We start from the raw sequence: 57,671 nt of genomic DNA, 5'->3' as shown, positions 1-57,671 counted from the left end.
TTTAAAACACGATATAAATCTCCAGTTAGTGAAAGGAGTATCCTTTTTGCAAACAAATATACATTCTGAAAAGGAAACAATTATTTTTATTCATGGATTAGTTGGCAATCGTCGCGCCTTCAAAAAGGAGCAAAAACGTTTTTCTGCCTCCTACAACATTATAACTTATGACTTATTAGGTCACGGTGATGATAAAGGAGAAGCAATCGACTTTTCATTACAGCGCCTCGTAGATCAATTATTAAACTTATATGAACAAGAAGATATTAAAAAAGCACATATTTGTGCGCTAAGTTACGGCTGTTACATCTCTACAATTTTTGCACAAATGCATCCAGAAAAAGTATTAAGTATTTGTCATATTGGAGGACATTACAATAACCCTTCTCGTTTATATAATGTATTTCAAAATTTTTGGGAGAAGCGAGGAGATGAATACTCTAAATGGCTCTCTCAATACGCAAATACTATTTTTCCAAGTGGTATACTAAAAGCAAATCCGTTCGCAGTCATTTCAAGAAATATTTACTACCGTTTCGGATTACAATTACATTCATCCATAATTGCCCAGTCATTACGACATAGGTTAGAATTCGATTTAAAATCTAAATTAAAATCACTTCCTCACCCTATACTATGGGTAATGGGAGAGCATGATCATCTCTATAAATCTTGTCTATTTGATTTAAAATCTATTTTACCTAACGTTCTATATAAGGAAATACCGTTAGCGGGACATGCAGCTAACTTATTTCGTCCTAACTATTTCCATGACTTATATGATCGATTTTTAAATGGAAAGTTAAAATAAAAACTATTAAACTTCCAATTTATTCAACTATAAAAAGGCTTCCCAAATTTCCTTGGAAAGCCTTTTCTCTATACGAAAAGTATATAAAACTACTTTTTCTTAGTATGCTTTTGTGTAACCTAATAGGTGCTTGCTCCAGTAAGAATTACTTACAGAACTAATACGTACACCAGTTGCATCTGTTTCTGCACTAATGAACTGACCGTTTCCTAAGTAAACACCCATGTGAGAAGGACCTGATTTATAAGTATTTTGGAAGTATACTAAATCACCTGGTTGTGGATTGCTAGTTTTTGTTTTAGAGCTCCAGTATCCAGCAACTGTTTGACGAGCGCCTTTATGACCAGTTTGATTTAATACGTAGTGAATGAATCCACTGCAATCAAAACCAGCAGGTGTTGTACCAGCAGTTCTGTATGGTGAACCATTTAAAGATCTAGCGAATCCAGCGATTGAAGATGTATCTCCACCTGTTGTTGGTTTTTGTACGTCTTTACCTGGTTGTTGAACGTTATTTGTAACATTATTGTTATTTGTAACGTTGTTTACTCCGCCTTTTACAAACTTAACGAAGTCTGCACTTACGTAACCTGTGCGGCCGTTATGGTTAATTTTGTACCAACCATTTTCAGCGCCAGTAACGTTTAATACTTTACCATTTGTTACTCCACCGATTACAGCGTTGTATGTAGCTGGGCCTGTACGTACTTTTAAAGCACCAGTGTTAACAACATAAGAACCACCAGTTTGAACTGTTGTAGTATTGTTGTTTGTAGTTGGTTGTTGTGTTTGGTTAGATACAGCAGAACCACCTTTTGTTACGAAGTCTTTGCTTACGTATCCAGTTCCACCATTGAAGTTGATTTTAAACCAATCTTGTACTTCACCTACAACTTGTACTGTTTTACCTTTATTTACAGAACCTAATACTGTATGAGATGTACTTGGGCCTGTACGTACGTTAAGTGAAGAAACGTTTACTGTGTAAGTACCTGTTCCTTGTTGAACAGTCGTTCCTGTTTTGCCACCAGTCGTTACGAAGTCACCACTTACATAACCTGTTTGACCATTTACGTTTACTTTGAACCAACCATTTTCTTGTCCAACTACTTGTAGCACTTGGCCTGATTTTACTTTAGAAATAACGTTATGTCCTGTACCAGCACCTGAACGAACATTTAATACATCAGCAGTTACTGTGTATTTTAATTCAGAAGTTGTTTCTACAGTTTTTGTTTCAGTTACAGTCGTTTGAGTTTGAGTTTGAGTTTGTCCATTAATTTCTTTTAGCGCTTCATTTGAAACTTGTGCATGAGCAGAATCCATTCCTGGAACTGCAACGCCAGCTACAGAAGCTGCTGCTAAACCTGCAATTACTTTTTTCATAAGTTGTCTTTACTTCCTTTCCCTACTATCCTCTTAAAAAAAAATTAAAACTTAATACTTTACAATATTATCAAAGTAAAATATTCATCCAGTTCCATTTTTTAGCAAGAGTTTTATTTTTCACACAGAGTTCATTTTAAATGAACGAAGTGAAATCCGTGTGAACTTCATGTGAACTTTATCATTAAACACAGTGTTTTTGCAATGATTTTTTCAAATTTCTCATATATCGCATGAAAATTCGACATTTCATTTAATATCTCAATATAAAACATCCCTTTTCTATCTTTTATAAAAAATTCTATTAACCTAATACAAACTCAAGTATGTATTTCCTTATAAAGCTCCTTACATGAAGTATACTTTCATCATGACAAAAATCACTCTATTTATCAATAGTATAATATTTTTAGAAAACTAAATTTCTATACTATCTACATTTTTGAAATAATTTGACGAATTGTAAGATTTATTTCAAAAAAGCCATTTCTCCTTTAAAGAAAACACACACTATATCAATTGTTCTCTTTTTCCCATAATGGAATTTATAGGATATTTATAGTATTATATACATATCTTAATAAAAAAGAATTTTAGCGAATTGATTAAAGTTTCATTCCCTTATAAAATGAAACTTTAATCAGTAAGGGTTTTATACATCCTCCGCTAATTATTAACCCTCACCACTCGGGCTGCCCATTAATACGGAGTTTTATTGGAATAAAAAGAGGAGGCATATTTGTGAGAAATATAATAGATGATCCAATACAAAAAAACATAGAGCTATACTATGCTTTTATTCAATTCGTTTCAATGATAACATTACAAAAAGTATCAGCTATTGAAACACGTAAAAATGAATTAAAAAATCAGATGAAAAATGCCGGACAAAAAAACCTTATTACGTATAAAAAAGGTGAACAGGTTATATTCCTGTTCACCTTTTATCAAATTATTTATAAATTTTCACACGGTCCTCTAGCGGTTGGAATTCTTTTTCACCAGCCTGTACTACCGGTTTACCAAATGGCATTTGTGCAATAAGTTTCCAATTCTCTGGAACATCCCACTCTTTTCTCACTTCTTCATCAATTAGCGGATTGTAATGCTGTAACGTAGCACCAAACCCTTCAATTTCTAAAGCTGTCCAAATTGCAAATTGTAACATTCCTGATGATTGCTGAGACCAAGTTGGGAAATTATCTTTATATAATGCAAAGTTAGCTTGAAGGCTTTCCACTACTTCACTGTCTTCAAAATATAAAACCGTTCCATAACCATTTTTAAATGCATTCATTTTTTCTTCAGTAGGTGCAAAGTTATTTTCAGGTACAATTTTTCGTAACGTTTCTTTCGTAATATCCCATAATTTATCATGTTGTTCTCCTAATAAAACAACAACGCGAGCACTTTGAGAATTAAAAGCTGAAGGTGTATGTTTTACAGCATGATAAATCACTTCTTGAATTTTCTCATCAGAAACTACTTGCTCTTTACTAATTGCATAAATAGATCTTCTGTCTTCAATTGCTGAGTAAAAATCTTTTGCCATCATAATTCCCTCCAATTTTCAATTGAGGCTATTTCATATGTATATATCATATTACGCCCCTCAAACTTATTATTAATAAGCTTATAACTTTATAATATCACAGCAACAAACAAACTCAAATAATAACACTTATATTTAGAAGCTTTTTCCTTTTTAAAATAAAAATAAAAAGACTGTTTGTTGTTATCTAAAATTAGTAACAACAAACAGTCTTACTTATGTAGCGATTTAGATTCGTATTTTACTTACTTAATTAACTAATCCAAATGCATACGACATTAACTTATTTGTCTCTGTAAAACGTTTTGTTTTATTTGATGTCCCCATGACCACTGTGATAATTCGATTATCACCTTGCTTTGCAGTCCCAGTAAAACAGTATCCTGCACTATCTGTAAATCCAGTCTTTAGTCCGTCCATTCCTTCTATATATAAACTTTTATTATTTCTATTTAACATGTCGTTTGTGCTTATAACATTAATATTATTAAATGCTAGCTGACTTTGGCGTAAGTGAGTCACTTCTAATATTTCCGGATAATCTTTTATAAGATGATACGCCAATTGCGCTACATCAGCAGCCGTCATTTTTGTTTCACTTCCATCTGGCTCTTGTAATCCAGACGCATTTGCAAATTTAGCATGTTCCGACATTTTTAACTGTTTCGCTTTTGCATCCATAAGCTGAACGAAATCTTTCTCCGATTTTGCCATATGTTCTGCTAAAGCCACAGCTGAATTATTAGCTGACTCAATCATTAATGCATGATATAAATCTTTAACAGTTAATGTGTCATTAACTTGTACTGGGATTCTCGCTCCCTCTGTTTGTGCCGCCTTCGCACTCATTTTCACTGGATCTTCCCAGCGAACTTTCCCGTTATGTATACTCTCTAGTAGAAGATACGCTGTCATCATCTTAGACATACTAGCCGGTGCAAAAGCTTCATTTTCATTATATTGATAAATAATATCTCCATCACTCGCATCGATAATCATAGCTGCTTTTGCGTTAATTTCTGGTGGGATGTACTTTGGCGGGACTACTTTTTCAGTAAATCCTGCTTTAGGTAGTTCTGCCACTTGCAAAGGTTGTCCTTCTACATTCGCTACGCTTTTTTGATTTCCTTGGAATAAGAACCAACATATCCCTAAAATAATGACTAATAGGACTGTCATCCTTCCCCATTTTAACCGATTCATTTCAAAACTCCTTTAGCAAACCTTTTATACACTCACATTTAACCTTAACAACAATTCCTTTATATAGTCAAGGTAAAAGGTATATTTATTCATAGTACAGCAATGATTATTTTAATTTACTTATGTTAAACTTACAATGTTGAAACGTAAGAATATTCAATAATAAAATCTCGTAAATAAAGCGAAACTTTAATCAGCCCCCAATCGGGCTACCCGTCAAATAGCGAGATAAACTATTTAATAGAAGGGATTCATACAAATGCTACTTCCAAAATCATTAAAATACGGAGACACAATTGGGATCTACTCCCCTTCTTCACCAGTAACCTACACTTCACCAAAGAGATTTGAACGAGCAAAATCTTACTTACAACAGAAAGGGTTTCATATATTAGAAGGTTCATTAACAGGTCGATATGATTTTTATCGTTCTGGTAGTATACAAGAGCGTGCTGAGGAGCTAAATGTCTTAATAAGAAATCCTAATATTTCTTGTATTATGTCAACAATTGGTGGGGTGAATTCAAATTCAATATTACCTTATATTGATTATGATGCTTTTCTAAAGAACCCTAAAATAATGATTGGGTATTCAGATGCAACTGCTTTATTACTAGCAATTTACGCCAAAACAGGAATCCCTACATTTTATGGACCAGCTCTCGTCCCTTCCTTTGGCGAATTTGAACCTTTTGTTGATTGCACATACAAATATTTCGCTGAAACTTTACTACATGATCATTCTCTTCCTTATCATATAAAACAACCATTATTTTGGTCAGATGAATTTATTAATTGGGAAGAAAAGACAAAGGAGAAAGAACTTCGACCAAACGATTGGATTTCAGTAATTGATGGAAAAGCTACCGGGCGTATTATTGGCGGGAATTTAAACACGATACAAGGAATTTGGGGTAGCCCCTATATGCCACATATTCAAGAAGGTGACATTCTCTTTATTGAGGACAGTTCAAAAGATGCAGCTACTATTGAAAGAAGCTTTTCATTACTTAAAATTAACGGTGTATTCGATAAAATTTCAGGTATCATTCTTGGAAAACATGAGCAATTTGATGATTGTGGTACAAATCGAAAACCTTTTGAAATACTATTAGAAGTACTTCAAAATCAAAGAATTCCTTTTCTAGCTGACTTCGATTGTTGTCATACACATCCAATGATTACCATGCCTATCGGTGTTCAAGTAGAGTTGGATGCAACAAATAAAACGATACATATTGTAGAACCTTGGAAAAAATGAATGCATGGCTTCTATTGTCTTACAATAAAAGCCATGATACTATATACTTTGGAATGTGAAAGATTAAACAAAATACGTTCCAATATCTATTATTAGGAAAAGATAGATATAAATATATATTTATATGTAAAAGAGAGTGAATAAATGAAACCAACTATTAAAAATTACGTATTTTTACATGTAGCTTTTTTGATATATTCTATCATTATGGTTTACATGAAATGGGCAGCTAAATTCCCCATTGCTTCCATCTCATTTTTTGTTGCTTATTTCGGATTAGTTATACTTTTATTCGGATATGCAATTTTATGGCAACAAGTAATTAAACATTTCGAAATTTCAAAAGCATATTCACATCGCGGGATTATTATACTGTGGTCAATGCTTTGGTCAGTATTTCTATTTGGAGATACGATTCAGTGGAATCATCTACTTGGTGCAGCTATTATTATCGTCGGAATTGTGGTGGTGACAAAAGATGAATAGTTATATGTTATTATTTATTTTCGGGATAATTTTAGCTAATTACTCACAAATATTATTAAAAAAAGCTACTTTGCAACAATACGATTCTAGAATAAAAGAATATGTGAATCCTTATGTTATTATCGGCTACTCTTTATTTGTAATTAACGCCGGATTAAATGTTATCGCCATGAAGGGCATGGCATTAAAACAAGCATCAGCATTAGAATCCTTAAGTTATATCATCATATTAATTTTTGGTTGGTATTTCCTAGGAGAAAAAATAACGAAACGTAAACTCATCGGCAACATGATTATTATCGTTGGTGTAATCGTTTATTGTATCCAATAGTAAAAAGCTCCGTTTATCACAAACGGAGCTTTTTACTATTGACCTAAATTTTGCACTTTATCTTTCAAATCTCGAACTTGATCTACCGTCTGCATAAGCTCAGAGTTTTTAAATTGCTCTACATCCACTTTCCCTTCTTCTATCTTTGTCATCGCCGTATCAATTAACGTATTTAACTTTTCGTTATATCCGACGATTTGTTGATGAAGATCCTTTGCTACATCAGGTGGCGTTAATTCATTGAATGCGGGTATATCTTGTTTAATTTCACTAAGCTTCGTTTCTAATTCTTTTCGAGCCTCACTATCATTGACGGCCTTTTCTGCTAATGCTGGTGCATCATTTGCAAATGCACTTATTTCATTTACATAGTCTGTCGCCTTTTGAGCATAATCTATGGAGTTCTTTCCTTCTTCCACTATTGAACATCCCATTAAACCAATTGAAACTATAAATACTAATAAAATTGATTTTATTTTCATTTTAGACTCCCTTCGTCTTTATCATCGTCTGTAATTTTCTCTATACATAACTTCTAGCTAAATTGTTTATAACCTTTTTCAAATAGCTATTTATCCTCTTACATGCCCTATTATCGTTACAACATCTATTTCTATATGTACGCTTATAATATCTTCAATTATATCCATATATCCTTGTCCTATAGCTGTTCCATAGTGTAATGTAAGCCCTTTCTTTTCATACACTGACTTTGGCACTGAAAAAATAAATCTCCTCAAGTTTCTTTCATCAGCTGGTTCCATAATTAAAACAATCCCATCCTCATCAAACATATACGCTCGCCCTCCAACTTTACATTCACTATGGCTCAGTATTGCCTTGGTCAGCAAAATTTAAAACATAATAAGTTAAGATACTCTCTGCTCCATCATAAAGTGAAACTTTAATTAGCCCTCACCAATCGTTTTTTACTGGCAACAAGGCCCCAACCTAACTTCATTCCTTTCACTCAATTTTGAGATGGGGTTTTACTGCTCGGCAAATAGCGGGATAAAAATAAAAAGCATTCATTCTTTTTTGTTAAGAATGAATGCTTTTTAAAAAATCAATTTCTAACTCTAGCATCTTTTTTTGACGAGGCTTTACTTTTCTTACGGGAACTCCAGCATAAATATACCAATCATCTAAACTCTCTTTTACCATACTCATCGCGCCGACTGCCGTACCTTCTCCTACAGTTACATTTGGAAAAATAATAGAATTAGCACCAATAATCACATGTTTTTTTAAAATAACTTTTTCTGCTTTCACATTCCTATATTGATTTGGGACGGTTGGCCCCATTAATGTATTTCCACTGAAATCATCAAGTACTGCATATACGATTGTTTTAGCTGAGATATTTGCAAAATCATGCATTTCAATCCCAACTTCCCCTCCATATAACGCTGTATACGCTGATATGTGCGAATAACTTCCAATTGTGATCTTACCACTTAAAATGCAAAAATCATCAATTCTTACATGATTACCTACTGATATAGCACTCGGATTATATATACTTGCTTTTTTACTAACCAATACATTTTTCCCAACAGATAAAAATCCAATTTTCTTTAGTTCTTCTTGGCTATAAAAACTATTCATCTGCCCAAACCACCTTCTGCCCTAAACAGCTTACAATTTGTTCTACTATTTCTTCCGTCATTCCTTCCCATAAAGGTAAACTTACGATTCGTTTTGCTATTTTATTCGTTTTTGTTAAATCTGTAGACTTATAGTTTCTAAAAAGAACTTGTTGGTGGCAAGATGGTGAAAAGTATAATCTAGCTTCTATTTTCTGTTTTTTCAGTTCTTCTATTACTTGTATGTTGCGAACTTCTTCTGGACAAATGATAGGCATAAATTGGTGAATAACTGCTTCTGTCTTTTGGACTTTCCACCCTTTTTTCATTAACCCAGTATTTTGTAACAACTGTTTATACCATTCAGAAATAAGGGTGCGTTCTTTTAATTTTTGATCCCACTTTTTTATAGTCGCAATCCCAATAGCTGCTGCGTATTCAGACATTTTACAATTAAACCCCATCATCGTACATTCACGATTTTTATCAAATCCGAAATTCCCCATTCTTTTAATACGTTGTATATCTTCTTCGTTTTTACTATATATGAGCCCTCCTTCACCAATTCCGAACGGTTTTGTTGCATGAAAGCTATATACGATCATTCCACTAAAATCTTGACCGTAATGCATCCCTCCATTCATTAAACCAAATCCCGGCGCCGCATCTACGACAACCGGAATCCCCTTCTTCTCTAATTCTTCATATTCTTCTAAGTTCATCCATGATCCAAAAGTGGCGTACGGGACAACAATCGCAACCTCTTCTTTTAATTCTTCTATCTTATGCAAAAGTACGGTTTTATCCATATACCAATCATCTATTGAAATATCAATAAAGTAAGGTTCCAATCCACACCAAATAGCGGCTAAGGCAGTCGCAGGGAATGTAAAGCTAGGCATGAGAGCATACTTTCCCTTTCTTCTTTTCTTTAGTTGAATAGCCGCCATTAACCCTAACGTTGCGTTTGCTACTGTTGTAACAGCTCCCCTTTTTTGAAAAAATGACGACATAATTGTTTCCTCAAAACGTTGATTTATAGGTCCATAATTCGTATATATGTGAGATGTATCAATTTCCTTCAATTCGTCCAAATACTCACTTACAGGTACAGTTGAAGCACGTAAAAAAGGAATATTCTCCATATCTATCTATTCCTTCCTATCATTTTCGGACAATATAGAGCATATCTGTTTCAGATAATCCAAATTTCCTAGCGCTTTTCATTCCTTGTTTTTCCGCTATGTTATATAATTCTACCTTAAATCCTGCATTCATTAATCGTTGAATAAATCCTGATTGATTATAAATTCTCACATGATCTTCTTGACCAAAAGCTAATTTCCTTAATTGTGGAGTTACAATTAATTCATTCTCTATAATAGAATCCACATTCATTACGATTGGTACTTGAATAATTCCCCATCCACCTGGCTTTAGAACCCTATATAACTCTCGCATTGCTTTATCATCAGCAGGAACGTGTTCTAACACATGGCTACATAATATTACATCAAAAGTATTACTATCATATGTAATTCTTGTAACATCAATTTCCTTCATTAATGGATCCTTCGGTTCTAAGTCACCACATACATACGTAATATTTTTATACTCGTTAAACCAATCTCTTAATTTCGCTTCAGGTGCAATATGAAGCATAGTATAGTTTCTACTTAACAAGTCCGTTTCCGTTTCAATGTACACCCGATACAATCTTTCACGATCCATCGAACTACAAATTGGACATATACCTGTATCTTTATTCCACATCTCAAATTTATATTTCGGAAAATCATAATGTGCTGGCCAAGGGGAAAATTTTTCAAATTGTTGATTGCAATATTGACAATAACAACATTCTTTCTCGAATATATGAGCAACTAACTTGTTTAACCCTTTTTTTATCTTTTCATTATAAATTTGATCTAGCTCCCCATTTCTTACTGCATCCTTAACTATAAATCCCGCATTTTCTAAACAATAAGATAAACTCTCTTTATAATCTCTTTCAGAACTTAAAAATCCACTATTATACGCATCAATAATCAATTCAATCCACTCTTCAATTGTCATTAAAATAAAATGCATTTGTTTTTGATTTTGTCCACTATGTTGTCTAAAATAACTAAGAGGTTCTTGTATATAAACTACTTTTCCTTTCCTCATCATATCTAGCCAAGTTGCGATGTCATTAATAGCAGAATAAGCCTTTCCTTTAAAATATCCAAACTTCCCGTCAAACAAATCCCGATTAAACAAAACTGTTGTCGGCTCACCAACTACATTTTTCAAGTTTTTTAACATATAATTTCCTAATTCTTTTCCTTCAAAAAGTGTAGTTTCTTTCGCGATTTTCATATTTAATGTTGAAGGTGGTAATACCTCTCCATCCCCATCAATCAGTTCACGATATGACGTCACAAATGAAATATTTTCTAACGTCAAAAAGTATTTTATCATTTTCTCGATCTTTTCATGATGAAATAAATCATCATCTAATAAAAAGTTTATATAGTCCCCATTCGCAAGTTCTACACACTTATTAAAGTTTTCGGCAACTAACGGCGTTTCATTTTTAACATATGTAATACACTCATATTCACGTAAATACGGTTGAATCATAGCATTGACTTCATTATTTGTACTGTCGTCAGAAATAATAATTTCAATATTTTCATATGTTTGATTGAGAGCGCTGTTGAGTGCTAATTCCAAGTAATAAGGTCTATTGTACGCAGGAATAAGTATACTTACTTTCGGTAAAGAAGAATTATTATTTATATGTTGTTTTTTCTTTTCTATGTTTATTTTCTTCGCTCTAATTTTTTGGTAATAGTCTAATGTATATAATATCGATGATGGAACTATCCTTCTTGCATAATCTAGAAAATTAGTTATTGCTTTGTCTAACTCTTTTTCAGTGGATAAGAAACCATATTTTTCGCCTGCTATAATACTGTGTGAAAAATCTTCTAACCCATCCATCATTTTATTAGATTCATTTAACTGTTGATCTGGATGTAATCGAAAGTAACTAAGCGTCTCTGCTATATATACTGCTTTTCCTTTACTTAATAAAGATAACCATGAAGCTATATCTACGTTACATAAATACCGCCTCTTATCAAAAATTCCATATGGTTCTTGTAAATCATTTTTACGAAATAAAACTGTTGTCGGTTCTCCAATATAATTTTTTTGATCCACAATTACCTTATTTCCTAATTCTGTTCCCTCTATAATCGTATCTTCTTCAAATAAACGGACCGTCGAATAAATATGTCGTAGCTCTTTCCCTTTATCATCAATGACTTGACGATGAGATGTTACAAGCTTAATTTCATTATCTAAATCATTGAAAAAATACTTCATCATTTTTTCAATTTTATTCACATGAAATACATCATCATCCATTAAAAAATTTATATATTCACCGTTCGCTTCATTAAATAACATTAGCGCATTTTCAAATTGTCCGAGAGTTGATCTATTTTTTATATAAATAATATTTGAATGATCACATAAGTATTTTTGTAACACTTTTTCTGTTTCATCATTCGTGCTGTCATCTCCAACTATAATTTCTATATTAGGGTACGTTTGTTCTAACACACTACATAACGCCTTTTCAAAGTAACGAGGACGATTGTACGTAGGAATTAATACACTTACCAACGGAAGTTGCTCTACCACCTCTTCATTTCTTTCAATACGAGTTCTCATTTTAACTCTCTCACCTCTTCGCATATTATTTATATACGCGACACAAAAATCACATTACTTTAACTGTATGGAGCCTATATACTTTTATGCAAACATGAAACAAAATATCATACTTTTCGTTCCTAAATAAACATATTTAATAACGCGGACATTTTATTTGCACCTTTTTTATTCATATGATCACTATCATAAAAATCATCATCACAAAATAATGGCGAATCAAATAGATCTATGATTTGAAAAGAATATTGAGTTTGAAAATCATTTATAACTTTATAAAAATCTTCTTTTAATTTCTTACTACTACAATTGAAATAATGTGAAGTAACTGGGAATACAACAATTAATGGTTTTATATCATTTTTTAACAGTAATTCTAAATATTTTTTAAAAATTATTTTATTTTCAACTAAAGTATGAGGATACGCCAATTTAGCATGTGAAGCTGCTCTTATTTTCCCGTGTTCTTCAAAAGGAATATGAAGAGGAGTGATATTCCATTCAGCATTTATCCAAGGCAGTATCAATGATTCATCTTTTAGTTCATCTAATAAAATATATTCAAAATGCAAATTAAAAATAGAAAGAAGTGGTTTCGGAGTATTTAGATGGGAGAATCCATCAGTGGGTAGAGGAGAGTGAACTACAGTATGATGACCATCTTGAAACAATGGATAATATACTTTGTGAATTCTATATGATTCAGATGATAACGACATATCAAAGTAAAACGAGAAATAGGCTATTCCTATTAAACAATATTGAAATGAATGATTGTTTGATAAAAGTTGTGACGCTATTAAATAATCATAGTATAGATCTTGCGATGGAAGTGTTAATTTTATTGACTTTTTTGAGAGAAGCTCCGTACTTATGCCACAATGCGGATAAGACAAACCGGTAGCAAACAATTCATACGTCGGATCACTCTTTGCTTTTTTCATAGAAATGTATAAAGACATAAGATCCGGATTTATTTGATAGATAGAAATTAATTTATCCTTCCATTCATACATGTATTTTGTTAAATTAATAATTTTTGAACTTTGCACGCCCCTATTTATCAAGTCATTTGTAAGTTTTTCTGCGTCCCCTCTCCAAATGACTATATATTGAAAAGAACTTTCTATACGAACAACATCTGAAACGTCCACAACATGAACTATTGTTTTACATTTATTTTTGTCTAACGTATTTCGAATCCTATCCCCTGATAATTCATCACTTAAAACAATGATTTTATATTGCTCCTTCATGTACATCCCCTCCATTATATGTATAATATGAAATTCATTTTTAATTCGTAACAATCATATACACCTGCAATCTAACAAAAAAAATAGCTCCACCATTAGGCCTAGCTATTTTTACAATTATTGCTTATTCAAATTATATTCCTTTATCTAACTCATAAAGTTTACGATACTTTTCATTTTCTTTCAGAAGTTGTTTATGACTACCTTGCATGACAATTTGGCCACGATCAAGGAATATAACTTCGTCTACATGTTCTATTCCTACAAGATGGTGCGTAATCCAAATAACCGTCTTTTCTTCCGTTGCAGAAAACATTGTTTCAATTAAAGACAATTCTGTTTTTGGATCTAAACCGATAGTCGGTTCATCAAGTACAATAATTGGTGTTTCTTGCATAAGAGTTCTAGCAAAAGCAACCCTTTGTCTTTCCCCACCAGAAAACCGCTTTCCCATTTCATGCATTTTTGTTTGTAATCCGGCTGGAAGAGAAGTAACATGTGAAGCTAATTGTGCTTTCTCTAAAGCTTTCCATATCTCTTCATCCGTCGCCTCTGGTTTGCCAATTCGTACATTATTTCCAATTGTCGTATCAAACAAATGCGGCTTTTGATTTAATACAGAAATATATTTAGATAAAAGACTCGTATGAGCTCGTTCACCATTTAGTACAACTTGGCCATTTACTGGGCTTAACGCCCCTGTTAACAATTTTAGTAAAGTAGATTTCCCTGTCCCACTTCTCCCTAAAATAGCAATTTTCTTCCCTGCTTTTATTTGTAATGATACATCTTTTAATACAATCTCATTACTATCTGGATAACTATACGATACGTGATTCAGTTCAATATCTACATGTTTTGGTTCAATATAATCTTTCTCTCCATGCAAATCCGTTTCATCATGTAAAACACTATCACTTTCTACGCCATTAAGACGATGGGTAGATTCTACATACGACGGTATTCGATCGATAGCATCTGCAATAGGAATAAGCGCGTTCGTTACAGATAAAGTCATTAATACGAAAGCTGCGATAACTGTAGGAGCAATTTGTTCACTTGCCGCTTCATTTCCAGTCCATATAATCATTGAAATAACTACAATACCTACTACTAATTGAATGATACTGTCCCGAATATGATACCAGCGTTTCACTCTCTTTTCGATTTTTAACAACTGATCATTTTGTTTTACATACTCATTAATAAATTCACCTTTACGACCACTTGCCTGCCAATCAGATAATCCAAAAACAGCATCCGTCAGTTGTTGATACAAACGACTTCTGCCTTGCTTTAAAGTAACATGATGTTTCTTCATCAAAAGTAATGATACAAACGGAAGAAGAAAAACGATAATAGCTAACATACAACCTACAATAAGTGCAAAAACAAAATCAAATGCACCGATAACAAGTACAAAGATACTATAAACAACTAGCGCTAATATGCTAGGAAATATTGTACGTAAATATAGGTTTTGCAAATGCTCTATATCTTCGGATAACACTCCTAACATATCACCCGTTTGAAATCGAGAACGGAAAAATAACGCCTGTGGTTCTACTATTCTATATAGCCTCGTTCTCATTTTTTCTAATATACGTAGTACGACATCATGTCCGACTAAGCGCTCTATATAATGAAATACAGCTTGCCCTATACTAAACGCTCTTGTTGCAACAATAGGAACATATACAGCCATTACATTTTCTGGTCTAAGGGCAGATTTTGAGATTAAATAACCTGAAATAAAAAGTAACATCGCTCCTGAACTAACTCCAAGAAGACCAAGGAAAATAGTTAAAGTCATTCTACCTTTATTTTGTTTTATATAAGGTTTAACCCAGTTACTCATTTCTCTCCCCTCTCTTCCCTATGAAAATGTAATGTCTCATTCTCTAAAAGTTCTTCATACGTCCCACTTTCTTTCATTTCCCCTTTATTTAAAATAAGGATATGGTCCATTTGTTTCATCCAATGTAGACGGTGGGTTGCTAAAAATACTAACTTTCCATTAAATAGACGTAACATCGCTTGCTTTATTTCAAATTCGGTTTCAATATCAAGATGTGCCGTAGGCTCATCTAATAAAATGATTGGTTTTTTACTTAAAAGTGCACGCGCCATAGCAACACGCTGTTCTTGTCCGCCACTTAGCATACGTCCACCTTCTCCAATTCTTTCGTGCATCCCATTTGGAAGTGATGTAACGAGTGAACGCAGGCCGACTTCATTAATAACTCTTTCAACTTCTTCATCTGTTGCATTTGTCTCATAAAAACGAATGTTATCCTTTAATGAAAGCGGAAAAATATAAGGTTGCTGCGGAATATAAGCGATATTTTTTTGCCAATCTTCACGAGTAGATCCATCAACTTCTAGACCATTTACTAACATCTTTCCACTCGAAGGAGATAAAAACCCGGCTAATACGTCGATTAACGTCGATTTCCCCGCACCACTTTCACCAATAACACCAATAGCACCGTTACCTTCCCAAGTAAAATTAATCCTTTCTAATATAGCCTTCTCAGATTCAGTATTATTAACTTTAATATCTTGTAATTTCAAGCTACTAGAGGCATTCCATACTATATCTTCATTTAAATCTTTCTTTTGTATTCTTTTTTGTTGTTGCAAAATCTCTTCTATTTGCTCCATCGCAATTTGTCCATCTAATGTCGCATGATAATTTGCTCCCACTTGTTTAATCGGCAGAAAATATTCCGGAGCTAAAATCAAAATTGTAAGGGCTGGTAATAGTATAATCGTTCCATCTATTAAGCGTATCCCTAATCCAACTGCCACAAATGCGATTGATAAACTCGTAAAGAAATCTAATGCAAAAGAAGAAAGAAAAGCAACTCGCAAAGTACGCATCGTTGCTTTTCTATATCTTTTACTTACTTTTTCAATCTTTCCTTCGTGCTGTTCACTTTTCCCTAAATACTTTAATGTTTCTAAACCTTTTAACGTATCTACAAAATGGTTCGAAAGTACACGATATATCTCATACTGACTATCTGCCATTTTTTGCGCTGCTAATCCGAGAAGAATCATAAATATGATCACGATAGGAATCGTTACAACTAAAATGATTCCAGACTCAATATCTAGCGTAAAAACATATAGTACAATTAGACCTGGAACGATACTGCTTCTAATCATTTTAGGAATCGTTAATTCAATATATGTTTTAAATTTCTCAATCCCCTCAATTGATAAGGTAACCAGATGACCAGTTCCAACCGTTTGAACATACCTTGGACCTAATGTGAAATATGCCTCTATCAATTGTTTTCTTAGTAACGACCCTGTTTTTTCGGCAAAACGTTCCACTAATATTTGTGATGTTCGGACTACTATGTGACGCGCTGCAAACGCGATACCAAAATAAACAACTTCACTTAATATTGTTTGTACTGTCTCTCCATGAAATAAAAACGTAATAGCTCGTGCTAAAAAGATTGTTTGCGCAATAATACTAAAAGCTTCTAAAATACTAATAATCGTTAACGCTACATATAAAATACGGCTACCGGGATAAGACGGAAGTCCTCTTTTTCTTTTCATTAGTACTCCAAATCGTTGTCTGACTTAACAGGTTGTCTAAATACATAATAACTCCATATTTGACTTCCGATAACGAAAGGCAAAATAGCAATCGCAAAGTAAGTCATAAGTTTTAATGCATAAGCTCCTGATGCTGCGTTGTAAATTGTCAAATCATTCATTGCTCCTAAAGAGCTAATCATAACACGTGGGAACATACCGATAAATACACTCGCACTTAGTAAAATGATTGTTAAACTCGTCATAAAGAAAGCCCAACCATCTCTTCTTCTTTTATTTAATAAAGTGGACACTAATAGTGCTACAAAAGCTCCGATTGGCACCATAATCCATTCTGTTCCATGAGCAGTGAAAATGTCGGTTTTCCATAACCCCACACCAGCAAAAACAAGAAGTGTAATTAATGAAAATGGTGCAATTTTTATTGCAGCAATTCGTGCACGTTCTCTCAATTTACCAGTTGTACGTATCGTAAGAAATTGTAATCCGTGAACAATACATAGTAGGAGAAACATTACTCCTCCAAGTAACGCAAATGGATGAAGTAGTTGCAAGAATCCACCTACAACATTTTTACTCTCATCAATAGGTACACCTACCATAAAGTTTGCAATCGCAACTCCCCAAAGGATAGGAGGTAACATACTTCCAATAAACATCCCCCAATCCCATGCACTCTTCCATTTATGATTATCTATTTTCGCACGAAATTTAAAGGAAACACCTCTTAAAATTAAAGCAAGAAGCATAAATACAAATGGAATATAAAAACCACTAAATAAAGTTGCATACCAGTGCGGAAATGCTGCAAACATCGCTCCGCCAGCACAAACAAGCCATACTTCATTCGCGTGCCAGAACGGTCCTATTGTATTTAAGTAAACTCGTTTTTCAAAATCATTCTTTCCTAAAAACCTCGAAACCATTCCTACCCCAAAGTCGAAACCTTCCAGTACGAAGAATCCAACAAATAAGATTGCAATAACTAAAAACCATAACTCATTAAGAGATAACATACTCTTCCTCCTTATCAAATGGATCATGGCTTTGATAATCCTTTTTCGTTTTCTTATTCTTGTGGCCCTTAATGGTACGAACAAATAAGTACACACAAATTCCACCCATAATTAAATACATTGATGTGAATGAAATAAGTGAGAATAATACTTCACCGAATGTTACATTTGGTGATACAGCATCTTCTGTTTTCATTACACCAAATACTACCCAAGGTTGACGACCCATTTCAGTCATAATCCACCCTACTGTATTACCAATGAATGGAAGAGAAATTGCATACACCATTAATTTTAAATACCACGTTTTTTCCGCTAAACGATCTTTTCTTGATAAGAACCATCCGTAAGCTCCTAGAAGAAGCATGAATGTTCCACTCATCACCATCGCTCTAAAACTCCAAAACATTGTATGCACTGGTGGAATATAATCTCCAGGTCCATATTTTTCTTCATATTGTTTTTGAATTTGATTCATCCCTTCAACTTGACCGCTAAACTTATCATACGATAATAGACTTAGCATATAAGGTATTTGAATTTCAAACGAATTTTCTTTCTTCTCTGTATCAATTTTCGAAAATACTGTAAATGGTGCTGGATCCTCACTTGTATTCCATAGCGCTTCAGCTGCCGCCATCTTCATTGGATGTGTCTTAATTAATTGTTGCGCTTGTGCATGACCGAAGAATAATACAAGCGCCGTTGTAATTGTTCCAACAATGATAGAAATTCGGAAAGATTTTTTAAATACTACAGTTTCTTGTCCTTTTGTAATTTTCCATGCACTTACACCAGCAATAAAGAATGCACCTGTTGCAATTGCCGCTGTAATTGTATGCGGGAATTGTACCCATAGTTGTGGGTTTTGAATAATGGCTAAGAAATCATTCATTTGCGCACGACCATCCGCTGCCATTTCATACCCGACAGGTGACTGCATAAATGCACTTGCGGTTAAAATCCAGAATGCTGATAACATCGTTCCAATTGAAAGGAGCCAAATACACATTAAGTGAATTCGCTTCGGTAATTTATCCTCACCGAATACCCATAAACCTAGGAATGTAGACTCAATGAAAAATGCCAGTAATCCTTCAATTGCAAGTGATGGACCAAATACATCACCTACAAAACGTGAATACGTTGACCAGTTCATACCAAACTGAAATTCTTGTAAAATCCCTGTTACTACACCTACTGCAAAGTTAATAAGGAATAATTGCGTCCAAAACTTTGCCATCTTCTTATATACTTCTTGCCCTTTTACCACATACAACGTTTGCATGATCGCAATAATAAAAGCTAAACCAATTGACAGCGGAACAAAAAAGTAATGGAAAATCGTTGTTGATGCGAACTGTATTCGTGCCAATTCGAGCGTTTCCATACTAAAATCACTTCCTTCATAGTTTTTATAATAAAAGTTAATTGAGCAATCTTATCAAACTCAATTATTAAGAAATACGAAAAGACAAAAACATTTTGTATGTATTGTCGAAAAATATGAAGTTTCAGTTTTTCAAACTATTGTAATGCTATTTTTTACCTTTTCACTATTTCTGTAGTGTTTTATTCGTTAATCGAATTGTATAATATACCTGCATAGTAAATTCAGGTTATTTTTGACGTATTATTGACATCATTTTGTCTGAAATATGTCTTTTGTCATTTTTTTGAATCAGATTTTTCTCATTAGCAAAATGTGTTTTTTCAATATACTTCTTACTTTTATATCTATAAAACAATCGTTTTTCTCTTCATACACTTGACTTTCACCCGAAAAAATGTCCTCGAAACCACCCTCGATAAACGCTTGTTTTTTGTCAAGAGAAAAATGTATTTTCAAAATTCAAACTCGAAATAATGTTATTCAAAAATAGAAAATAACTTCCCTCTTCCTCGACTAAAAGTTCATTTTTTTGTCATTTTTCCAGAACAAATAAAAAAAACTGAAAGTCGATTAGACTCTCAGTTTTTTTATTTATTTTGCTGTATGTTTTCTAACGGCTGGTAAAATTTCAGTAGCAATTAATTCAATATTTTTCTCAATTTTATCAAATGGTACACCGCCAAAATCAATTTGTGCCATAAAGCGTTGTTGGCCAAATAATTCATATTGGTACAGCATTTTCTCAATGATTTGTTGTGGGCTACCAACCATTAAAGCATCACGGTAATCTATTGCATTTGTAAATTGCTGTTTCGGATACCCACCACCGCGCAGTGTAAGCATACCAGCATTAATGTGAGGGTAATATTCACTAAGTGCATCTTGTGAATTTTTTGCCGTATAAAATAAACTCGTTGTCGCAACTGGTAAACTAGCTGGATCAAATCCGCTTTGTACAGCAGCCTCACGATAAGCATCTACTGATCCTTTAAAGTTAATAGCTGGACCACCTAGTGTTGTTATCATCATTGGCACACCCGCACGCCCTGCTTTAATCGCACTAGCTGGTGGGCCACCAACTGCACGCCAAATTGGTAAATTATTATTTTTCGCTCTTGGAATAACCGATGCGTATGCAAGTGGTGCTCTGAACTGTCCATTCCAAGTTACATGTTCCTCGTTATTAATTTTTAATAAAAGATCCATCTTCTCTTCAAATAATTCTTCATAATCATTCACGTCATAACCAAGTAAACTATATCCCCCAATACGAGATCCACGACCAACCACGATTTCTGCACGTCCATTAGAAATTAAGTCAATTGTAGCAAAATCCTCATATACTCGTACCGGATCAGATGTACTTACTATCGTTGCTGAACTTGCAATTTTTATATTTTTCGTAGCTTGTGCAATAGCTCCTAAAATAACTGTATGAGCTTGTGTTGTAAAATGCGTTTGATGACTTTCACCGACAGCAAATACATCAAGTCCAGCTTCATCCGCTAACTTAGCTGTTTCAATTAATTCATGAATTCTTTGTTCTGCACTAATTTTCTCTCCGTTATGCGGATTTAAAACGTGATCACCAATTGAATATAATCCAAACTCCATCCCTTTATTTGTATCCATACGGTATTTTTCCATCATTACTCTCTCCTTTAATGAAGTGTTATTAGTTTCTCTTTTAAAAATGTTTGTAAGTCAAATGTATTTTCCTATTGCCTATAACTTCACTTGATTAGTCAATTGATGTTGTAAAAAAAATTACTCTTTCGGTAATTCTTTTTTTTCACTATGCTTATGAACTTTTGTCATTAGCTCGTATAATATTTTCTGTTCTTCTTCATTTAATACATCATCAAAAAAAGATGATTGAAATGCAAGTTGCTCTGGCAATGCTCTCTCTAAAGCTGCTTCTCCTTGCTCTGTAAGACTAATTGTTTTCGTTTTCCAATCTTGTTTTCGTACAATATATCCTTCTTTTTCAAGACGAGTTAACATTCGAGAAATGCCACCTTGTGTAACAGTTACCTTTTCAGCTAACTCCATTTGTGTTAGTGGTTGATACGTACGTATTTGCAAAAGCACATCAAATTGAGCTGTCGTTAAATCAAAACGTTTTAAAAACTCATTTGACATTTGATTACTTTGGTTCGTAAATCGTATTAAACGTAACCATATTAATGATCCTATCGTATTATCACGCATGTTTTGTCACTTCCTAGCGTTAATCTTACTATCACTTTACCACTCAAGTGATAGTAATGCAAGAAATAATTTCATTTTATATATAACTCAACTTACTTGTACTTAACTAAAGGCATCACTCGTGTAGTATTAGGTCTACTTGCCATTCTCTACACCTCCATAAAAAAAAGGATTAAGCTCCAACGCCAATCCTTATCATGCATTTATTTTTTGTTTTCAAAACAATATGTTTGAAATTCACATCGTCTTCTAATCTATTATTTTCTTTTATCGTACCGTAAATTCATTTGAGTATACCGTCTTCATGTAAAAGTTGTATAAGTTTGCATAAAAGGCCCTTGTTTACACCAATCGGGCTCTTACGGGATAAATCATTTAAGTTCTACTTTTACTTCCTCTTTAGACATAACATCAGGTCTATAAATTAATTCAAGATTAGAATCACCTTTTTTCGCTTCAAATGTTATGGCTCCTGTTAACTTACCGTTTGGATCTACATCTTTAATTTTAAAAATATTTTTATTACTAGTTGAAAATGTATGGTCCACGATACTTCCATCTCCTCTTTCAAGGTAAAAATCTAATGGATTAATTCTAACTTTTTGATTACCAATATTCTCTACTGTAACATGAACAATAACAAACTCATTACCTTTTTCCAGCTTGTCATATTCTGCCACTTGTGCTATTTGTACTTTATGGACTGTTAATTTTTGATTTCTAATTTGAGTAGTTTTTTCAATATTATATTCTCTTGTATCTTCATTCTTCGTATTTTCTTTTTTAGCACTACTTTGCTCTTCCTTCGTATTATTTGATACAGTTTTAGCTACTTCTTTCTTCTCATCACATGCCGATAAACTGAAAGCTAACGTCCCTGCTAAAGTGACTGTCGCGATTTTTTTAAACATAAATTCCCTTCCCCCAATGTGAAAATGATAAAAATCCCCAAAAACTATATATTATACTAACAGATAAATGAACAGTATATTGTCGCTATGTGTCGAATGTAATAAGGCTATGTATAAGTATGAAGTCTTACTTCGCATCATCTCTCAACTGTTCGATATATGATAAAATTTTAACAATAAGATATCCACCTTACTTACGAACTCTTTCTTCCCATAACTATGAGTATTATAAAATTTTAAATAAGAAAAAATTCAAATAAAATGATAAAATTAAACAAAGTACTAATATAAAGGTGGGCAGAACATGCATATTTCTAAACAATTTATAAAACCATTTCCTGAATATGAAGACATATTTTATGATGATTTGGAACAACATAAAAAGCACTTTTTACCCATTTGTTCTATAAACTTACAATGTATTGAACCGGAATTGGACGAATGGTTACATATTGTGTCAGCAAAAGAAATCCATGATGGTTGCGTGGGTGATTTCACCAAACCATTTCACACAAATTTTACGAAAGTAGATACATTAGGATTCGATGTCATTAATGGAAAATATAAATTTGAAGCGGATTGGAATTATTTCGAAATCGAACAAAATAATTCTGACATAATAGAACAAGCCTACGAGAGTAATGAAAGAAATTATCAAATCCGTAAAGAATATTTTCAACGTAATCAAAAAATTTATCCTTATTCTAGCTTTGGAAAAGAAATAACATCTGTAGAAGTATTAGAACGAGAGTTTGCTGAAAAACAAACAAATGGCTGGGGATTAAATTATCCCATGATAAATGGTATCCTAGATGATGTTCGTTTTATGACAGAAGAAGGTGAAGAATTATTAGAAAACTGCGATAACGGAGACGAAATTTTTGATTTTACGAATCTTCTATATGTACCAAAAGATGAATACGGACATCCCTTTACATATGTTGGATTTGTTACAGGTTATTATTTTCAAGCTTATGGTGCCGATCGTATTTACTTATTCTTTAATAAAGAATTAAGAAAAGCAGTCATTTGTTTTGAATATACATAAGATAATTAAGAAAAGTCCATTTTGAAAATTATTACTTGAATCAAAATGGATTTTTTATAAATAATTTATTTATATTTCAATTCCGCATCTACTGTGAAATGTGTAAAATCTCATATATTGTAATATCCTCTATCTCTTCAGTCTCAGGCTTTACTTCATAAAATTCAAACTGACTATATCCCCACCTATCTGGGTTATACACTATTACATTCCCTTTACAATTTTCTGTATTCTGGACATTCTTATTAAAAATGTTAAATTGAGTTTCAATCAATGAATTCTTTTGAGAAATACTCCCCACGTATTCAACAACATACTTACAATTCTTAAAATCACCACTTAGATTAACAACTAATGGAACACCTATATGTATTTTTTGCCAACCAAACGATTGTAAAATATTATCGTAATACCCTTCAAAGATAAATTTATTCATCCCTTCATGACCATTCCAAATATATAAAGGTGCATAGCAGTTATAAAAATTCCCGTCTTTCTCCGTTTCCGTAATTAAATAAGCTTTAAAATTTAGTTCTTGGAAACCATCAGTTTTATAGCCATTATCCTTTACCCTTTTCTTAATAATTTCCATGTCATAATCCTTTGGAAGAATGACCTTATATTGCATTCCAATCATGTTTATCACTCGCTTTCAATCTTATATACATTATGATAAATCGATAAGTGGCTAACGTAAAATAGGTATAAATTATGTTTGGTATCATTTATAATGATAGTGCATAAGGGGCTGAGATATATGGAAATAAATGATCTTATTATATTCAAAACTGTAGCCAGTGAGGGTTCTATTAGTAAAGCTGCTAAAGAGTTAGGTTATGTTCAACCGAACGTAACTGAGCGAATCAAAAAATTAGAACAAGAATTAGAAACGCCTTTACTACATAGAGATAACAAAGGTGTTTCCTTGTTACCTGCTGGTGACATTTTATTAGATTACACGAATAAAATATTAACTCTATTAGAAGAAGTAAAAGATGAAATTAAAACGAGTGGTTCTTCTTATATAATAGCGACGTCACAATCTATTTTGACAAATTATTTAAGTAAGCGTATTGAAGAAAACTTCAGAAATTATCAAATATATGTAGAAAGTAGTAGTCATTTGCAAAAATTACTTCAGCAACAAAAAGTTGATATGGTCATAACTTATGAGGATTATCCTGACGCATCGTTTAAAAAAGTGTTCACGACCTCAATTTCTGTAGGCTTATTAAAAGCGAAAGAAAAATGTACCATTGATTATTCAAAAGAAATTTTCTTCGTTAGCAATGACAAAAAGTGCCCTTTTAGAAATAAGACGATACAATTTCTAAAAGAAAACAATCTATCTCAGCAACAACTTCAACAGTTGGATTCTTATTCGCTTATGGAAGAGTTTATTGATGATGGAAAAGGAATAGCTTTTTTACCGATTAAAAATGATAAATTGGTACCAATTGAAGATGTTCCAGTTGAGAAATTAGCTGTTCATTTTTTTACAAATCAAAACTCTTTCAAACAAATCCCTGATGAACTATTTGGTTAATAAAAAATCCCTCCTTTATGAATCTAAAAGAGGGATTTTCATATTCTATACAATTGATTTTTCACACATTTTGCTCCACTTCTGCACTTTTCCCCTTCTTATTCCGTTTCATATTCTTCAGTCCCTTAACCGTGCCAACTAATCCTTTCGGGAAAACTAGCAATACGATAATGTACAATAAACCAAGAATAATCGTCCATCTTTCAAAAATCGGATACTCTGTAGCTAGTTCTGATAAATAATATTTCAGAGATTCAATAATTCCAGCTCCTGCAATTGCTCCAATTAACGTTCCGACGCCTCCAATCATTGTCATCAATAATGCATTTAATGTCATTTCAATTGAAAATACAGTCGTATTAACAAAGCGTAAAGTGATAACAAATAAACCACCGCTAATCGCAGCTACTACTCCTGCAACAATGCTAGCAATAATTTTATAATGAAGCACTTTATATCCTAGTGCTTCAACACGTTGCTCATTTTGTGAAATTGCCTTTAATACTTTTCCAATAGAAGATTTGGTGAAAAGACGTAACAGAACAAAAATGATAAGTAAACATATAAGTGTTACATAATAAAACGTAAAACGATCACGGAATACGTCTGGTACACCAAATGTAAAACCATCCCCTCCGTGAGTGAGCCCACGCCATTTTTCAGCAAGGACGAAAAACAACTGTGAAATAGCAAGTGTTAACATCGCATAAAAATGACTTTTCAGCCGTAAAGAAAGTAAACCAATTATATAACTAACGATTGCTGAAATGATAATTGCAGCTACTATTCCAATTAAAAAGTTCGTTATTGATACGCCTTGTCGATCAAATAAAAGCGCTACCCCATATGCTCCTATCCCAAAGAACATACAATGACCGAACGATACAATTCCTGTATACCCAAGCAATACATCAAAACTCATTGCAAAAATAGCAAAGATGAAGATTTGAGTGAACAAAATTAACAGGCTCCGTGAATCATTTACGAACGGAAATACACTTAAACAAATGAGCATACATACTCCGAAGTATACTTTAATTCGGTCCGATGTGCTGTTCACCATTTCACCCCTTTTCACCAACAAGTCCAGTTGGCTTCACTATTAAGAAAAATAGTAACATTAACATATTAATTGCAAGTGATAAATCTGGTATAAAATACGCTGTAAAAGCACCAGCTAATCCAACAATTAAAGAAGCAATAGCTGAACCTTGTACGCTTCCTAATCCACCGATAATTACTACTATAAAAGCTAAAATTGCATACTGCATGCCCATCTCGGCGAAAATAACGCCCGAATACGGTGCTAATAAGAATCCTCCCAAAGCTGCCATCCCTGCTCCTAATAAAAAGACGAAAGAAAATATCGCTTTTACATTAATACCAAGCGCTTGAACCATTTCTTTATCCATTACACCTGCACGGATCATAAGACCTATCTTCGTCTTTTTGAGTAATAGTAGTAGTGCAATGTAAATAATTATCCCAATCAAAATAACAAATAGACGATATTTAATTAATATAATACCTCCGAATGTAAAACTTCCTTGTAACCATAACGGTAATTTTGCACTAATAGGGTTTGGCCCCCAAAATATTTTAATACACTCACTAAGAACGAGCATTCCTCCAAGCGTAACGAGCAGCTGTCGAACATGATTTCCATATACCGGTCTAATAAGAAACCTTTCTAAAATAAATCCTAGGAACATTCCCATGGCTACTGCTCCAACTAAAGCTAATATATAACTTCCTGTCATATTAAATAACCAAACACCTGTAAATGCTCCCCATGCAAATAAACCACCGTGTGCAAAGTTTAAAACACTCATTAGACCGAAAATAAGTGAAAGACCTGATGCTAACAAAAAAATGAGCATCCCTGTTGAAATCCCATTTACAAATAAATTGATTAACACATCCACCCTTTTCACCTCGGATTCATGTTAAGAGATTCCTAAATATTTATGACACATTTCCTTATCCTTTTTTAATTCATTCATAAAACCGTTATGAACAATTCGTCCGTTATCCATAATGTAAAAATAATCGCCAATTTGACTGGCCATCATAAAATTTTGCTCAACAAGTAAAACTGTTGTTTTCTCTTTCATCTTCAAAATAGCTACCATTAATTTCTCCACCATTATCGGGGATAGCCCTTTGCTCGGTTCATCAATAAGTAATAATCCATCACTATTAATAAACGCTCTTGAAATAGCCAACATTTGCTTTTGCCCTCCGCTCAAGAGCCCACTTTTCTTATTCCAAAACTGCTTTAAATCCGGAAATAGTTCCAGCATCCACTCTATTTTCCCTTCTACTTCCTCACCTTTTCCCCTAGCAAGAGCGAATGTTTCTTCTACTGTCAAATCATGAAAAATACCTTGATTTTCTGGTACATACCCTATTCCTTTCCTTGAAATTAAATGTGTAGGTAATCCACTTACTTTTGCACTATCATAATAAATTTCACCATCTGCAATGCGGTGAAACCCCATAACTGAACGTAATGTCGTTGTTTTCCCTGCCCCGTTTCTACCAAACAGTACAGTAATTGTCCCTTTCTCAACAGCAAGAGATACTCCTTGCAAAATATGAAACTGATCTAAATACGTTTCTATATTATTCACTTGTAATAGTGCCACTATATAATCCCCCTAAATAAGCACTTTGTACACGCTCATCTTTCATAATTTCTTCTGGCAATCCTTCAGCCAATAACTCTCCATGAAATAAAACGATAAGATGATCTGACAAACCTAGTATCATATCCATTTTGTGTTCGATAAGTACAATTGTGCTCTCTGGATGTTTCTTAATATTTTCAATCACTTGTAATATAGCAGGGACCTCCTCAACCGAAATACCTGCCGTCGGCTCATCAAGTAATAACACATCCGTTTTTAAAGCTAATAACATCGCAAGTTCTAGCTTTCTTTTCTCTCCATGTGCCAAATCTTTCGCTAATACGTTCTCTTTCTCGTGAAGTAATACTGTTTTTAAGAAACGTCTCGCCTCTCCAACTTGTTGCTTTAATTTTGCTGGACTCGGGAAAAAACTATAGTAATCTTGTACGAATGATTGAACACTTAAACGGACATTTTCAAGTACCGTTAATTCTGGGAATATGTTTGTAAGCTGAAAAGAGCGACCGATTCCTAAGCGTGTTCGATCTGAAATCGATAGTTTTGTAATATCTTGCCCTTTAAAATACACTTCACCTGTTGTGGGTGAAATCTGTCCACTTAGTAAATTAAATAATGTTGTCTTCCCCGCACCATTTGGCCCGATAATAGAAATGAGCTTTCCTTTTTGGACAGTTAAATTTACATCTTTAATAACATGATGTTCACCAAAAGATACGCTAAGATTTTTCGTCTCTAGCAAATGTGTCACGAAATCCCTCCCTTTAAAGCCGTGAGTATGAAAGAAATATGTATAAAGAGGGTCCCCCCTCTTTATACAAAAACAACAGAAAATTCAGTCTATTTACTTTGAACTGGTGGTTCTGTCTCTTTCATCGTTAATTCTCGCTCTAATACTGGCACCGGATAATCAACACCATCTTGCTTTTTCAATGTGACAGAATACAGCGTCTGCATCGCTTGGTGGTCCTTCTCTCTAAACTTCATCTTTCCTTTCGGTGTATCAAATTCCATTCCTTCCATTTTCTTAATCAATGTATCTACATCTGTATCACCTTTTGTTTTCTTTAAGGCTTCTACAATAGAAATTGCTGCTGACATTCCTCCCGCTGTAAACAAATCTGGCACTGCACCATTAAAACGTTTTTTATGCTCTTCAACTAGCCAATCATTCACTTTATTTTTTGGAAGTGTGTGATAATATACAGAAAAACCTTGCATACCTACTAATGCATCCATTGTTTTTAATGCTGGTATATCTGGCGCACCTGTAGAAATTTTAATACCTTGCGCTTCCACATTCATATCTTTCAACTGTTTCCAAGGTGAATTTGCCCCTGCCCAAACGATAAATAAGTAATCTGGTTTTGAACTAATGATATTTTGAATATTCGCTGTAAAATCTGTTGAATTTGTATCCGCGTATTGCTCATTCACAATGTTCGCACCTAATTTTTTCGCACCCGCTTTAAATGCAGCAATCCCTTCACGACCAAAAGCGTTATCTGGGGCAAATGTCGCAATCTTTACATCTTTTTTCGCAATTGCTGCTGCTCCTGCAATCGCATCTTGTGAGGAACTTCTTCCAGTTCTAAAAATATATTTATTCCAGTTCTTCCCGGTAATACTATCCGCTACTGCTGGTTCTACAACCATAATCTTTTCATATTCCCCGGCCAGTGGTAAAACCGCTAACGTATCACTGGAACTAGACGATCCAACTAAAAAATCAACTTTCTCTTCTTCTAATAACTTCGTAGCTTTTTTAACTGCTACATCCGCTTTCGTTTCTGTATCTTCTACAACAAACTTAATCTTTTTCCCATCTACTTTCCCAGTTCCACCAGTTGCATAATCTAACCCTAATTCAAATCCGTTCACTGTTTGTTTTCCATACGATTCTAGCGGTCCTGTTAAAGAAGCAAGGACTCCTACCTTAATCGTTTTTTCATCCTCTGTACTTGTTTTCTTTCCTGAACAAGCTGCCGTTATTAATAACGAACCTAAAACACAACCAGTAAACATTGTCTTTAGCCACTTACGTTTTTTCATCGACATTGTGATCCTCCCCATACTTTACTTTCTGATAGAATCAAACACGCCAAAATCCCCTGTCCGTAATCATGACTAACTAATTCGATAGATAATGGAAAACTCTTGTAGTACCCTCTACATTCGGCACAAATATATAATCACCTTCCTATGTAATGGAAACGGACATACAATCAATATATATTCTGCAATCCAATTGAAAATACTGTTTCATTTCAGTAATGATCATACAAAAAGACTAACTTATTTTTTAAGTTAGTCTTTTCACCTTAATTAGAGTTAAGTTCTACTTTCTCTAACCCTTCAGCCAATTGTTTCTTATCTAGTCCTTCTCCTATTACTACTAAGTTTGTCGGGAAACCGAAGTCTTGTTCTAATAAAGTTGGTACTCCGAACGAATATTGGAATAGGTGAGGGTATTTATCTCCATGGAATTTCACAAAACCTTTCACTCGATAAATACTATCTGGTAAATTCGAAAGCCATTCATATAATTTGTCTTGATCAATCGGTTTCGAAAATTGATACGTCATCGTTTGTATATGTAAATGCTGTTTGACATGTAGTGTCTCATGTTCCTCATCATTTGGAAATTCTGCTTTCTCTATATCTTTTAAAGATATATTACAATACTTTGTCTCATACATTTTCGCATGATCATTTATTGCCTTTACTTCTTCAAATACTGTGTTCTTATCTTCATCTGTTAGTAAATCTGCTTTATTAACAAGAATGTGACTACCAAATTTCAGTTGCTCATGCAATAGCTGTTGTACATTTGCACTTAATATACTTCGGTTTAACCACCTTACTGCATCTAAAACGACTACAATTGATTTCACTTCCAGAAAAGGAGCTAAAATTGGCGAGACACACGCGTCTAACACTTCAATTGGATGTGCAACACCTGTCGTTTCTATATAAATTACATCTGGTCTTTCTTGTTGGTATAACGAATGTAATTGTATTTCAAGCTCTTCTTTTAACGTACAACAAATACAGCCTTTAAGAAGTTCTCTTAAAACATTCTCTTTTCCAATAATATCTGTATCTACCGAGTATTCACCAATTTCATTCATTAATACTGCAACTTTTCTATTCTTCTTTTTCTCTGCTAACAATAAATTTTGTAATAATGTTGATTTTCCACTACCTAAAAAACCACCTAATATATGAATCTCCACTTTATTCATTCAACCGACCATCCATTTCTTTACTTCAAATGTATTCAAAGCGTAATAATTACGATTTATATTTATCATTTTATTAAAAGAATGACCATTTGTAAATATAAGAGATTCACTGTTCATTTACTTCATATGCAACTCTTACTCCAGACTCAATTGCCCCTTGCATCCATCCATGTGTTAATGTCGTATGCTCTCCTGCAAAATGTACTTTTCCAGATGGTGGTGTAATATACGGAAATAACTCGAGCTCTTGGCCTGGTTCGAAAGCTGTAAATGCACCGCAAGAATACGGATTTTTACTCCAGCTAAAAGATGTTCCAGTGACAAACTCACTATAGACGATGTCACCGTATATTTCTGCTAAATTTTTTAATGCGTAACGAATGCGTTCCCTATTCGGTAAACTATCCCATGTTAACGCCTCATCTGCCCACGTATAACTTGCTATAACGATAGCTGGTCCTGGAGTATGAATGCCATAACTCGGATAGTATGTAAACCGTATCGGTAAATCAGTAATAGATTTCCCTCCACACTGTCCCGCTTTCTCCCAAAATCTACTTTTAAACTCTATTGCAATTTTAGTTGCAGCAATATAATTTAATTCACGAATTGCTCTTTTTTTAAAATAAGAGAATAAATAGTATGGCTGAACTTCTATAAATCTTAACGCTGAAAATGGAATTGTAATAATAGCAAAATCACTTGTTATTGTAAATTGCTCTAACGTTTGTTCATGATTTCCTTGTAACATTACTTTATTATCTTCTTGTATAATTTTATCAACCTTATACTGCATTAAAATATGTTCCCTTAATTGTGGTAAGAATGCATTCGATAACTTATCCATTCCACCAGTTATTTCATAATATTTCGTTGTTGAAGTAAAGAAAATCATTTCACGTAATACTTCAATTAAGGACATTCCCATATAAGCTTCCATATCAAGAAGTACCCCAATCATATCTATTGCACCATCTGAATAATACTCCATTAAAAATGAACCAAGCGAATACGTTTTATACTTTTTTTCAACGATAAGCCAGTTTTTATCAGGATCCTTCTTAATATAATTTAGTATTGGTTCTAATACTTCAATCATTAGCTCTTCTGCCGTTTTTCCTTTTTCTTTATCCAAAACCGGATATTCAAGTACACTTGGATCATTTTCAAACACATTCAATCTCGTTTGAATGTTATTCGTATAAATGATATCTGCAAAAGTTTTATTTATAAAAAGGTTTAAAGGTAGTTTAAATTTATGAATATACGCTAAGGTTAACTTATGGGTGTCAGGGATTCTCATCGGTCCCGCATTAAAATATAAACCCACACTAAATGGTTCCCGAATCGTATACACTCTGCCACCTATTCTGTTATTTGCTTCTATAATCGTTACTTCGTGCCCAGCCTCTTTTAATAAAGAACCTGCAACTAATCCAGAAATCCCTGCACCTGCAATCGTAATCCGTTTTGGGTTATTCTTTTTAACAAGCCCTGCATGAATAATATGAAGCATTTCTTCCATTGCTAATGGATTCCCCATGCCATTTCCCCTTTTACAAAGGATTTTACTGAATTATATTCGGTTCACTGAATTCCTATGTTTTGTTCGCGGATTTGCACGGATACATTTTCAAATACTTGAATATCTTTTATAAAATGTAATAAACTAGATATGACTCTATAGAAGTAAGACGTATTATCTTACATAACAAAACCAATGAAATTGCGAGGAATTTTGAAATGAAAAAAGGTATTAACCGTGTTGTATTAGTAGGAACAGGAGCAGTTGGATGTAGTTATGCTTACTGCATGATTAACCAAGCCGTAGCTGAAGAATTTGTTTTAGTCGATGTAAATGAGGCAAAAGCTGAAGGAGAAGCAATGGATTTAAGTCATGCTGTTCCATTCGCACCAGCTCCAACTAGAGTATGGAAAGGCAGCTACGAAGATTGTAAAGATGCTGACCTTGTAGTTATTACAGCTGGATTACCACAAAAGCCAGGCGAAACACGTTTAGATTTAGTTGAGAAAAACGCCAAAATCTTTAAACAAATCGTTCGCAGTATTATGGATAGCGGATTTGATGGCATCTTCTTAATCGCAACAAACCCTGTAGATATTTTAACTTACGTAACTTGGAAAGAATCTGGTTTACCGAAAGAACGTGTAATCGGTTCTGGTACAACGCTTGATTCTGCTCGTTTCCGCTATATGTTAGGTGAGTACTTCAATATTGGTCCACACAACATTCACGCTTATATTATCGGAGAACACGGCGATACTGAACTTCCAGTTTGGAGCCATGTTTCCGTTGGTATCCAAAAACTACAAACATTGCTTGAAAAAGACAACACGTATAATCAAGAAGATTTAGACAAAATTTTCATAAACGTCCGTGATGCAGCTTACCATATTATTGAGCGTAAAGGCGCAACTTATTATGGTATCGGTATGTCACTTCTACGTGTTACAAAAGCAATTTTAAACGACGAAAATAGTGTATTAACTGTATCAGCTTACTTAGAAGGTCAATACGGTCAAAAAGATGTGTATATCGGGGTACCTGCTGTTTTAAATCGCGGCGGTGTTCGTGAAATTTTAGAGGTTGAATTAAGTGAAGATGAAGAATTAAAATTCGACCACTCTGTTCAAGTATTGAAAGAAACAATGGCTCCGGTTCTTTAATGAAAATAAAAAAGCAATCCAATTTATTTTGGATTGCTTTTTTATTTTCATTATCTCCTATGACTTTTTAGTGATTTTCTATCATTTCTTATTTTTTAGTCTCATCCTCATTATTTATATCAAGTACATCTAATAAAAAGATAAAGATTGGTATCCCGATAATAAGCCCCCATATTCCGAGGAAATGCTCTGAGAAGATGAGAATCATAAATGTATAAAAGATTGGTAAATTTGTTTTTGCAGACATAAACTTCGGATTTAAAAAATAACTTTCAAGAGCATGGATGACTGTAATGAACACAAGTATGTATACTACGTACATAACTCCACCTACGTTGTAAGCAATGATACAAAGTGGAAACAAAGAAATAATCACACCTGCAACAGGAATCAATCCTAGTAGAAAAATCATAACAGCTAATACAAGAAGCTGCGGAAATCCTAAAACAATTAATGCAATGACAGTAAGAATACAATTTACAACCGCAATTAAAAACTGTGCTTCAATTACTTTGCCGAACGATCTTGCAAATCTTTCACCAAAATATGCAATTTCCTCATAAAACATTTTTAACTTACTATCTTTAAACTTAGATGTAAATGTAATAATACGCTCTTTTTCTAATAAGAAAAATAAGCTTAAAATTAGAGATAATAATATTTGTAAACTTACCTTCCCTATATTTGCTATCGATTGATAGATGACATCTACACCTTGTTCTATATATTTTGATACTTCCATCCCATTAATTGTCGAAAGTGCATATTTAACGATTTCATTATCAGGTGGATTTTGAAAAAATAGTTTAAATTGGTAAATTAATTGTGAAATTTGTATCGTTAGCACAGGTAAATATTTATACAATGTCGTGCCAATAAAGGAAACTAATATGATATACAAACAGGCAATAACAATTTTCCGGTCCACTTTCAATTTCTTTGAAATAAAACGTTGGAATCGATCCATTAAAAATGTCAGTATAAACGTAATTAATATTAAGTTGATCATACTTTTTAATCCATATAATACTAACGCTAATATTATTAAAACGAGAAACCGTTGAAACCCTCTACTTCGAAAGAAATTTTTCACTTCATTCATTAAGATTTAACCTCCCCCTTCAATGGATGGAAATTGAATATATTACATTTTATGAACTTCTATAGACAATCTTTCTTACTAATTAGGAAGAATCCTTTTTTTATTCTTATATTGTTAGATTCTATTTATATTAGCCCGCTTACTTACTTCAGTTGAGCTCTTTTTTTCGTTTAACCTTTTACAATTTAGGTGCTTTTCTATTTTTAGACTGCTGTTCATACGCATATCCAAGATTGAAAAGCTCTTTTTCACCAAACTGTTTCCCTACAAACACTACACCGATTGGTTCTCCATTTTTATCATATCCAGCAGGAACCGCTAATTCCGGATAACCAGCTACAGCTGATAGAAGAACTTCATCGTTATTAATCATAACTAGAGCATCCAAACCTTTTTCTACTAAATACCTATCTAGCTCTTTTCTTGCATTTTCTTGACTCGTTTGCACTACGTTTTCAAACTCTTCTTTCGTTATAACAGATTTTTCAGACCCTTCAATTAATGTTTGTCCGTATTTTATTCGTCCTTTACTATCCTTTTTATTAAACGCTATAATCTCTTCTAACGATTTTACCGGTACATTCTTTTGCTGTGAAAGATAGTCGTTTACATTATGCTTGAACTCATATTCTAATGTTTGCAAATTATCTACACCCTCAGCACTTAACTGGATATTATCAGTTAATATCGCACCTGCATCTTGAAGGTCTTTTCTAATTTTTTCTGCTACTGCTTTTCTATTTTCATCTTGTTGGTCTACAGAAAAAAGAAGCCCTATCTTTTTCCCTTTTAATCCATCTATCGATAAATCCTTTGTATAATCAATTCTTTCTTTATCTTTCATTTTTTCTGTCATAACATCTTTTTCGTCATAACCTATCATTGTATTAAATAACGTTGCTGCATCTTTTACCGTTCTTGCCATAGGTCCTGCTGTATCAAGAGTTTCAGCTAACGGAATAATTCCTGTTCTGCTTACCATACCTAAAGATGGACGTAACCCAACTACTGATTGCTGCGCCGCGGGTGCAACAATCGATCCCGTCGTTTCTGTTCCAATTGCAAGCGGCGCAAAATCTGCTGCAACTACTGTAGCAGATCCTGAACTTGATCCTGAAGTATCGAATGTAATCGGACCGTACGGGTTTAAATTTTGTCCTTTCTTCCCGCTATACCCGCTTGGCATTGTAAAAGATAAATAGTTCGCCCACTCAGACATATTCGCTTTTCCTAAAACAAATGCTCCTTCTTCTTTCAACTGCTTCACAATTGTTGCGTCTTGATCTGCAATCCAATCTTTTAATACATAAGTTCCTGCACTAGTCGGCATCACTTTTTCCGTCTGTACATTATCTTTTACAACGACAGGAATACCATATAAATTCGAATTTTTGTTTCTACCCCGCTCTTGATCTAACTTTCTTGCTTCTTCCATCGCATTAGGATTTATCTCTGTAACAGAATTTAATGTTATTCCATTTTGATCATGTTCTTGTATTCTAAAGAGATAAATACTCGTTAATTCTTCATATGACAACTTTCCATCATCAATCATTTTTTGAAGCTCATCTACAGTCGCATTTACGACTTCTTTTTCTTTTATCTTTACATTTTCTATATTGATTCCTTTAAGCTGATTATGTATCGGTTGTAGCACTCTTGCTTTATCATATACAATACGCTCAGGTTCCTTTGGAAAATAATTTTTATACACGTAATATCCACCGGCACACGCTAATAAGACAATGCCTCCAGTGATAGACAGCGTTACCTTTACCCATTTCTTCATGTTGCTTCCTCCACTCTATAAGATGCTTAGCTATACAAAAAAGAGAGTTACCTTTTACTTAACTCTCTCCAATCAAAATGCTAAATGAAAAAATGAAAGATTTCAATCTAATTACTTCTTTTTTTGCATTTGCTTTGCTAGCATTTCTTTCACTTGATTATACGTTAATCCTGAATTTTTATTTAAACGCTTTACTTCCTCAACATCAGTACCTACCACTGTATATTTTTTCTCATCATTCATTTTTCTAATTCCCTTCTCACCGTATTATTTCTTATATTTCTTCCCTAAATGCGCATAAATTAACACCACTACAAAAAAGAAAGCTGTTTTTAAGTACAGCTTCCTTCTCGTTACATATTGTATTTCTTAATAAAATTTCACTACATCTTCAGTAGGCAAGAACGTTCTTTCTGCTGGTTGTTCGTTTGGTTCACCAAATGGCATTTGACCTACTAAGCTCCACTCTGCCGGAATGTTCCAAGTTTCTTTCACTTCAGCATCTACGATTGGGTTGTAATGTTGTAATGACGCCCCAATTCCTTCAGCAGATAATAGCATCCACACAGTATGTTGTAACATCGCATTTCCTTGATGAGACCAGAATGGGAACTGATCTTTATATAATGGTGCATTTTCTTGCATTTTTTCTACAGTTGCTTGATCTTCAAAGAATAGCACTGTTCCTACACCTGCATGAAAACCTTTTAGTCTTTCTACAGTCGCTTCAAAGTTTTCTGCTGGTACACGGGCTCTTAGTGTTTCTTTAACGATATCCCAAAACTTTTCATGCTCTCCATCCATTAATACAACCATACGACCACTTTGCATATTGAAAGATGTTGGTGCGTGTAAAGCTGTTTTTAACACTTCTTCAATTCTTTCTTTCGTAATTGCATCGTTTTTTGCTACTTTACGAATTGAACGGCGGTTCACGATTGCTTCTTTTAAGTTTGTTGTAGTTGCTGACATTTTAATTCCTCCAAATGTTTGTTTTATAATTTATTTTGTTATTTCATAACAAGCGAATTAGCAATATCCATCGGTATTACATTGCATACCTTCAAATGAATTTGTTTTATCCTTTTCAATTTCTTTATCAATGACCCTTTCTAGTGTTTCTTTACTAACAAGCCCTTGAATGACTTCATCTCCAATCATGACAGTTGGAACGGCCATAATATTCGCTTCATCATATGCGTGTTGAATTGCTTCTTGATGCTTTTCTTTATATTTACGAGTTACTAAAGCATCTTTAAATTCCGCCTCAGGAAGTCCTACTTCTACCGCTAATTTTGTTAACACATCAATATCTTCAATGTTTTGCTCTTCTTGGAAAAATGCTGTGAATACGCGGTGATGATACTCATTACCTAGTCCACGTTCTTTCGCAAATTGACATCCTTCGAAAGCTAAATGTGTATATGGATGTGGTGAAACACGTGGCAAGCGCATATCAATTCCTAACTTCTTCGCTGTCGGAAGAATGAAAGCATCCCATGAACCTAATTTTTCTGGTTCATTCCATGGATCTATTTTTGAATATGGACTTGGACGTAATTCAAATGGCATCCATTCAATCTCTACATCTTTCTCTTTCGCTACCTCATCTAATGGACCTTTTGCTAAAAAACAAAACGGACATATAAAACTGAGTATACTTTCATTTTTACAGTCATAACTTTTACACCTTCCCTTTATAGTTGTAATCAAATCAGTTACATTAATGATAAAAAAATATAAATATGATTTAAGCATTCATTTTTTCTTGCAAAGTTTCAAACAACTGCCCCATCGTAATATTTCTCAAAACTTCTTCCATCGCGGATTGTGCTTGAATTAAAATAATTTCTAACACCGCTTGAATATTCGCCCCAATTGGACAATCTGGATTCGGTTGCTCGTGAATATGAAATAGCTTGTCTTCTTCGACTACGTTCACTGCATGATACACATCTAACAATGTGATTTCATGTAAATCCTTTAGTAATCCCGCGCCACCCGGTCCACGATTTACGTAAACAAAGCCAGCTTGTTTCAAGTACGACATGATTTTACGAATGACTACTGGATTTGTATTGACACTCTCAGCCATATAGTCTGAAGTACAAAGTGAAGATGGATTGTTTTTCAAAATAGATAAAATATGAACAGCTATGGAAAAGCGGCTACTAATTTTCATCGTAATCACCACCTCGATGTAATCATTATAGTTACAACCGAAAAATAAGTCAATCCTTTTCATAGATTTTTTATAAGTAAATTAAAAAGTGTCCCATTATGATATATGAGACACCTCTTTTTATTCTGCAAATAGCGATTGAAATTCTTCAATAAATAGCTGCACAGCGATTGAAGAATCCTTTAATGAAGGAACAGCTAATGCAATTTCTCTCCATACTTGTGGTTCCAATTCTCTCGTTTGCACATTTTTTGGTAAATTCGTTAAAGATAATTCAGCTAATATTGCAATGCCCAATCCTTCTTGAATCATATTTAAAGCTGTAGTAACTGTCGAAATTACATATTCAGCCCGAAGTGGTACGTTTGCTTGTTTAAACATATCAATAATGGGTGGTTCATATCCACCCTTACATAATATGATCGGTTCATTCTCTAAATCACAAATTGTAAGAGCGTCCTTCTTACAGAGAGGATGATCCTCTCTTAAGATAGCAACCATTTTCCCCTTCGTTAATGGAACAATCTCCATATCTTTATTAGGCAAAATAACAATCCCTATATCAATAACCCTCGATACTAACCAATCTTCAACTTCTTTAATCGTTCCTTCACAAAGAACTACTTCTAAGTTCGGATACTTCTCCTTAAAAAGGTTTATCATTTTGGGTAAGAAATGTGCAGAAGCACTCGGAAAACTACCAATTCGAATCGTTCCAACTTCGTGTCCTTTCTCCATCGCAACTTCTTGTTCAATCTTCTCTACACCGTTCAAAATCTCTCTAATATGTACAAGAATCCTGTTTCCTACATCCGTAACGAGGAGCCCTTTTCGTTTATCACGTATAAGAATCGTAACTCCTAACTCTGACTCAATACTTGAAATGGCATGACTTACAGCTGGCTGCGTCATATTTAACACCCTAGCAGCCTTCGTAAAACTACCTAACTCAACAGTTTTTATTAATACTTGCAGTTGTGTAATGGTCATAACTAATCACTTATACTCCTCATAAAAAAGATTCATTTTATTTATTACAGTCGATATCATATCATAGTGAAATGAATAACAACAAGGAGGTCTTACCGTGACACAGCTTTCTCGAACTAAGACGGCCATAATCCTTACCTTTCTCGTTTTCATGTGGGGAATCAATTGGCCTTTATCTAAGTTTGCCCTGCATTATACACCACCTGTTTTATTTGCAGGCGTTCGAACTTTAATTGGAGGATTCATTTTACTCCTGTTCGCATTACCGAAATACAAAGAGTTACATTTAAAAGAAACGTGGCATTTATATGTTATTTCTTCCTTACTTAACATCATTATATTTTATGGATTACAAACTGTCGGCCTTCAATATATGCCTGCTGGGTTATTTTCCGCCATTGTATTTCTACAGCCAGTCTTACTCGGTATTTTCTCGTGGATATGGCTTGAAGAATCAATGTACGGCTTAAAAATTTTCGGGCTTGTTCTCGGATTTATTGGTGTAGGTGTTATTAGCTCTAGCAGTTTAACTGGACATATTTCTATTATTGGAATCCTTCTCGCGTTAGGATGCGCTATTGGCTGGGCACTTGGCACAGTATTCATTAAGAAGACTGGTCACCGTGTTAATGCCATTTGGATGGTAACACTTCAGCTTATTATTGGTGGCCTTTGCTTAATTGGATTTGGTTCAGAGTTTGAAAGCTGGTCTAGTATCGCTTGGAGTATGCCATTTGTTAGCGTACTTCTCTTTATTTCATTCTTTGTTATTGCAATGGGGTGGCTTGCATACTTCACACTTGTTGGAGCTGGTGAAGCAAGTAAAGTTGGGGCTTATACATTCCTCATTCCACTAATAGCTATTATTGTAAGTTCAATTTTCTTACATGAGGCTATTACCATTAGCTTATTCATCGGACTATTATTTATTGTTGTGAGTATTTGTTTTGTAAATATAAAACCGAAAACACTTGCTGTAAGGCAGCAAGTTGAATTGAAATAAACGTAAGAAAGAGCCTACTGTTTGTAGGCTCTTTCTTACGTCTTACTTTTTACGACGTACTACAAAAACACACGCACTTACCGACGATACTATCGCAAAAATAGATAAGACAATTGCTATCAATTGCATATTACTAGTACCTTCATTCTTTTCTACACTAGAAACTTCACCATGTTCTCCTGTTAATGACGTACCTTTTGCAATTGTAGTAAGTGAATGCGGTTTTTCAGCTTTTTCATCGCCTGTCCATTCAACAATTTCTCCGTCTTTATATTGTTGATATGCATCCCAAGCTATTTTTTGTTCTTTATCCGGATTTTTAGCGACGAAAGTAAATCGCTGGAACTGACCGGGTAAAATCCCTTCTCCTGTTGCTTCCCATACTACAGTTTTAACTTTTCCAGCTGTATCTTTTTGCTCCTCAACTTTCCATCCTGGCACTGGTTCATACTGCTGGAACTCTACTCCAGACGGTATTTTCAGTGTAACTTTTGTTGTTGCTACATTTTTTTCAACTGGTACTTTTATCGTATATGTCTCCCAAGAACCAACGTCAGAAGTTGCTGGTTTTACAGTGACGTGCGCACTAACAGGTAACGAAAACATTCCCATTGCAATAATTGTTGCGATCATTGTTGTTCCTAATTTTTTTATACGTTTCATTTTCTATTTACTCCTTTTCATCTATAACATCTGTTTATCATGCTGCTCGCTAGCAGCATGATTGGTACAATTTTATCTGCCACCTACAATAAATTTAAAATCTGTATCGAAACTATCAAGAGATTTTGTTAATCCATGAACATGTATATTCCAGTTTCCTGTCATATTAATATACATACCTTCTGCTTCATATTCTCCTGGTGAAACTACTGAAACTTTAAATGAACCTTTTCCCATGTTCATATCTAATGATTGAGTCATCAATATCATTTGTTCCATATCAGTAACAGGCTGTCCCTTTTCATCCTTTAGTGTAATATGGAATTTATTTTGTCCTACCTTATTCGGACTTACATTTAGCGTAAGTTCATATCCATTATCTAATTGCTTACTCTCTGTAAAAGGTCCAGTAGGAGGCATCGGTGGTGTTTGTACGTTTGTCATAAAAGCTACGATTACGAAAATGATAATTCCAATGACAAACTCTACTTTCACCGTACCTCCTAATCCTTGCTGCGCTCGCATTCTCCCTTTCATATAATGAATAATTCCCAATATCCCCATGAAAATAAATAATAGTATCTTTGCTAATAAAGCCAATCCATACTTTGTATCAAATAATGAGTGGATTGTTGGAATAAAAAATGTACTGTTAAAAAGGCCTGTTATTAAAATCACGATGACAGCACCTGTTGCCCACGGTGAAAAACGCTTAATCATATCCCAATACATATGCCACTTGTTATCCTCTTTACGTAAAAGAAGAATAATAGATGATAAACCACCAACCCATAATGAAGCTGCTAATAAATGTAGAAAATCCATAACGACAGCAATGTCTTTAAACTTTAAACCGTATGCGTGACTATTAAAGGCCTTCATAACAAGTAACCCTATAAACAATAGCATTGGAATACTCCATACTTTAAACGACGAAAACTTCTCATGCTTCACCGCAAAATACGTAACAATTATAAGCGTACTAATGAGAACCATTTGAGTAATCCATACATAACCAAAAACAGAAAGCTGTAATGTTTCTTTTAATAGTAAAGGATTGAATGCTTCTAGCCATGAAACATCAGCATTTATTTTCGCTTGCAATGGTAGATTGAATAACAAGCTAATCAATATCCCAAATAGAGAAATCCATATTATGTTCTTACTCCTTAATTGAACCGAGGTTGCATTTCCTTTATACATAATAAGATTAAAGAATAGCACTCCTATAAATAGTGAGAAACTTGTATATAAAATTCCACGTTCCATAATCATATCGATTTGTGGGATGTAACCCATCTCTTCCACTTGTATATCGTCTGTTTCTGTTTCCACTCCCGCTAATCCAACCCGGAACGGGATAACTCCTTGAATTGGATGTCCATCAGCTGAAATCACTTTCCACTGAATAGAGTAAAGACCATTTTTGAGATTGTCTTTTAATCCGGCTTCTAATAGCTTTTTATTTTTTTTATCAATATGAGCATCTTTTAAATCGACCCTTTTACCTGATGTATCTCTCACGTACAATGTATTAAAACTTGAAACTTGTATGTCCTCATCGAATTCAATTTTCACAACAGATGGTGCTTTCTTCAATGTTTCATTTTCAGTAGGGTTTGATTTCACAACGTACGCATGAGCAGATGCACTTTTCGGTATCAATATGATAACCACACATGCAAGTAATAACCATGTCCCTAATCTTCTCATTACTTTCACACTCATTTCACTTCTTTCTTCCTCATCGCTCTATTTTCATTACTTTAACTTCCGAAGTTTGATTCTCGGGCGAAATATTAACCTGATTAAATATAAACTTCTGTAAAGTATAACTCTTATTTCTCTTCCACCTCTGAACTTCTAATACAATAGTAACTATCACTATAGATACAACTTACATTTTTAAAGCCGATTGTTATTATATCATAAAATATATTTATGTAAGTTATCAAAGAAGAAAAGTTATCGTGAATCATTTGTGAAGAAAATGTGAAATGCATAAATAAAAAGGTGTTACGTAATAACATAACACCTTTTTAAAAATATCCTTCTTCTATTTCTCTTCCGGATAATCACAATACTCGATAATCGTTCCTTCTGTATCCGCTGGGTTAAGATATATTAATCTTCTACCGTGCTTATTAATCCGAAGTGTATGCTCTAATGTCCGAATACCTTGTTCTTTTAACTCTTCTAGAGCCACATCTAAATCATCGACACGATACGCAACGTGATGAACACCTTTACCTTTTTGTTTAATAAAACGGGCAATTGGAGATGTCGTATTATTCGTCGGTGCAAGTAATTCAATTCTATCTCCATCCACTTCAAGAATGGCTACTTCGCTTTCCACACCAGGAGCTTCACTTACGTAACGATCTATTAATTCTCCTGATAGAACCTGTTCATAAAAACGTATCGTACTATCTATATCACGAACTGCGATTCCGATATGATCAATTGTTTTTTTCATTTTATTTCCCCTACTACTTTATTTTTTCTCATTATTAATAGTAACAAAAAAAGCTATAGAAACAAGTCTATAACTTTTTTTATTTAACCTATTTTCTTATCCGCTCTAGTTGCTGGTTGAACTTGGTTTTTCACTTTTAAAATGCTAAGTCCATATCCGATAAATCCACCGATAATGGCTGGGAAGATCCAGCCTAATCCTACTTCCTGCATCGGAAGGAATTTAGTGAACACTTGGCTTACTACTTCAATGTTAACTCCAGCTGCACTTAATCCATCGAATAAGCTGATGATAAATGTTACGATTAAGCTCACTTGATAAACCTCAGCTCTTCCTTTAAATAATGAATGGAAGAATGTTAAGAAAATCAATACGATTGCTAGTGGATAAATTGCTGTTAATACTGGAACAGAAACTGCGATCAATTGTGTTAATCCTACGTTTGCAACAATTGCACTAAATACACATAGCGTAATTGCAATTGCTTTGTAAGGAACATTTGGGAATAACTTATGGAAGAATGAAGAACATGCTGATACAAGTCCCACACTAGTTGTTAAACAAGCTACTGTAATCATTAATCCTAATAATACTCCGCCATATGATCCGAAATAGTAGTTAGAAACTTTCGCTAATACTTCTCCGCCGTTCTCTAAATGTCCAAGCTTCGCAACACTTGAAGCACCCATATAAGAAAGAGCTGTATAAATAATTGCTAAAATAGATGCTGCAATTATTGTCGCTTTTGCACAAACGACCATAATTTGTGTTTTCGTTTTCGCACCTTTTTCTTTAATAGCATTGATAATGATAATCCCGAATACGAATGATGCGAGCGTATCCATCGTTAAGTATCCTTCTTGGAATCCTTTAAAGAATGCATGTGATGTATAAGCTTCCGCTGGTGCTTGCATATCTCCAATCGGATGTATAAAAGCAACGATTACTAAAATACCGATGAAAGTCAACTTAATTGGCGTTAAAATTTTTCCAACAATATCGACAATTTTCGCGGGATTTAGCGAAAAAAAACAAGTGATGCTAAAGAATATAATTGTGAAAAGAATTAAAGGTGTAGAACCTACTCCCTCTGGCATAAACGGCTTAAGACCAATTTCATAAGATACATTTCCTGTTCTCGGTATTGCAAATAACGGACCGATCGCTAAGTATAAAACTGTTGTAAACACAATCCCAAACACTGGGTGAGCGCGACTTGCTAATGACTGCAAATCATCTTTACCTGAAAAACCAAATGCTAGTACACCTAGTAATGGTAGTCCAACACCAGTTACTAAAAATCCAGCGTTAGCAATCCATACATTCTCTCCTGCTGATTGACCAAGCATCGCTGGGAAAATTAAATTTCCCGCTCCAAAAAATAGTGCAAATAACATTAATCCAATAACTACTATGAACGAAAACGGTACTTTATTCGCCATAATATAACCCCCATTCAAGTTTCCTTATCTCATTTTCCAATTTTAACTAATTGAATTTTCTGAATATTTAATTTAAGTATCAACTATTCTTGAACTCATTATAGTTTGCTATATAATATTTTGCAATACTATTTTCGAACTTTTCTTTTATTTTATAAATATACATTTTTTAACATGAAAAATAGACTAAAAAACCAACATAGTCATCCATGTTGGTTTTTCCATTTACTATCATGAATTAAAATTTTGCTGCTACTTTTTTAACGTTTTCTAGACCCTCTTCAACAATTTGTTGTGAACGATCTGGATATTGATTGTGTCCTTCAATTACAACTGTCTCTGGATTTGTAATTCCCCAGAATCCAAGTACAGTTGTTACGTAATTAACTGCCATTTCCATAGGAGCCATTTGTTCTGAAGAGTAATCTGAACCACGAGCACCTAACACAACTACTTTCTTACCACCAACTAAACCTTCTGGGCCATTTGCTGTATATTTAAACGTTTTTCCAGCTTGAGATAAGTATGAAATATATGTGATTAATGGTGCTGGTACTGTAAAGTTCCATAATGGGAATGCAAATACAACCTTATCAGCTTCTAAAAACTGATTTAAATATTGATCTACTGTAGCAACTGCCTTCTCCTCTTCAGCTGTTAACTCCATACCTTGGCTACGTTTATATCCACCTGAAATCGCAATATTTCCGTAATAAGGAAGATCTAATGCAAATAAATCTAATTCCGTAATTTCTGTATTTGGATTTGCTTCTTTATAAGTACTTACAAATGTTTCATACATTTTTGAACTAACTGCTTGCTCCGCTGGACGATCGTTTGCTTTTACAAATAATACTTTCGACATTTTTTTATTCCCCTCTACAGTCGTATTTTCTTCTTTTTTACCAAATAATGAGCTAAATAGTCCCATTTTCTTCACCTAATCTTTCTTTTCATATTCATTATTCATCATCATAAAAATTCTTATTCTAAGAAAAAGTTCCAATAGATACCTTAAGTTACACTATTGTACTTTTGTTATTTAATTACCTTATATAAGTAATTTTAATATAGTTACTAACTTTAGTCAAGTGACTTTTAATAAAAAATAAAATCTCAACTTAAAAACATTAAGTGAAATACAATTGAACACCAAATACATCTTTATTACTTGTATAATAAACTTAGAGAGGAAAATTCATAGATAGAAAGGATTTATTCATGAGCACTATAGAAAAGATTCAAACTTTTATTATTCTTTTTGCTGTTACATGCGGCATCGTACTCGGACAATTTAATATGATACATACGTATTCAGACAAGTTTATTGTTCCCTTCTTATTCTTCATGCTATATGGATTATTCCTCAGCATCCCATTAAAAGAAATAAAAAACGGATTTCGCAATTTAAAATTTGCTGGAACAAGTCTTACTATTAACTTCTTATGGACACCTTTACTCTCTTGGGGGTTAGGGGCACTATTTCTTTCCGATCATCCAGCACTTTGGGTTGGATTTATAATGTTAATGGTTACTCCATGTACAGATTGGTACTTAATCTTTACTGAAATAGCGAAAGGTAATGTAGCACTTTCTACTGCAATTTTACCTGTAAATTTAATTTTGCAAGTTCTACTCCTTCCCATTTATTTATTTTTATTTGCTGGTGTCATGAAAACTGTAGCGGTTTCTGTTTTAGTAGAAAGTATTGTTATCGTAATCGTCTTACCATTTATACTTGCACACGCTACAAAATTCATTATGGATAAAATAAAAAAAGCTGAAACTCTCGAGAATAAACTCATTCCGTTTTTTAGCTCTGCTCAAATTGTATTTTTAAGTTTAGCAATAGTAGCGATGTTTGCATCACAAGGTAAATATTTACTACAAAATATGAATGTTGTTTTATTATTACTCGTTCCTGTTCTATTGTTCTTCATCATTAATTTTTTACTAGGACAATTTATCGGGCGCATGATGCATTTATCTTACAAAGATACAGTAAGTCTAAGCTTAACAACGTTAGCAAGAAACTCACCTGTTGCACTAGCTATCGCTGTGACCGCTTTTCCAGATGAGCCTCTTATCGCACTTGCACTCGTTACTGGACCATTGATTGAGTTACCCGTACTAGCTTGTGTGTCACAAGTTTTGTTGCTTATTAAGAAAAAACGGCAATACGCATAATAAAAAACGTCCCATTTTGGGACGCTTTTTATTATGGAAAGATTACATACAACACTTATTTCTTATTTATCATTACAAATGAAATTACCGAAACTACAAACATAATACTACCAATTATAAATCGATGGGCTCTAAAAATTTTATATGTTATAGAGAATTAACTTTTCGTTACATTAACAGATCCTTTCTAATTAAAAATGATAGGAAACGTAAATATAACGAAAGCTGCCCAAAGTCCGTAGATTGGCAAATACTTCGTAATGGCATCTTGGATAGCTGTCGGTCCTGATTTGTTTTGCAAGAAACGCATATAGGAAAACATAATCCAAATTAGATTTGCCCAGATCAATATGTTTACACCTAAAACAGCTAGTCTATTAGGTGTAATCCCGTAAGATGAAAGTCTAAATACGATGGCTGACAATGCAACAGTGTCAATAATAAGTGCCAGAACAATTAAGGAAAAATTTATATAATCTGAAATGTTCTTTTTCTCGTCCGAGTCACTTTCAACGATAGAAAATATGGTAACAGCCAATACACCAAGGAGTATTCCGTTGAAAGCCATTAGGAAATTGCGATCCAAGAACGGATTTTTCCCGACCCAAATTACCGTTATAAGATAGATAAGCAACGTGATCAGGACGAGAGGACTAAAAATTTTAGATATGTATGGTGTAATATTTTTAGCAAGCTTAAGATTCATTGATACTAAGTATGCAGCCACAATAGCGAGAGCCGCTGCTCCAAATAAAACAACATTACTAAAATAGAATTCTCCTATATCTAAGTCAACAAAGCTAAATAAACGCATGGTGAATATTGCTAGTATCATTCCGCTCACTGCCATGCTCCCGTAGAGAAGACAATATTCTAAATTAAATTTAATATAGGCTAATCTTGTACCGCCTTTTGAATATTCATTTCCTGTAAACGCAAGCCCCACTAAGACCCATGAAAATATAGGAAGATGTAAATACGCAAGTATGGTACTGTCTTTATAATTTATTGACAACGTATTAAGATACACCCCGGAAACTAGGAATAACGCTATAAGGGAATAAATAATACTTTTTTTCGGCTTATTATTGTAAACAAAATAAGCAGCAATAAAGGGAATTACACCAAAAGCCAAATTAATTGGAGCAATTGCTTCCTGCTCAACAAAGTGGAAAATGATTCTAGTGCTTATGCCGGCCAGAATAGCTAAAAGGCCCATGAATAAGAAACCTTTTTGAAACAAAGATGTTTTTTCTTTATTTACCTTCTCCTTGAAATGCAACCTTTCATACCAAGCACCTAGAATTTGAGAATCAGGGTTTTGGTCCCATGCTTGTGAGAATGCTTTTTTAAAAGCTTTCGGATCTTTTCTATACATCTTCTCCAACTCATGGGGGTTATCCATATGTTTAACAATCAAATTGTTAATGTTCATAGTTATACCTCCTCTAATTTTAAAAATAAGGTTGTTACCTTTTAACAAAAGCACCTCACTCATTTATTATGATTTTGATTTTAATACAAAATTTATCGTTTTACAATAAAAAATTATTATTTAAAGGATTTTTTTTATCGTTAAATTTTATATAAAAGAAAAAACAAAAGAGCATGACAGTTTTATGTCATGCTCTTTTAACAAATTAATTCTCAAATACAAAATTAATCTTATTATCTTTCCACTCTAATTTCGCATCAAACGTTTTCTCGCCCTTTTTAAAGCCTTTAATTAAATCAGTCTTTTCACCTTTTAAGAGCTTTGTCATATTCTTTTGCGAAATTGTTTTACTTAATATCTTCTTTGAAATGGTGAAATCACATTGCGTTGTATTATAGTTAGAACAACCGTAAAACGTTGACTTATCAATTACATCGCCATCACATTTTTTACAGCTACCAACCTTTTTACCCGTTGTAAATTTCGATCCTTTTCGTTCAATCGATTCAACATGTAGTCCCGTGAAATCCCACTTCTCAGACATTTCCACTGCGTCTTCAATAATTTTAGCTGATAGCTTTTTCGTCTGTTCCATAAATGTAGCTGGTGAAGCTGTACCTTCACCAATTTCCGCAAGACGTTGTTCCCATTTCGCAGTCATTTCCGGTGAAGCTAGTATTTTGTCACCAATTGCGGTAATTAATACTTTTCCTTTATCAGTCGCATACACTTGGTTTTTCTTTACATCTATATATTTACGGTCTTTCAGCATCGTAATAATACCCGCGCGGGTCGCTTCCGTACCTAAACCTTCTGTTTTCTTCAATACCTTCTCTAGCTCTTCATTCTCTAAATACTTACCGGCTGTTTTCATTAACGTAATAAGTTGTCCTTCTGTATAACGCTTCGGTGGCTGTGTTTTTCCTTCTTTCACTTTCACCTTTACAACTTTTCCTTCTTCACCTTCAGCTACAATTGGAAGAATGGTTTCGTCATCTTTATCGTCTTGGAAAATAACTTTACGCCAACCTTCTTGAATTTGCTGTTTTCCTTTTGAAATGAATTCAGCGCGTTCATCTACAAGCGTAATGATTGTAGTATAGTCAAAGATTGCAACTTCATAATGAGCTGCAATAAGCCTTCTTACGATCATATCGTATATTTTCTTTTCATCACCTGATAGTCTGCTTGGGTTTGTAACTTGCTCTGTCGGAATAATCGCGTAGTGATCTGTTACTTTCTTTTCATTTACATAACGCTTATTGTTCATAATGGATTCAACCGGAGCCGGTAATAAACCTTTATATTCATCAAACTGACTTAACTTCTGTAAAATATCAGGGAAAGTCGCTGCTTCTCCTTGAGTAACATAGTTAGAATCTGAACGTGGATAAGAAACAATCCCTTTTTGATAGAGTGCTTGCGTTATATCAAGCGTCTTTTTCGGTGAAAACTTAAAGGCTTTATTTGCCGTTGCTTGCAGTGATGATAAGTTGAATAAAAGCGGCGGCTGAAACTCTTTACGCTCCGTTTTCATTTCCTTCACAACAGCCGGTTTCCCTTGGCAAAATGCCGCAATTTTATTCGCCATATCAGGGTCTTTTAAGCGGGATTCATTATCCTTCTCCCATTTCCCGTCATATTTCTTTCCTTCTATATTAAAGGTTGCAAACACTTCCCAGAAAGGCTCTGACTTAAAGTTTTCAATTTCTTTCTCACGCTTTACAATCAATGCTAACGTTGGTGTTTGGACACGACCAGCAGAAAATACATCATTCATTCCTTTTTTCTTTAGCAAAATACTAAACACACGTGATGCATTCATACCAACAACCCAGTCAGCACAAGATCTTGTGTATGCTTCGTAATACGTATTAATTGTATCTGATTCGTCAAGTAAATTTTTAAACCCTTGATAAATAGCTTGCTTCGTTAAAGACGAAATCCATAGACGCTTCATCGGCTTTTGCACGTTACAAAGATTAATAATATTTCGTACGATTAGTTCCCCTTCACGCCCAGCATCGCCTGCGTGAATAATTTCTGTTACCTGTGGATTATGTAACAGCTGTTTCACAACGTTAAATTGCTTATACTTTGACTTTGTTACTTCAAATTGAAAACGCTCTGGAATCATCGGTAATGTATTAAGTGACCATTTTTTCCACTCTGCGTGATAATGCTCTGGATTACATAACTGCGTCAAATGACCAATTGCCCATGTACAGTACGCTCCATTTGGAAATAACTCATTCGCTTCTACTTCTAAATACCCATCTTTCCGGCGATATTTAAATTGTGAAACAAGAGCCAAACCTTGATCTGGTTTCTCGGCAATAATTAATTTCATTTTATAACTCCCTATCTGTATTCCAGTGTTACTTTCATTGTCTATATGTTTAGAAGCGATGATAAAACAACAATCTTATTTATCATTCGCGGTTTGTTTGTCTCGCAAATGGGAGACCTATAATATTATACGCTTATTCTTTATGGCTTCACAATAGAAACTCATAATATAACAATTTCTTTCACATTCTTACAATTAAAAAAGACGCCCTAAAAAATCAAGCGTTCCTTTGCCTACATCTATGAAATTGTGCAGATAATATGCAGATATAAATTATCATAAGTACACATATGATGAAATGAACGATAGGACAAGGAGGTATCATAATGTTTGCTTATACGTTAACTCCCCTAACACTTTGCTGTATCTCAATTCTTATTGCATCCAATATTTCTAAACGTAAGGGTACCCTAATGGAGTATATGGTATTTATTATGTCTTTTAGTATGAGTATCGGTTTAAGTATTGGTTTTTATTTAGGCATTCTCTTTAAGGGGGAATTACTATATTCTACTTTACTTGCTATTTTAATTAGTGGTTTTATCGGTTTTTTAGTGGGTCTACGTTTTCACCTATATACTGCTTTAGAAGGAATGTTCTCTGGATTAATGGCAAGTATGATGGGAGCAATGATTACAGAAATGTTAAATGCTCAACAAGCTCATAGTATACTGTTCATTAGTCTCTTACTTACTATAACGATTACTATGTCATGTATAATTCAATTGTTATCAGAGAACTTGTCTACTTTTATCCAACGGCGTTTTTTGTTATTCCTTTCAATTAGTGTAATAATTATCGTTGCCGTATTCGTGACATTTCCAGATCATACTCCCTCACCTTCACCTGGGCATAATCAACATATACATTAGTACTTGCAACAAAAATGAATAAGCAGCTATCCATAGGATAACTGCTTCCTATTATTCTGGCTTATTAGGAATGTTTTGATTTGGAACATAGCCAGATTTATAATCTGTATAATTCACTTCCGTTACCATCCCTGCTGAAGCATGATGTAGGTCGTGACAGTGGAACATCCACTCACCAGGATTGTCTGCTACAAAGGCTACTTCATATTCTTCTCCTGGCTTCAAATTCAATGTGTCTTTAACAATCGGAGAACCTTCTATCGGTTTTCCATCTTTACTCAACACCTGGAAGAAATGACCATGTAAATGCATTGGGTGATCATCCATTTTAGAACGATTTACCAACTTCACTTTTACTAAATCACCCTTTTTCACTTGAATTGGGTCAATATCCGGAAATACCTTTCCGTTAATTGTATATACCATTTCATTTCCATTCATTTGCGTATTTAAGTCCATATTATATGTGGCAGTATACTCTTGATTTAACGTGAAACTTCCTAATTTTTTAGTACCATATTTCATTATATCTACTTTCGGTAATTTTTCTTTTTCGTCTGCTTTATCTTTCATCTCTTTGCTGCCATCATATTCAATAATAGCTTTCATTCCTTTTGCATCTTTATTTTTCGAATGGTCTTCAACATACCATTTCCCAGTATTATTAGCAGTAAATTCAATATCATAACGTTCACCCGGTGCGATTGAAATTACTTTATCCTTTATAACTTTTGGATCGTTTATTGGTTGACCATCTGTCGCAATTACTTTTATATCATGACCGTGAACATGTATATCATGTGATAGATAACCAGCATTAACGAGTCGAAGACGAACTTTATCTCCCTTATTCACTTTCAATGGCACTACTAAATCACCGCTTTTTCCATTGATTGTGAATAAATCATACATACTCATATCATGACCTTCCATCTTCATATTTCCATGGTCCATTGTCATATTGCCAGAATCTTTTTGATCACTGTCCATGTCCATACCGGAATGATCCATGCCGTTCTTATCATCATTCTTTTCCCCATTTTCATTACCTTTAGATTTATTACCTATTTGCCCTTTTGTCATTTCTTTTAACTGCTTATTCATTTCTTCTTTATCTGTAACCCATTCATCCAACATTAATGTGTAATCTTTATCATATTTTTCCTTTGTATCTTCTACAATGAGCGCTCCATACAAACCTCTATCTAATTGATTTACAGAATCTTGATGCGAGTGATACCAGTACGTTCCTGGTACGTTCGCTTCAAATTCGTAAGTGAAACTTTTTCCTGGTTCAACTGCATCTTGTGTCACGCCTGGAATTCCATCCATGTTATTTGGGACAGGATATCCATGCCAATGAATAGATACTGGTGCAGATAATTCATTTTTTAATGTCACTTTCACCTTTTCACCTTTTTTCACCCGAATTTCTGGACCAGGAGATGAGCCATTAAATATCCAGACTGGAACAATAACACCGTTACTTAACTTTTGCTTTTCTTCTTTCGCTATTAAAGTAACTTCTGGTCCTTTTTCAACTTTCAATGGTTTTGTAGCTGTTTCAGTCTGTAGTGTTTTTTTATCTTTCATATTTTTATGATCATTTGTTGTATTTGTGGCCAAAGAACATGCAGCAATTAAAAATATTACAGAGACCGTAACAGCTGTTAATACAAATCGCTTCATGGAAAATCCCTCCTTCTTATTTTTCAAAATCATTATAGAAGTTGATTTTCAAGAAAATAAGGAGATGTAATTAGATTTTACGTAACTTAATTGGAAAATTACTAAAAGCGGAGACTTTACAGGAAGCGAATATTTTAGAAAGACAAAATACTTTCCTTGTAACGACTATATTAGCCGTTCTCGTATTTGTTTTGACGTTATTTCTTATGAAACAATAACACTACTATTATTAAATTAAGAAAAATGTAGCTAAAATGCTCTTCACAAAAGAACTTACATTTTTGTATAATAAGAACTAATGTTCTTCACAGACAATGGACTCAAATTACACAAATATATCAAATAGAAGAGGATTGATATACGATGAAAATTGATAGACCAAAAATTTCACCAGAGTTATCTTCAAAGAATTTTCAAGATATTTTTTATGAAGAAGATCCAACATTGGAAGTGTGTGAAATTATAGACTCCACTTTCGAAAATGAATCTGTAGATAGAGTGCGGTTATATGATGCGGTGATAAAAAACTGTAAGTTTACTAATACAGACTTTAGCAATATTGATATTACAGATGTTTGTTTTGAAAACTGTGATTTATCAAATGTTAATTTAAGCAATTCTTCTGTTCACAGAGTCGAATTTAAAAACAGTAAATTAATCGGAGTAAATTTCACAGAATCTAGCTTAGGAAATGTTAAATTTGAGAATTCAATTTTGAATTTAGCGGCATTTGGAAATTCTAAACTAGAAAAAATCATCTTCAATGAAACTTCATTAAATAATGCAGATTTTTTTGACTGTAAACTTAAAAAAGTTGAATTCCAATTATGTAGTCTTAATGAAGCTAATTTTGATCAGACATCACTGAAGGGGATAGATATTAGTTCCTCTACCTTTGATACACTTACAGTTTCAGTGAACGATTTAAGAGGATGTAAAGTATCGACATATCAAGCTGTTCAGTTTGCTACTTTATTAGGATTAATAATTAAAGATTAGTATTTCGAAGAAAAGAACCCTATCCCGAATCATGGATTTTTTAATTGTCCACGATTCGAGATAAAGTTCAAATAAATTAGTGATGACTCTTTTATTATTTAACTACAGCTTGGTTTCCTTTTACATGTTCATTATTTACACTCATAAATTCTTCAATTTCTTCAACTTCCCTAATGATATCTTTTGACAAGTTTTCATACCCGTCTTTCGTTATAAGAATGTCATCTTCAATACGAATTCCAATTGATTCTCCTTCAATATAAAGACCAGGTTCAATTGTTATAACCATACCTTCTTCTAACACTCTATCTTTATATGTTCCTACATCATGTGTATCTAAACCAAGGAAATGGCTGACACCATGATAATAGTATTTTGATAACTCTTCATCTTCTTGAATTAAACCAATTGCTTTACACTCTTCTGCCAGTACCTTTTTTGTATGCTCATTTAATGCAGCGAACTTTAATCCTGGCTTAATAATCTCTGTTGTTTCTTTTAATGCTTTTAATACAATATTATAAATTTGTTTTTGGCGACTAGAGAATGTTCCATTTGCCGGGAATGTATAACTAATATCAGCGTTATAGTAGTCTTTTTGAGCACCTAAATCTAGTAATACTAAGTCACCATTTTGAATTTGTGCATCATTATCTTCATAATGAAGAACTGTAGCATTTTTCCCACTCGCCAAAATTGTATTGAACGCATGGTACTTAATGCCAGATGACTTCAGTGTAAAATCAAATTGTGCTTCTAATTCATACTCCATCATGCCTGCTTTTGCATGCTTAAGTACGTTGTAAATACCGTCTTTCGTTATAGCAATCGCTTCTTTAATAATTTCAATTTCTTCCTCTGTTTTAAATACTCGTAATTCACAAATGTTCGGATATACATTACCAATTGTTACGTGTGGGTATTTTTCTCTTACATGTTTAGCAAATGCTAATGTTTTTGTCTCCGTACCATTCCAATCACGACGTTCTATATCTAAATATAGATGCTTCGCATTTTCTGTAAAAAGTATATTTGACATTGTCTTTTCAAAGCTATCTAAATATACAACTTTCTTTATACCTGAAATTTTCTCTGCTTCTTCGTTAGAAACTGTTTTACCGACCCATTTTTCCATTACTGGATCTGACTTTTCAATGAAAAGTGTTTCTTCAACACTACTTCCAACCTTTTTCAGCATAAAAATAACATTTGGTTCATCGATTCCCGTTAAGTAGTAAAAATTACGATTCGGTACAAATTTATAATGTGCATCAGCTGACATATGCGGTGCTTGTCCCGCAAATAAAATCGTAATAGATCCCTCTGGTAATGTGTTTGCTAATCGTTCTCTATTTTGAGCAAAAAATGTTGATTTCATAATAATCCTCCTAGTGTTCTATGTATGCTTGTGAAACTAATCATCAATACAATTCATTCTATTATTGTTATAATTTTTCGTCAATTTTTAACTTAATTTTAGATAGTATTGACACAAACATCTAAACAAGTTACAATAACTATAAATTAGTAAGCAGCTAATTTTTTTAAAATAAGAGGTGAACAAAATGCAAAACATTTTATTCCGTATTAATGAATTATCAAAAAAAGAAAGAACATCTGGATTAACAGTTGATGAAAAACAAGAACAACAAATGTTGCGCCAAAACTATACAGAAACATTTCGTGGAAGCCTAGATTCCATTTTATTAAATACAAAAATTGTTGATCCTAATGGTCTTAACGTTACACCAGTTGCATTACAAGATGCTCAAATACGTTTAAAATTAAGCAAATGAGTTCCGCGCTAAAGAATTTCAATAAAACATAAACAGAGCTGGATTTCCTATATAGAAATTCCAGCTCTGTTTATTGTCTTTTCTAATTTAGTAAACGAGCGATACATCGCAATTCTCCACGACACAATCATCGCAAATGCAAGTAAGAAAAACATTACGCTTAACTCTGCCAAATCAATTGATTGGCTTAAATATGACTTTAATGCCACGCGTACAGCTAATAAGCCTACTAAAATGAATATGAATGCTTTTGAAGGTTTCATAAATATATGTTCGCCTTTTATTTCGAACTTAGTTGTTTTAATAAGAAAAATAGAGAAAATAAGCCCTATACTAATTGCCTCGACTATTTCTAACGATGTTAATCGAAAGTCAGGTAAAAAGTACATCATCGCGCCTGTACTCATAAAAATTGTTGGCAATATAATTTTCTTTTTCGTTACCGGCTTTTTCGCTGCTTTAAAACGTAGAAACATTACCCAACAGCCATACAAACTGCTACGATACTTGATAAAAGTGCTATCATACTTTCCATTCCTATCTATTTAAATGACTTTTTTAGCAGAATCATAAACCAATAAGTAACTACATGCCATATTATAGAATTTCTTCATTATATTCCTCCTGCTGTAAACTTTCCATATTCACTGCAATCATTTTACGCAAAGTTTATGAACGGAATATGAACAAAAAAGCCATTCTGCATGAAGTGACCCCCGAAAGTTAGACAGGTCGTTTCATTAGGCAGCCTCTAGGGTATGAGCCCGGTATTGTACTGGGCTCATACCCTTTAATTTTGCCTTAATTCTTTTATGA

General features: G+C 33.7%; 52 protein-coding genes and 3 pseudogenes. 13 read left to right on the top strand and 42 right to left on the bottom strand.

All coding sequences use genetic code 11. The features are described from left to right. The first annotated feature begins 46 nt into the window (after positions 1 to 46). Entirely contained in the window at positions 47 to 811 is a 765-nt protein-coding gene (locus tag ACTFRH_RS05830) for an alpha/beta fold hydrolase (RefSeq protein ID WP_001194303.1), read from the top strand. Between the two features lie 99 nt (positions 812 to 910). Here ACTFRH_RS05830 and entFM read toward each other — a convergent pair whose 3' ends face one another. Then, positions 911 to 2,197, bottom strand: coding sequence for an enterotoxin EntFM (gene entFM / locus ACTFRH_RS05825; RefSeq protein ID WP_000755516.1), 1,287 nt, complete (start codon positions 2,195 to 2,197; stop codon positions 911 to 913). A 741-nt stretch (positions 2,198 to 2,938) separates the two neighbouring features. Between entFM and ACTFRH_RS05820 the strand changes: the two are divergent. After that, positions 2,939 to 3,108, top strand: a pseudogene (locus tag ACTFRH_RS05820) (DNA mismatch repair protein MutT). Positions 3,109 to 3,149: 41 nt separating this feature from the next. Here ACTFRH_RS05820 and ACTFRH_RS05815 read toward each other — a convergent pair. Next, positions 3,150 to 3,752 carry a nitroreductase family protein gene (locus ACTFRH_RS05815; RefSeq protein WP_198140398.1) on the bottom strand — a complete coding sequence of 201 codons (603 nt, stop codon included), beginning with the start codon at positions 3,750 to 3,752 and terminating at the stop codon, positions 3,150 to 3,152. Positions 3,753 to 3,998: 246 nt separating this feature from the next. Next, positions 3,999 to 4,952: a D-alanyl-D-alanine carboxypeptidase family protein gene (locus ACTFRH_RS05810; protein ID WP_001080880.1), complete on the bottom strand. Its 954-nt coding sequence runs from the start codon at positions 4,950 to 4,952 to the stop codon at positions 3,999 to 4,001. A gap of 259 nt (positions 4,953 to 5,211) precedes the next feature. On the opposite strand from ACTFRH_RS05810, the gene ACTFRH_RS05805 reads away from it, so the two are divergent. The 3 genes from ACTFRH_RS05805 (at position 5,212) to ACTFRH_RS05795 (ending at position 7,030) form a co-directional block, all read left to right on the top strand. After that, positions 5,212 to 6,213 carry a S66 family peptidase gene (locus tag ACTFRH_RS05805; protein WP_000926323.1) on the top strand — a complete coding sequence of 334 codons (1,002 nt, stop codon included), beginning with the start codon at positions 5,212 to 5,214 and terminating at the stop codon, positions 6,211 to 6,213. A gap of 144 nt (positions 6,214 to 6,357) precedes the next feature. Then, positions 6,358 to 6,699 carry an EamA family transporter gene (locus tag ACTFRH_RS05800; RefSeq protein WP_000805125.1) on the top strand — a complete coding sequence of 114 codons (342 nt, stop codon included), beginning with the start codon at positions 6,358 to 6,360 and terminating at the stop codon, positions 6,697 to 6,699. Then, a complete protein-coding gene (locus ACTFRH_RS05795; RefSeq protein WP_001089868.1) occupies positions 6,692 to 7,030 on the top strand; it encodes an EamA family transporter in 339 nt (112 codons plus the stop codon). The genes ACTFRH_RS05800 and ACTFRH_RS05795 overlap by 8 nt, the downstream gene beginning before the upstream one ends. A 35-nt stretch (positions 7,031 to 7,065) precedes the next feature. Here the strand turns inward: ACTFRH_RS05795 and ACTFRH_RS05790 are convergent, their stop codons facing one another. From ACTFRH_RS05790 to ACTFRH_RS05730, 13 genes are all read right to left on the bottom strand, one after another. Next, positions 7,066 to 7,512, bottom strand: a complete 447-nt coding sequence (locus tag ACTFRH_RS05790; protein WP_000695203.1) for a DUF6376 family protein — start codon at positions 7,510 to 7,512, stop codon at positions 7,066 to 7,068. Positions 7,513 to 7,602: 90 nt separating this feature from the next. Continuing rightward, on the bottom strand, positions 7,603 to 7,824 hold the full coding sequence (locus ACTFRH_RS05785) for a hypothetical protein (protein ID WP_000459099.1): 222 nt from the start codon (positions 7,822 to 7,824) through the stop codon (positions 7,603 to 7,605). 247 nt (positions 7,825 to 8,071) lie between these two features. Then, positions 8,072 to 8,638 (bottom strand): acyltransferase, encoded by a 567-nt coding sequence (locus tag ACTFRH_RS05780; RefSeq protein ID WP_001084185.1) that lies wholly within the window; start codon positions 8,636 to 8,638, stop codon positions 8,072 to 8,074. Beyond that, positions 8,631 to 9,761, bottom strand: coding sequence for a DegT/DnrJ/EryC1/StrS aminotransferase family protein (locus ACTFRH_RS05775; protein ID WP_000427962.1), 1,131 nt, complete (start codon positions 9,759 to 9,761; stop codon positions 8,631 to 8,633). The genes ACTFRH_RS05780 and ACTFRH_RS05775 overlap by 8 nt, the downstream gene beginning before the upstream one ends. Positions 9,762 to 9,780: 19 nt before the next feature. Next, a complete protein-coding gene (locus ACTFRH_RS05770; RefSeq protein ID WP_001260408.1) occupies positions 9,781 to 12,342 on the bottom strand; it encodes a glycosyltransferase in 2,562 nt (853 codons plus the stop codon). Positions 12,343 to 12,464: 122 nt separating this feature from the next. Further along, a complete protein-coding gene (locus ACTFRH_RS05765) occupies positions 12,465 to 13,598 on the bottom strand; it encodes a hypothetical protein (protein ID WP_000664246.1) in 1,134 nt (377 codons plus the stop codon). A gap of 133 nt (positions 13,599 to 13,731) precedes the next feature. After that, complete coding sequence (gene cydC / locus ACTFRH_RS05760) at positions 13,732 to 15,456, bottom strand: thiol reductant ABC exporter subunit CydC (protein WP_000073651.1); 1,725 nt, start codon at positions 15,454 to 15,456, stop codon at positions 13,732 to 13,734. After that, positions 15,453 to 17,174 carry a thiol reductant ABC exporter subunit CydD gene (gene cydD / locus ACTFRH_RS05755; RefSeq protein ID WP_000824032.1) on the bottom strand — a complete coding sequence of 574 codons (1,722 nt, stop codon included), beginning with the start codon at positions 17,172 to 17,174 and terminating at the stop codon, positions 15,453 to 15,455. Before cydD ends, cydC begins: the two co-directional genes overlap by 4 nt. Continuing rightward, positions 17,174 to 18,190 (bottom strand): cytochrome d ubiquinol oxidase subunit II, encoded by a 1,017-nt coding sequence (gene cydB / locus ACTFRH_RS05750; RefSeq protein ID WP_000950083.1) that lies wholly within the window; start codon positions 18,188 to 18,190, stop codon positions 17,174 to 17,176. Before cydB ends, cydD begins: the two co-directional genes overlap by 1 nt. Next, positions 18,177 to 19,580 carry a cytochrome ubiquinol oxidase subunit I gene (gene cydA / locus ACTFRH_RS05745; protein WP_000448869.1) on the bottom strand — a complete coding sequence of 468 codons (1,404 nt, stop codon included), beginning with the start codon at positions 19,578 to 19,580 and terminating at the stop codon, positions 18,177 to 18,179. Before cydA ends, cydB begins: the two co-directional genes overlap by 14 nt. A 594-nt stretch (positions 19,581 to 20,174) precedes the next feature. Then, positions 20,175 to 21,230 carry an LLM class flavin-dependent oxidoreductase gene (locus ACTFRH_RS05740; protein ID WP_000417563.1) on the bottom strand — a complete coding sequence of 352 codons (1,056 nt, stop codon included), beginning with the start codon at positions 21,228 to 21,230 and terminating at the stop codon, positions 20,175 to 20,177. A 120-nt stretch (positions 21,231 to 21,350) separates the two neighbouring features. Then, positions 21,351 to 21,794 carry a MarR family winged helix-turn-helix transcriptional regulator gene (locus ACTFRH_RS05735; RefSeq protein ID WP_001205522.1) on the bottom strand — a complete coding sequence of 148 codons (444 nt, stop codon included), beginning with the start codon at positions 21,792 to 21,794 and terminating at the stop codon, positions 21,351 to 21,353. A gap of 371 nt (positions 21,795 to 22,165) precedes the next feature. Further along, complete coding sequence (locus ACTFRH_RS05730; RefSeq protein ID WP_000473157.1) at positions 22,166 to 22,705, bottom strand: DUF4352 domain-containing protein; 540 nt, start codon at positions 22,703 to 22,705, stop codon at positions 22,166 to 22,168. A 304-nt stretch (positions 22,706 to 23,009) separates the two neighbouring features. On the opposite strand from ACTFRH_RS05730, the gene ACTFRH_RS05725 reads away from it, so the two are divergent. Then, a complete protein-coding gene (locus tag ACTFRH_RS05725) occupies positions 23,010 to 23,753 on the top strand; it encodes a hypothetical protein (RefSeq protein WP_000548212.1) in 744 nt (247 codons plus the stop codon). 88 nt (positions 23,754 to 23,841) lie between these two features. Here the strand turns inward: ACTFRH_RS05725 and ACTFRH_RS05720 are convergent, their stop codons facing one another. Further along, positions 23,842 to 24,390, bottom strand: coding sequence for a DUF4865 family protein (locus ACTFRH_RS05720; RefSeq protein WP_000579905.1), 549 nt, complete (start codon positions 24,388 to 24,390; stop codon positions 23,842 to 23,844). A 120-nt stretch (positions 24,391 to 24,510) separates the two neighbouring features. On the opposite strand from ACTFRH_RS05720, the gene ACTFRH_RS05715 reads away from it, so the two are divergent. After that, positions 24,511 to 25,299, top strand: coding sequence for a LysR family transcriptional regulator (locus ACTFRH_RS05715; RefSeq protein ID WP_000404989.1), 789 nt, complete (start codon positions 24,511 to 24,513; stop codon positions 25,297 to 25,299). A gap of 61 nt (positions 25,300 to 25,360) precedes the next feature. Here the strand turns inward: ACTFRH_RS05715 and ACTFRH_RS05710 are convergent, their stop codons facing one another. The 7 genes from ACTFRH_RS05710 to ACTFRH_RS05680 form a co-directional block, all read right to left on the bottom strand. Continuing rightward, entirely contained in the window at positions 25,361 to 26,314 is a 954-nt protein-coding gene (locus tag ACTFRH_RS05710) for a branched-chain amino acid ABC transporter permease (protein WP_002163942.1), read from the bottom strand. 49 nt (positions 26,315 to 26,363) lie between these two features. Next, positions 26,364 to 27,224: a branched-chain amino acid ABC transporter permease gene (locus tag ACTFRH_RS05705; protein WP_000382787.1), complete on the bottom strand. Its 861-nt coding sequence runs from the start codon at positions 27,222 to 27,224 to the stop codon at positions 26,364 to 26,366. A 21-nt stretch (positions 27,225 to 27,245) separates the two neighbouring features. Beyond that, complete coding sequence (locus tag ACTFRH_RS05700) at positions 27,246 to 27,947, bottom strand: ABC transporter ATP-binding protein (protein WP_001196696.1); 702 nt, start codon at positions 27,945 to 27,947, stop codon at positions 27,246 to 27,248. Beyond that, positions 27,925 to 28,698: an ABC transporter ATP-binding protein gene (locus ACTFRH_RS05695; protein WP_000149324.1), complete on the bottom strand. Its 774-nt coding sequence runs from the start codon at positions 28,696 to 28,698 to the stop codon at positions 27,925 to 27,927. The genes ACTFRH_RS05700 and ACTFRH_RS05695 overlap by 23 nt, the downstream gene beginning before the upstream one ends. Positions 28,699 to 28,787: 89 nt before the next feature. Then, positions 28,788 to 30,005: a substrate-binding domain-containing protein gene (locus ACTFRH_RS05690; RefSeq protein ID WP_000062002.1), complete on the bottom strand. Its 1,218-nt coding sequence runs from the start codon at positions 30,003 to 30,005 to the stop codon at positions 28,788 to 28,790. Positions 30,006 to 30,268: 263 nt separating this feature from the next. Next, the gene (locus ACTFRH_RS05685) at positions 30,269 to 31,192 is read right to left on the bottom strand and encodes a CobW family GTP-binding protein (protein WP_001044945.1); all 924 of its coding nucleotides are present in this window, start codon (positions 31,190 to 31,192) and stop codon (positions 30,269 to 30,271) included. A 106-nt stretch (positions 31,193 to 31,298) separates the two neighbouring features. Continuing rightward, positions 31,299 to 32,735, bottom strand: a complete 1,437-nt coding sequence (locus ACTFRH_RS05680) for a flavin monoamine oxidase family protein (RefSeq protein WP_000527997.1) — start codon at positions 32,733 to 32,735, stop codon at positions 31,299 to 31,301. A gap of 200 nt (positions 32,736 to 32,935) precedes the next feature. On the opposite strand from ACTFRH_RS05680, the gene ACTFRH_RS05675 reads away from it, so the two are divergent. Beyond that, entirely contained in the window at positions 32,936 to 33,880 is a 945-nt protein-coding gene (locus tag ACTFRH_RS05675; protein ID WP_000715326.1) for an L-lactate dehydrogenase, read from the top strand. A gap of 88 nt (positions 33,881 to 33,968) precedes the next feature. Here the strand turns inward: ACTFRH_RS05675 and ACTFRH_RS05670 are convergent, their stop codons facing one another. From ACTFRH_RS05670 to ACTFRH_RS05640, 7 genes and pseudogenes are all read right to left on the bottom strand, one after another. Next, the gene (locus ACTFRH_RS05670) at positions 33,969 to 34,982 is read right to left on the bottom strand and encodes an AI-2E family transporter (RefSeq protein ID WP_001006571.1); all 1,014 of its coding nucleotides are present in this window, start codon (positions 34,980 to 34,982) and stop codon (positions 33,969 to 33,971) included. 178 nt (positions 34,983 to 35,160) lie between these two features. Continuing rightward, positions 35,161 to 36,771: an amidase family protein gene (locus ACTFRH_RS05665; protein WP_000759464.1), complete on the bottom strand. Its 1,611-nt coding sequence runs from the start codon at positions 36,769 to 36,771 to the stop codon at positions 35,161 to 35,163. A 111-nt stretch (positions 36,772 to 36,882) separates the two neighbouring features. Continuing rightward, on the bottom strand, positions 36,883 to 37,014 hold the full coding sequence (locus tag ACTFRH_RS05660; RefSeq protein WP_000997344.1) for a hypothetical protein: 132 nt from the start codon (positions 37,012 to 37,014) through the stop codon (positions 36,883 to 36,885). Positions 37,015 to 37,140: 126 nt separating this feature from the next. Beyond that, positions 37,141 to 37,743, bottom strand: coding sequence for a nitroreductase family protein (locus ACTFRH_RS05655; protein WP_001277011.1), 603 nt, complete (start codon positions 37,741 to 37,743; stop codon positions 37,141 to 37,143). 57 nt (positions 37,744 to 37,800) lie between these two features. After that, positions 37,801 to 38,450 (bottom strand): annotated as a pseudogene (locus ACTFRH_RS05650) (DsbA family oxidoreductase). Between the two features lie 71 nt (positions 38,451 to 38,521). Beyond that, a complete protein-coding gene (locus ACTFRH_RS05645) occupies positions 38,522 to 38,953 on the bottom strand; it encodes an Rrf2 family transcriptional regulator (protein ID WP_000704073.1) in 432 nt (143 codons plus the stop codon). Positions 38,954 to 39,073: 120 nt separating this feature from the next. Then, a complete protein-coding gene (locus ACTFRH_RS05640; RefSeq protein ID WP_000156773.1) occupies positions 39,074 to 39,943 on the bottom strand; it encodes a LysR family transcriptional regulator in 870 nt (289 codons plus the stop codon). A 97-nt stretch (positions 39,944 to 40,040) separates the two neighbouring features. On the opposite strand from ACTFRH_RS05640, the gene ACTFRH_RS05635 reads away from it, so the two are divergent. Further along, positions 40,041 to 40,946, top strand: coding sequence for a DMT family transporter (locus ACTFRH_RS05635; RefSeq protein ID WP_000192805.1), 906 nt, complete (start codon positions 40,041 to 40,043; stop codon positions 40,944 to 40,946). 42 nt (positions 40,947 to 40,988) lie between these two features. Here ACTFRH_RS05635 and ACTFRH_RS05630 read toward each other — a convergent pair whose 3' ends face one another. The 5 genes from ACTFRH_RS05630 to ACTFRH_RS05610 all read right to left on the bottom strand — a co-directional run bounded on the left by ACTFRH_RS05630 (position 40,989) and on the right by ACTFRH_RS05610 (position 46,458). Continuing rightward, positions 40,989 to 41,609 carry a YcnI family copper-binding membrane protein gene (locus tag ACTFRH_RS05630; protein WP_000821401.1) on the bottom strand — a complete coding sequence of 207 codons (621 nt, stop codon included), beginning with the start codon at positions 41,607 to 41,609 and terminating at the stop codon, positions 40,989 to 40,991. A gap of 72 nt (positions 41,610 to 41,681) precedes the next feature. Beyond that, positions 41,682 to 43,337 (bottom strand): copper resistance CopC/CopD family protein, encoded by a 1,656-nt coding sequence (locus ACTFRH_RS05625; protein ID WP_000114329.1) that lies wholly within the window; start codon positions 43,335 to 43,337, stop codon positions 41,682 to 41,684. A 328-nt stretch (positions 43,338 to 43,665) separates the two neighbouring features. Next, positions 43,666 to 44,085, bottom strand: a complete 420-nt coding sequence (locus ACTFRH_RS05620; protein ID WP_000750855.1) for a VOC family protein — start codon at positions 44,083 to 44,085, stop codon at positions 43,666 to 43,668. 83 nt (positions 44,086 to 44,168) lie between these two features. Further along, on the bottom strand, positions 44,169 to 45,527 hold the full coding sequence (brnQ, locus tag ACTFRH_RS05615) for a branched-chain amino acid transport system II carrier protein (RefSeq protein WP_001284779.1): 1,359 nt from the start codon (positions 45,525 to 45,527) through the stop codon (positions 44,169 to 44,171). A 238-nt stretch (positions 45,528 to 45,765) separates the two neighbouring features. Further along, positions 45,766 to 46,458 (bottom strand): FMN-dependent NADH-azoreductase, encoded by a 693-nt coding sequence (locus ACTFRH_RS05610; protein WP_000522529.1) that lies wholly within the window; start codon positions 46,456 to 46,458, stop codon positions 45,766 to 45,768. 290 nt (positions 46,459 to 46,748) lie between these two features. On the opposite strand from ACTFRH_RS05610, the gene ACTFRH_RS05605 reads away from it, so the two are divergent. Continuing rightward, positions 46,749 to 47,714, top strand: coding sequence for an arsenic resistance protein (locus ACTFRH_RS05605; protein WP_000103820.1), 966 nt, complete (start codon positions 46,749 to 46,751; stop codon positions 47,712 to 47,714). Positions 47,715 to 47,901: 187 nt separating this feature from the next. Here ACTFRH_RS05605 and ACTFRH_RS05600 read toward each other — a convergent pair whose 3' ends face one another. Further along, on the bottom strand, positions 47,902 to 49,149 hold the full coding sequence (locus ACTFRH_RS05600) for a DUF4153 domain-containing protein (RefSeq protein ID WP_001024712.1): 1,248 nt from the start codon (positions 49,147 to 49,149) through the stop codon (positions 47,902 to 47,904). Between the two features lie 205 nt (positions 49,150 to 49,354). Further along, a complete protein-coding gene (gene topB, locus ACTFRH_RS05595; protein ID WP_000766769.1) occupies positions 49,355 to 51,499 on the bottom strand; it encodes a DNA topoisomerase III in 2,145 nt (714 codons plus the stop codon). 326 nt (positions 51,500 to 51,825) lie between these two features. Here topB and ACTFRH_RS05590 point away from each other — a divergent pair, with 326 nt between their 5' ends. Then, positions 51,826 to 52,371: a hypothetical protein gene (locus tag ACTFRH_RS05590; RefSeq protein WP_000458521.1), complete on the top strand. Its 546-nt coding sequence runs from the start codon at positions 51,826 to 51,828 to the stop codon at positions 52,369 to 52,371. 51 nt (positions 52,372 to 52,422) lie between these two features. Here ACTFRH_RS05590 and ACTFRH_RS05585 read toward each other — a convergent pair whose 3' ends face one another. Continuing rightward, entirely contained in the window at positions 52,423 to 54,060 is a 1,638-nt protein-coding gene (locus ACTFRH_RS05585; RefSeq protein ID WP_000820027.1) for a multicopper oxidase family protein, read from the bottom strand. Positions 54,061 to 54,423: 363 nt separating this feature from the next. Here ACTFRH_RS05585 and ACTFRH_RS05580 point away from each other — a divergent pair, with 363 nt between their 5' ends. Continuing rightward, a complete protein-coding gene (locus ACTFRH_RS05580; protein WP_000687272.1) occupies positions 54,424 to 55,059 on the top strand; it encodes a pentapeptide repeat-containing protein in 636 nt (211 codons plus the stop codon). A 94-nt stretch (positions 55,060 to 55,153) separates the two neighbouring features. Here the strand turns inward: ACTFRH_RS05580 and ACTFRH_RS05575 are convergent, their stop codons facing one another. Then, positions 55,154 to 56,437, bottom strand: a complete 1,284-nt coding sequence (locus ACTFRH_RS05575; RefSeq protein ID WP_000842969.1) for an aminopeptidase P family protein — start codon at positions 56,435 to 56,437, stop codon at positions 55,154 to 55,156. Positions 56,438 to 56,624: 187 nt separating this feature from the next. Here ACTFRH_RS05575 and ACTFRH_RS05570 point away from each other — a divergent pair, with 187 nt between their 5' ends. Next, on the top strand, positions 56,625 to 56,855 hold the full coding sequence (locus ACTFRH_RS05570; RefSeq protein ID WP_001179616.1) for a DUF896 domain-containing protein: 231 nt from the start codon (positions 56,625 to 56,627) through the stop codon (positions 56,853 to 56,855). A gap of 47 nt (positions 56,856 to 56,902) precedes the next feature. On the opposite strand, the pseudogene ACTFRH_RS05565 reads toward ACTFRH_RS05570, so the two are convergent. After that, a pseudogene (locus ACTFRH_RS05565) lies at positions 56,903 to 57,381 on the bottom strand (CcdC family protein). A gap of 214 nt (positions 57,382 to 57,595) precedes the next feature. Further along, positions 57,596 to 57,671: IS3 family transposase (locus ACTFRH_RS05560; RefSeq protein ID WP_142309144.1), on the bottom strand; the 76-nt coding region annotated here is incomplete at its 5' end.

The organism is Bacillus cereus group sp. MYBK216-1 (assembly GCF_051916495.1).
In the GTDB taxonomy this organism is placed as follows: Bacteria; Bacillota; Bacilli; order Bacillales; family Bacillaceae_G; genus Bacillus_A; species Bacillus_A thuringiensis_K.
Note: the sequence above shows the minus strand (reverse complement) of the source record. Positions and strands in the feature narration are given on the sequence as shown.

Excerpts from the sequence above, each read along its gene's own strand:
- ACTFRH_RS05580 (WP_000687272.1), top strand. The coding sequence starts at position 54,424 with ATGAAAATTGATAGACCAAAAATTTCACCAGAGTTATCTTCAAAGAAT.
- cydD (WP_000824032.1), bottom strand. The coding sequence starts at position 17,174 with ATGAAAAGAAAAAGAGGACTTCCGTCTTATCCCGGTAGCCGTATTTTA.
- ACTFRH_RS05740 (WP_000417563.1), bottom strand. The coding sequence starts at position 21,230 with ATGGAAAAATACCGTATGGATACAAATAAAGGGATGGAGTTTGGATTA.
- ACTFRH_RS05785 (WP_000459099.1), bottom strand. The coding sequence starts at position 7,824 with ATGTTTGATGAGGATGGGATTGTTTTAATTATGGAACCAGCTGATGAA.
- ACTFRH_RS05605 (WP_000103820.1), top strand. The coding sequence starts at position 46,749 with ATGAGCACTATAGAAAAGATTCAAACTTTTATTATTCTTTTTGCTGTT.
- cydB (WP_000950083.1), bottom strand. The coding sequence starts at position 18,190 with ATGTTATCTCTTAATGAGTTATGGTTTTTAGTTATTGCAATCTTATTT.
- entFM (WP_000755516.1), bottom strand. The coding sequence starts at position 2,197 with ATGAAAAAAGTAATTGCAGGTTTAGCAGCAGCTTCTGTAGCTGGCGTT.
- ACTFRH_RS05630 (WP_000821401.1), bottom strand. The coding sequence starts at position 41,609 with ATGAAACGTATAAAAAAATTAGGAACAACAATGATCGCAACAATTATT.
- ACTFRH_RS05790 (WP_000695203.1), bottom strand. The coding sequence starts at position 7,512 with ATGAAAATAAAATCAATTTTATTAGTATTTATAGTTTCAATTGGTTTA.
- ACTFRH_RS05805 (WP_000926323.1), top strand. The coding sequence starts at position 5,212 with ATGCTACTTCCAAAATCATTAAAATACGGAGACACAATTGGGATCTAC.
- ACTFRH_RS05690 (WP_000062002.1), bottom strand. The coding sequence starts at position 30,005 with ATGTCGATGAAAAAACGTAAGTGGCTAAAGACAATGTTTACTGGTTGT.
- ACTFRH_RS05620 (WP_000750855.1), bottom strand. The coding sequence starts at position 44,085 with ATGAAAAAAACAATTGATCATATCGGAATCGCAGTTCGTGATATAGAT.
- ACTFRH_RS05570 (WP_001179616.1), top strand. The coding sequence starts at position 56,625 with ATGCAAAACATTTTATTCCGTATTAATGAATTATCAAAAAAAGAAAGA.
- cydC (WP_000073651.1), bottom strand. The coding sequence starts at position 15,456 with ATGAGTAACTGGGTTAAACCTTATATAAAACAAAATAAAGGTAGAATG.
- ACTFRH_RS05715 (WP_000404989.1), top strand. The coding sequence starts at position 24,511 with ATGGAAATAAATGATCTTATTATATTCAAAACTGTAGCCAGTGAGGGT.
- ACTFRH_RS05775 (WP_000427962.1), bottom strand. The coding sequence starts at position 9,761 with ATGGAGAATATTCCTTTTTTACGTGCTTCAACTGTACCTGTAAGTGAG.
- cydA (WP_000448869.1), bottom strand. The coding sequence starts at position 19,580 with ATGGAAACGCTCGAATTGGCACGAATACAGTTCGCATCAACAACGATT.
- ACTFRH_RS05735 (WP_001205522.1), bottom strand. The coding sequence starts at position 21,794 with ATGCGTGATAATACGATAGGATCATTAATATGGTTACGTTTAATACGA.
- topB (WP_000766769.1), bottom strand. The coding sequence starts at position 51,499 with ATGAAATTAATTATTGCCGAGAAACCAGATCAAGGTTTGGCTCTTGTT.
- ACTFRH_RS05730 (WP_000473157.1), bottom strand. The coding sequence starts at position 22,705 with ATGTTTAAAAAAATCGCGACAGTCACTTTAGCAGGGACGTTAGCTTTC.
- ACTFRH_RS05645 (WP_000704073.1), bottom strand. The coding sequence starts at position 38,953 with ATGAAAATTAGTAGCCGCTTTTCCATAGCTGTTCATATTTTATCTATT.
- ACTFRH_RS05810 (WP_001080880.1), bottom strand. The coding sequence starts at position 4,952 with ATGAATCGGTTAAAATGGGGAAGGATGACAGTCCTATTAGTCATTATT.
- ACTFRH_RS05585 (WP_000820027.1), bottom strand. The coding sequence starts at position 54,060 with ATGAAGCGATTTGTATTAACAGCTGTTACGGTCTCTGTAATATTTTTA.
- ACTFRH_RS05720 (WP_000579905.1), bottom strand. The coding sequence starts at position 24,390 with ATGATTGGAATGCAATATAAGGTCATTCTTCCAAAGGATTATGACATG.
- ACTFRH_RS05670 (WP_001006571.1), bottom strand. The coding sequence starts at position 34,982 with ATGAATGAAGTGAAAAATTTCTTTCGAAGTAGAGGGTTTCAACGGTTT.
- ACTFRH_RS05800 (WP_000805125.1), top strand. The coding sequence starts at position 6,358 with ATGAAACCAACTATTAAAAATTACGTATTTTTACATGTAGCTTTTTTG.
- ACTFRH_RS05590 (WP_000458521.1), top strand. The coding sequence starts at position 51,826 with ATGTTTGCTTATACGTTAACTCCCCTAACACTTTGCTGTATCTCAATT.
- ACTFRH_RS05610 (WP_000522529.1), bottom strand. The coding sequence starts at position 46,458 with ATGGGACTATTTAGCTCATTATTTGGTAAAAAAGAAGAAAATACGACT.
- ACTFRH_RS05770 (WP_001260408.1), bottom strand. The coding sequence starts at position 12,342 with ATGAGAACTCGTATTGAAAGAAATGAAGAGGTGGTAGAGCAACTTCCG.
- ACTFRH_RS05765 (WP_000664246.1), bottom strand. The coding sequence starts at position 13,598 with ATGAAGGAGCAATATAAAATCATTGTTTTAAGTGATGAATTATCAGGG.
- ACTFRH_RS05780 (WP_001084185.1), bottom strand. The coding sequence starts at position 8,638 with ATGAATAGTTTTTATAGCCAAGAAGAACTAAAGAAAATTGGATTTTTA.
- ACTFRH_RS05795 (WP_001089868.1), top strand. The coding sequence starts at position 6,692 with ATGAATAGTTATATGTTATTATTTATTTTCGGGATAATTTTAGCTAAT.
- ACTFRH_RS05640 (WP_000156773.1), bottom strand. The coding sequence starts at position 39,943 with ATGACCATTACACAACTGCAAGTATTAATAAAAACTGTTGAGTTAGGT.
- ACTFRH_RS05685 (WP_001044945.1), bottom strand. The coding sequence starts at position 31,192 with ATGAATAAAGTGGAGATTCATATATTAGGTGGTTTTTTAGGTAGTGGA.
- ACTFRH_RS05815 (WP_198140398.1), bottom strand. The coding sequence starts at position 3,752 with ATGATGGCAAAAGATTTTTACTCAGCAATTGAAGACAGAAGATCTATT.
- ACTFRH_RS05665 (WP_000759464.1), bottom strand. The coding sequence starts at position 36,771 with ATGAAGAAATGGGTAAAGGTAACGCTGTCTATCACTGGAGGCATTGTC.
- brnQ (WP_001284779.1), bottom strand. The coding sequence starts at position 45,527 with ATGGCGAATAAAGTACCGTTTTCGTTCATAGTAGTTATTGGATTAATG.
- ACTFRH_RS05725 (WP_000548212.1), top strand. The coding sequence starts at position 23,010 with ATGCATATTTCTAAACAATTTATAAAACCATTTCCTGAATATGAAGAC.
- ACTFRH_RS05675 (WP_000715326.1), top strand. The coding sequence starts at position 32,936 with ATGAAAAAAGGTATTAACCGTGTTGTATTAGTAGGAACAGGAGCAGTT.
- ACTFRH_RS05710 (WP_002163942.1), bottom strand. The coding sequence starts at position 26,314 with ATGCTCATTTGTTTAAGTGTATTTCCGTTCGTAAATGATTCACGGAGC.
- ACTFRH_RS05600 (WP_001024712.1), bottom strand. The coding sequence starts at position 49,149 with ATGAACATTAACAATTTGATTGTTAAACATATGGATAACCCCCATGAG.
- ACTFRH_RS05625 (WP_000114329.1), bottom strand. The coding sequence starts at position 43,337 with ATGAGTGTGAAAGTAATGAGAAGATTAGGGACATGGTTATTACTTGCA.
- ACTFRH_RS05575 (WP_000842969.1), bottom strand. The coding sequence starts at position 56,437 with ATGAAATCAACATTTTTTGCTCAAAATAGAGAACGATTAGCAAACACA.
- ACTFRH_RS05680 (WP_000527997.1), bottom strand. The coding sequence starts at position 32,735 with ATGGGGAATCCATTAGCAATGGAAGAAATGCTTCATATTATTCATGCA.
- ACTFRH_RS05655 (WP_001277011.1), bottom strand. The coding sequence starts at position 37,743 with ATGTCAGCAACTACAACAAACTTAAAAGAAGCAATCGTGAACCGCCGT.
- ACTFRH_RS05660 (WP_000997344.1), bottom strand. The coding sequence starts at position 37,014 with ATGAATGATGAGAAAAAATATACAGTGGTAGGTACTGATGTTGAGGAA.